Annotated in this window: 46 protein-coding genes, 1 other RNA gene and 1 pseudogene (1 of these 48 running past the window's edge); 22 read left to right on the top strand and 26 right to left on the bottom strand. The window is 46.6% G+C overall.

Going from position 1 to position 57671, the window contains the following annotated elements:
* From gloB to AAKU64_RS12570, 3 genes are all read left to right on the top strand, one after another.
* Positions 1-451, top strand: partial view of a hydroxyacylglutathione hydrolase gene (gene gloB, locus AAKU64_RS12580; protein ID WP_354332162.1) — the 3' portion only. The gene continues 314 nt to the left of window position 1, outside the view; 451 of the gene's 765 nt are visible here — the last part of the coding sequence; its start codon lies beyond the left edge, outside the window; it ends in the stop codon at positions 449-451.
* 97 nt (positions 452-548) lie between these two features.
* Complete coding sequence (gene earP / locus AAKU64_RS12575) at positions 549-1820, top strand: elongation factor P maturation arginine rhamnosyltransferase EarP (RefSeq protein WP_354362203.1); 1272 nt, start codon at positions 549-551, stop codon at positions 1818-1820.
* A gap of 184 nt (positions 1821-2004) precedes the next feature.
* Positions 2005-2580 carry an elongation factor P gene (locus AAKU64_RS12570; protein ID WP_322118025.1) on the top strand — a complete coding sequence of 192 codons (576 nt, stop codon included), beginning with the start codon at positions 2005-2007 and terminating at the stop codon, positions 2578-2580.
* A gap of 352 nt (positions 2581-2932) precedes the next feature.
* Here AAKU64_RS12570 and AAKU64_RS12565 read toward each other — a convergent pair whose 3' ends face one another.
* On the bottom strand, positions 2933-3481 hold the full coding sequence (locus tag AAKU64_RS12565) for a hypothetical protein (RefSeq protein ID WP_354362202.1): 549 nt from the start codon (positions 3479-3481) through the stop codon (positions 2933-2935).
* A 517-nt stretch (positions 3482-3998) separates the two neighbouring features.
* Between AAKU64_RS12565 and AAKU64_RS12560 the strand changes: the two genes are divergently transcribed.
* Both AAKU64_RS12560 and AAKU64_RS12555 read left to right on the top strand, forming a co-directional pair.
* Entirely contained in the window at positions 3999-5627 is a 1629-nt protein-coding gene (locus tag AAKU64_RS12560) for an ABC transporter substrate-binding protein (protein WP_354332168.1), read from the top strand.
* 129 nt (positions 5628-5756) lie between these two features.
* Complete coding sequence (locus tag AAKU64_RS12555) at positions 5757-6593, top strand: class II glutamine amidotransferase (protein ID WP_354332170.1); 837 nt, start codon at positions 5757-5759, stop codon at positions 6591-6593.
* A 137-nt stretch (positions 6594-6730) separates the two neighbouring features.
* Here AAKU64_RS12555 and AAKU64_RS12550 read toward each other — a convergent pair whose 3' ends face one another.
* On the bottom strand, positions 6731-7240 hold the full coding sequence (locus AAKU64_RS12550; protein WP_354332172.1) for an Lrp/AsnC family transcriptional regulator: 510 nt from the start codon (positions 7238-7240) through the stop codon (positions 6731-6733).
* A 147-nt stretch (positions 7241-7387) separates the two neighbouring features.
* On the opposite strand from AAKU64_RS12550, the gene AAKU64_RS12545 reads away from it, so the two are divergent.
* The gene (locus AAKU64_RS12545; protein ID WP_354332174.1) at positions 7388-8533 is read left to right on the top strand and encodes a branched-chain amino acid ABC transporter substrate-binding protein; all 1146 of its coding nucleotides are present in this window, start codon (positions 7388-7390) and stop codon (positions 8531-8533) included.
* Positions 8534-8732: 199 nt separating this feature from the next.
* Here AAKU64_RS12545 and AAKU64_RS12540 read toward each other — a convergent pair whose 3' ends face one another.
* Positions 8733-9044, bottom strand: coding sequence for a c-type cytochrome (locus AAKU64_RS12540; protein WP_354332176.1), 312 nt, complete (start codon positions 9042-9044; stop codon positions 8733-8735).
* A gap of 145 nt (positions 9045-9189) precedes the next feature.
* Here AAKU64_RS12540 and AAKU64_RS12535 point away from each other — a divergent pair, with 145 nt between their 5' ends.
* From AAKU64_RS12535 to lgt, 3 genes are all read left to right on the top strand, one after another.
* A complete protein-coding gene (locus AAKU64_RS12535; RefSeq protein ID WP_354332178.1) occupies positions 9190-9414 on the top strand; it encodes a TIGR04438 family Trp-rich protein in 225 nt (74 codons plus the stop codon).
* A gap of 378 nt (positions 9415-9792) precedes the next feature.
* Entirely contained in the window at positions 9793-10677 is an 885-nt protein-coding gene (locus AAKU64_RS12530; protein ID WP_322121524.1) for a LysR family transcriptional regulator, read from the top strand.
* A gap of 195 nt (positions 10678-10872) precedes the next feature.
* Positions 10873-11670, top strand: a complete 798-nt coding sequence (gene lgt, locus AAKU64_RS12525) for a prolipoprotein diacylglyceryl transferase (RefSeq protein ID WP_354332180.1) — start codon at positions 10873-10875, stop codon at positions 11668-11670.
* A gap of 65 nt (positions 11671-11735) precedes the next feature.
* On the opposite strand, the gene AAKU64_RS12520 is transcribed toward lgt, so the two are convergent.
* The 6 genes from AAKU64_RS12520 to AAKU64_RS12495 all read right to left on the bottom strand — a co-directional run bounded on the left by AAKU64_RS12520 (position 11736) and on the right by AAKU64_RS12495 (position 19632).
* The gene (locus AAKU64_RS12520; protein WP_354332182.1) at positions 11736-12188 is read right to left on the bottom strand and encodes an EVE domain-containing protein; all 453 of its coding nucleotides are present in this window, start codon (positions 12186-12188) and stop codon (positions 11736-11738) included.
* 409 nt (positions 12189-12597) lie between these two features.
* A non-coding RNA gene (gene ssrS, locus AAKU64_RS12515) (6S RNA) lies at positions 12598-12776 on the bottom strand.
* A gap of 76 nt (positions 12777-12852) precedes the next feature.
* The gene (locus AAKU64_RS12510) at positions 12853-13164 is read right to left on the bottom strand and encodes a cell division protein ZapA (RefSeq protein WP_322121523.1); all 312 of its coding nucleotides are present in this window, start codon (positions 13162-13164) and stop codon (positions 12853-12855) included.
* An 8-nt stretch (positions 13165-13172) separates the two neighbouring features.
* The gene (locus AAKU64_RS12505; protein ID WP_354332183.1) at positions 13173-13391 is read right to left on the bottom strand and encodes a DUF904 domain-containing protein; all 219 of its coding nucleotides are present in this window, start codon (positions 13389-13391) and stop codon (positions 13173-13175) included.
* 89 nt (positions 13392-13480) lie between these two features.
* On the bottom strand, positions 13481-16879 hold the full coding sequence (locus AAKU64_RS12500) for a UvrD-helicase domain-containing protein (protein WP_354362201.1): 3399 nt from the start codon (positions 16877-16879) through the stop codon (positions 13481-13483).
* Complete coding sequence (locus AAKU64_RS12495; RefSeq protein ID WP_354362200.1) at positions 16876-19632, bottom strand: PD-(D/E)XK nuclease family protein; 2757 nt, start codon at positions 19630-19632, stop codon at positions 16876-16878. Before AAKU64_RS12495 ends, AAKU64_RS12500 begins: the two co-directional genes overlap by 4 nt.
* A 327-nt stretch (positions 19633-19959) precedes the next feature.
* Here AAKU64_RS12495 and trxA point away from each other — a divergent pair, with 327 nt between their 5' ends.
* From trxA to AAKU64_RS12455, 8 genes are all read left to right on the top strand, one after another.
* Complete coding sequence (gene trxA / locus AAKU64_RS12490; protein ID WP_322118059.1) at positions 19960-20286, top strand: thioredoxin TrxA; 327 nt, start codon at positions 19960-19962, stop codon at positions 20284-20286.
* Between the two features lie 281 nt (positions 20287-20567).
* Complete coding sequence (gene rho / locus AAKU64_RS12485; protein WP_354332189.1) at positions 20568-21830, top strand: transcription termination factor Rho; 1263 nt, start codon at positions 20568-20570, stop codon at positions 21828-21830.
* Positions 21831-22704: 874 nt separating this feature from the next.
* A complete protein-coding gene (locus AAKU64_RS12480) occupies positions 22705-23250 on the top strand; it encodes a GspH/FimT family pseudopilin (RefSeq protein ID WP_354332191.1) in 546 nt (181 codons plus the stop codon).
* Positions 23247-23795 carry a type IV pilus modification protein PilV gene (gene pilV / locus AAKU64_RS12475; protein ID WP_354332193.1) on the top strand — a complete coding sequence of 183 codons (549 nt, stop codon included), beginning with the start codon at positions 23247-23249 and terminating at the stop codon, positions 23793-23795. The genes AAKU64_RS12480 and pilV overlap by 4 nt, the downstream gene beginning before the upstream one ends.
* 8 nt (positions 23796-23803) lie before the next feature.
* Positions 23804-24889, top strand: coding sequence for a PilW family protein (locus tag AAKU64_RS12470; RefSeq protein ID WP_354332195.1), 1086 nt, complete (start codon positions 23804-23806; stop codon positions 24887-24889).
* Positions 24886-25404, top strand: a complete 519-nt coding sequence (locus tag AAKU64_RS12465; RefSeq protein WP_354332196.1) for a pilus assembly PilX family protein — start codon at positions 24886-24888, stop codon at positions 25402-25404. The genes AAKU64_RS12470 and AAKU64_RS12465 overlap by 4 nt, the downstream gene beginning before the upstream one ends.
* A gap of 32 nt (positions 25405-25436) precedes the next feature.
* Positions 25437-29003 (top strand): pilus assembly protein, encoded by a 3567-nt coding sequence (locus tag AAKU64_RS12460; protein WP_354332198.1) that lies wholly within the window; start codon positions 25437-25439, stop codon positions 29001-29003.
* Complete coding sequence (locus tag AAKU64_RS12455; protein WP_354332200.1) at positions 29000-29458, top strand: type IV pilin protein; 459 nt, start codon at positions 29000-29002, stop codon at positions 29456-29458. The genes AAKU64_RS12460 and AAKU64_RS12455 overlap by 4 nt, the downstream gene beginning before the upstream one ends.
* 495 nt (positions 29459-29953) lie before the next feature.
* On the opposite strand, the gene AAKU64_RS12450 is transcribed toward AAKU64_RS12455, so the two are convergent.
* From AAKU64_RS12450 to AAKU64_RS12435, 4 genes are all read right to left on the bottom strand, one after another.
* Entirely contained in the window at positions 29954-30172 is a 219-nt protein-coding gene (locus tag AAKU64_RS12450) for a hypothetical protein (RefSeq protein ID WP_354332202.1), read from the bottom strand.
* Positions 30169-30459, bottom strand: a complete 291-nt coding sequence (locus AAKU64_RS12445; RefSeq protein WP_354332204.1) for a hypothetical protein — start codon at positions 30457-30459, stop codon at positions 30169-30171. Before AAKU64_RS12445 ends, AAKU64_RS12450 begins: the two co-directional genes overlap by 4 nt.
* 182 nt (positions 30460-30641) lie before the next feature.
* Positions 30642-31028 carry an OsmC family protein gene (locus AAKU64_RS12440; protein ID WP_354332206.1) on the bottom strand — a complete coding sequence of 129 codons (387 nt, stop codon included), beginning with the start codon at positions 31026-31028 and terminating at the stop codon, positions 30642-30644.
* Positions 31029-31396: 368 nt separating this feature from the next.
* Positions 31397-31750 (bottom strand): TolC family protein, encoded by a 354-nt coding sequence (locus tag AAKU64_RS12435; protein ID WP_354332208.1) that lies wholly within the window; start codon positions 31748-31750, stop codon positions 31397-31399.
* A gap of 467 nt (positions 31751-32217) precedes the next feature.
* Here AAKU64_RS12435 and AAKU64_RS12425 point away from each other — a divergent pair, with 467 nt between their 5' ends.
* On the top strand, positions 32218-33375 hold the full coding sequence (locus AAKU64_RS12425; RefSeq protein WP_354332210.1) for a serine hydrolase domain-containing protein: 1158 nt from the start codon (positions 32218-32220) through the stop codon (positions 33373-33375).
* A 74-nt stretch (positions 33376-33449) separates the two neighbouring features.
* A pseudogene (locus AAKU64_RS12420) lies at positions 33450-34156 on the top strand (IS6 family transposase).
* A gap of 282 nt (positions 34157-34438) precedes the next feature.
* Here AAKU64_RS12420 and AAKU64_RS12415 read toward each other — a convergent pair.
* Genes AAKU64_RS12415 through AAKU64_RS12405 form a run of 3 tightly spaced genes read right to left on the bottom strand, consistent with a single transcriptional unit; the run spans position 34439 to position 40468 of the window.
* The gene (locus AAKU64_RS12415; protein ID WP_354332211.1) at positions 34439-35935 is read right to left on the bottom strand and encodes an efflux transporter outer membrane subunit; all 1497 of its coding nucleotides are present in this window, start codon (positions 35933-35935) and stop codon (positions 34439-34441) included.
* Between the two features lie 12 nt (positions 35936-35947).
* Positions 35948-39103: an efflux RND transporter permease subunit gene (locus AAKU64_RS12410; protein WP_354332213.1), complete on the bottom strand. Its 3156-nt coding sequence runs from the start codon at positions 39101-39103 to the stop codon at positions 35948-35950.
* Positions 39104-39136: 33 nt separating this feature from the next.
* Positions 39137-40468, bottom strand: coding sequence for an efflux RND transporter periplasmic adaptor subunit (locus AAKU64_RS12405; RefSeq protein ID WP_354332215.1), 1332 nt, complete (start codon positions 40466-40468; stop codon positions 39137-39139).
* 149 nt (positions 40469-40617) lie between these two features.
* On the opposite strand from AAKU64_RS12405, the gene AAKU64_RS12400 reads away from it, so the two are divergent.
* Complete coding sequence (locus tag AAKU64_RS12400; RefSeq protein WP_354362199.1) at positions 40618-41253, top strand: TetR family transcriptional regulator; 636 nt, start codon at positions 40618-40620, stop codon at positions 41251-41253.
* 40 nt (positions 41254-41293) lie between these two features.
* Here AAKU64_RS12400 and AAKU64_RS12395 read toward each other — a convergent pair whose 3' ends face one another.
* Positions 41294-41902, bottom strand: coding sequence for a trimeric intracellular cation channel family protein (locus AAKU64_RS12395; protein WP_354332235.1), 609 nt, complete (start codon positions 41900-41902; stop codon positions 41294-41296).
* 211 nt (positions 41903-42113) lie between these two features.
* Here AAKU64_RS12395 and AAKU64_RS12390 point away from each other — a divergent pair, with 211 nt between their 5' ends.
* Positions 42114-42380: a type B 50S ribosomal protein L31 gene (locus AAKU64_RS12390; RefSeq protein WP_262835590.1), complete on the top strand. Its 267-nt coding sequence runs from the start codon at positions 42114-42116 to the stop codon at positions 42378-42380.
* A gap of 205 nt (positions 42381-42585) precedes the next feature.
* Positions 42586-44310, top strand: coding sequence for an ArnT family glycosyltransferase (locus AAKU64_RS12385; protein ID WP_354332219.1), 1725 nt, complete (start codon positions 42586-42588; stop codon positions 44308-44310).
* Between the two features lie 159 nt (positions 44311-44469).
* On the opposite strand, the gene AAKU64_RS12380 is transcribed toward AAKU64_RS12385, so the two are convergent.
* The 9 genes from AAKU64_RS12380 to scpB form a co-directional block, all read right to left on the bottom strand.
* Entirely contained in the window at positions 44470-45348 is an 879-nt protein-coding gene (locus AAKU64_RS12380) for a DMT family transporter (protein ID WP_354332221.1), read from the bottom strand.
* A 141-nt stretch (positions 45349-45489) separates the two neighbouring features.
* Positions 45490-47325, bottom strand: coding sequence for a translational GTPase TypA (typA, locus tag AAKU64_RS12375; RefSeq protein ID WP_322119609.1), 1836 nt, complete (start codon positions 47323-47325; stop codon positions 45490-45492).
* 181 nt (positions 47326-47506) lie between these two features.
* Positions 47507-48442: a tRNA pseudouridine(55) synthase TruB gene (truB, locus tag AAKU64_RS12370; RefSeq protein WP_354332223.1), complete on the bottom strand. Its 936-nt coding sequence runs from the start codon at positions 48440-48442 to the stop codon at positions 47507-47509.
* 194 nt (positions 48443-48636) lie between these two features.
* The gene (gene rbfA, locus AAKU64_RS12365) at positions 48637-49026 is read right to left on the bottom strand and encodes a 30S ribosome-binding factor RbfA (RefSeq protein ID WP_322119611.1); all 390 of its coding nucleotides are present in this window, start codon (positions 49024-49026) and stop codon (positions 48637-48639) included.
* A gap of 120 nt (positions 49027-49146) precedes the next feature.
* Positions 49147-52068, bottom strand: a complete 2922-nt coding sequence (infB, locus tag AAKU64_RS12360) for a translation initiation factor IF-2 (protein WP_354332225.1) — start codon at positions 52066-52068, stop codon at positions 49147-49149.
* A 58-nt stretch (positions 52069-52126) separates the two neighbouring features.
* On the bottom strand, positions 52127-53686 hold the full coding sequence (gene nusA, locus AAKU64_RS12355; protein WP_354332227.1) for a transcription termination factor NusA: 1560 nt from the start codon (positions 53684-53686) through the stop codon (positions 52127-52129).
* Positions 53683-54168 carry a ribosome maturation factor RimP gene (rimP, locus tag AAKU64_RS12350; protein WP_354332237.1) on the bottom strand — a complete coding sequence of 162 codons (486 nt, stop codon included), beginning with the start codon at positions 54166-54168 and terminating at the stop codon, positions 53683-53685. The genes nusA and rimP overlap by 4 nt, the downstream gene beginning before the upstream one ends.
* Positions 54169-54375: 207 nt before the next feature.
* Positions 54376-56064 (bottom strand): pseudouridine synthase, encoded by a 1689-nt coding sequence (locus AAKU64_RS12345; RefSeq protein WP_354332229.1) that lies wholly within the window; start codon positions 56062-56064, stop codon positions 54376-54378.
* A gap of 8 nt (positions 56065-56072) precedes the next feature.
* On the bottom strand, positions 56073-56975 hold the full coding sequence (gene scpB / locus AAKU64_RS12340; protein WP_354362198.1) for an SMC-Scp complex subunit ScpB: 903 nt from the start codon (positions 56973-56975) through the stop codon (positions 56073-56075).
* Between the last annotated feature and the right edge of the window lie 696 nt (positions 56976-57671).

The raw sequence follows: 57671 nt of genomic DNA, 5'->3' as shown, positions 1-57671 counted from the left end.
TGGACATACTTTGGGTCATATTGCTTACTTCGCCAAAGAGCAGCACTGGCTGTTTTGTGGAGATACTTTGTTTGCTGGCGGCTGCGGCCGTTTATTTGAAGGTACACCAGCACAAATGTTGACATCACTCGATCAATTAGCATCCTTACCAGATGACACTGCTGTGTATTGCGCGCACGAATATACGATGTCTAATCTACGTTTCGCCAAAGAAGTCGAGCCTGAGAATCTCGCTCTAGTTGAACGCATCCAGCGCGAGCAAGATAAGCGCGATCATGGTATTCCGACCGTCCCTAGTCAGATCGGATTAGAAAAACAAACTAATCCTTTTATGCGCATCAGAGAGGCATCTATTCAAGCGCGCCTGATCGCCGCTGGAAAAATTACTGCCGGCCAAGACGATGCCAGCAATTTTGGTGCTTTACGTGAATGGAAAAATCATTACCGATGAGAGTATTTGAAATAGTATTCAAAACAGTATTTCAAATAGCGCTTGAGAGATCGGCAAAGTAATCAAAGTTAAGCATCAAAAATCCAACCATCAAAAAATGTCTTTAGAAATCCCCTCAAAAAAACATCCTACACCAACTCTCGCATTGTTTTGTAAAGTCGTAGATAACTATGGAGACATAGGGATTTGCTGGCGCTTTGCCAAACAATTAGAACAAGAGCATGGCATCCAAGTCACTTTATGGGTCGACGATCTACGGAGTTTTCAGCGGATTTGCCCTGAGGTTGCCATTGACCTCGACCGACAAAAAATTGCGAACGTGACAGTACAACATTGGCGCGATCAAGACGGTGTATTTGTCGCCGATGAGATATCAGATATTGTGATTGAATTTTTTGCCTGTGACATACCGCCAGCGTATATTGCGGCGATGGCAGAATGCAATCCGCGTCCGGTATGGCTCAATCTGGAGGGTCTTACCGCTGAAGAATGGGTGGAAGGTTGCCATACTCTGCCGTCCCCGCATCCAAGACTGCCGCTGACCAAATATTTTTTCTTCCCGGGATTTACGAACAAAACTGGCGGTTTGCTACTAGAATCAAACTTGGAGCAACAACGTCAAGAATTTCAATCTGATCAAACTGAAATGGCAGCTTTTCTTGGCCAATTTGGCGTTACAGAGAGCGAGATGAGCTCGCTGAAAGTGTCCCTGTTTTGCTATCCGCAAGCGCCAGTGTCTGCATTGCTTAATACTTGGCAACAAAGTGACGTGGCAATGACTTGTCTGGTACCAGATGGTGTTGCTGCCGATGCGATTGCTGCGTTTATAGGACAAGAGCCAAAGGCTGGCGTATCCGCAACGCGAGGCGCATTAACTGTGCGTGTGTTGCCATTTATCCCCCAAGCTGATTACGATAAATTGCTGTGGGCATGTGATCTGAATTTTGTTCGCGGAGAAGACTCTTTCGTCCGCGCACAATGGGCGGGCAAACCTTTTATCTGGCACATCTATCCGCAAGACGAAAACTTACATCACGTTAAATTGAACGCGTTTTTGCAACGCTATGTAGGTACAGCAGCAGGTGCAGGTGCAGGTGCAGGTGCAGGTGCAGGTGCAGGTGCAGAAACTAATGCGGAAACTACAGCAAAAAGTTTGATTGAGTTCTTTCTAGCCTGGAATGGCGCTGCAAAAATGGAAGATAGTCACTTGTTGGCCAATAGCTGCGGAAATATCTGGCCACGATTCCGGGCTGACATACCAAAAATTGCTGAAATATCTAATCATTGGCGACAGCAATTATTAGAAAATGGGGATTTAAGCACCAATTTGCTCAAGTTTACTAAGGCGATTCAGCAAGCGGCAGTTTAGCTGTGGCTAAAATAGGTTAAAATACGCGGTTAATTTTCGACGTATTTTAAAACGACTTATCTAATTCAGTCAGATGTAGGCTTGCAAGGCTCATTATCTATCGTAGCCAATCAGTGACGACAGTAACTGACACCAGCAAGTGACAGATGATTTTTATGCAACCACCTTTTTACGTATATTCACTATGAAACCTGCAAAAGAAATTCGTGTTGGCAACATTATTATGGTCGACAGCAAGCCGATGATCGTTCTGCGTTCTGATGTCAATGGCTCCAGCCGCACGGGCTTCACCTACAAGTGGAAGATGAAGAATCTGCTGACCAACAGCCCTCAGGAAAACGTATTCCGCGGCGACGACAAATTTGACGTTGTTGTACTGGATAAAAAGCCTGTCACATATTCTTACTTCGCTGATCCTTTGTATGTATTTATGGACGCTGACTACGAGCAGTTTGAGATCGAAGAAGAAAATTTGGGCGATGCCCTGCATTACCTCAAAGATGGCATGGAATGCGAAGCAATTTTTTATGATGGCAAAGCGATTTCGGTCGAACTGCCAACAACGATCGTTCGCCAAGTTGTGTATTCAGAGCCAGCAGTTAAAGGCAACACATCAGGCAACGTATTGAAAGAAGCCAAGATTGAAAATGCGATTGAAGCGCATAGCCACAGCGTTCAAGTACCGTTGTTTGTTAGCCAGGACGATATGATTGAAATCGATACCCGGACTAACGAATACAAGCGCGTGATTCGTAACTAAGACGTAGTTAAGACATAACCAAGCTGTACTTAAGCTGCAATTAAAATATAGCAAAAAGGCGATTCATTTCGCCGCAAATAAAAAATGCCACCGGTCGTAATAGCTAGACCGGTGGCATTTTTTTCGTCTTTTTTTACCAGAAAAAAATTGATCGCTAATTAGTGAAAAAATCGTAAAAAAACATCAATAAGAATAGCTAAATAATAGATACTCCCCCTCGATTTTTATAAATATAGTCAATTGTCCAGACTTTGATTGGACGATAAAATATACTATATGAGAGTATATTCATTATCACTTTACAGCTTCATAAAAATCCGTACTGAAAATCTGAATTAAAACCGCAAGCGTTTTACTTCGCAGCGTCCGCTTTACTCATTATGATTTCAGCCTTATACGCCTCGGGCGCTACATTCTCTCCGGCGACTTTCTTCGGCTCCAGATTCACTAAAGAAAATCGATATCCGCCGTAATTAGCGTCTGCCGGCAAATTCATTGCCGCTGGTGCGGGGGTGCCAACCACCAGCAATGCTTCCGGCGTGCCGGGCTGACTGACTTTAAAACTCACTGTTGCCTGCCCTGCCCAAACACAACGCGTATTTGGCGGGCAACGACTGTCAGTAACCTCGGTCACCTCTATCGTCATGCCCTGTTTGGCAAGCTTGGTTGCTTGGCGATAGCTCAGTATGATCGTCGTTGGCGCAACCTCAGACACCGCAGAAGTGGCAGAGGTGGCGGGGGTGGCAACTGAAGCAGCTTTTTTATCGTTCATGTCGGTAGCAGGAGTAGCGCTGCAAGAAATTGTGGATAAGAGCAAACCAGCCATAGCAACGCTGATAGCTAAACCTTGCACATTAGTTTGTGAGCGAATTTTTAAGCGAGATACTATTTGAAGAGGCATTTCATATTCCTAGATATCGGCTGTATTAATCAACGCTAAAAAATAGCGGCGTATTACAAAAATGATCGGCTTACACAAAGAAGAAATTCCGTAGCGAAACTGGAGCAAAACCAAAATAAAACATGAATAAGCTACCACACTACCACAAGCCAAACGCATTGCAAATTCAACATAACTAGGTTTATCTAAGCATCAACAGGCGCAAACACATACTTCAACCCATAGTCGAAAAATGGTTATCGCAAAACATATTTGGTCTTTTACTTTATGCTGGCGACAAATTAAGATTATTTTCAAAAGAAATAGTCTCATCAGGAGTTACGAAAATAGTCAGCAGCAGTCGTGCCCACGTACATCATCAAAAATACGCCTGCATGTGCACGCATATGACGAAGAAGCACAGGCTCGCTGAGGCAGTTTAAGTAGGTCCTGATAACGATAAAAACCTCAATGCTCAGCAACGGCCAATCAACATTCTGGCACCAGCGGGCATAGTCTTAAAAAGATAGAGAACCCTATGCGTATTTTTAAACGAATCACCTCTGCATTAGCCCGAGCCATCCCGCTCAAGCAAAAAACGTACTTAGCTATTTGTACGGCCAGTTTGTTGGCCTTAACGCTGAGCTGGAGCACCCCAGGTATCGCCGCAGATTTACATTTACGTGTAGGTCTGGCGGCGGACGTAACGTCCTTCGATCCGCATTATTTAAATAGCGGCCCGAATAACGCATTCGCTTTCCATATTTTTGATGCTTTGGTCAATCTGGATAGCAATGGCCAACTGGTTCCCGGCTTGGCAACCTCATGGAAAGCGATTGACCCACTGACATGGGAATTCAAATTGCGCCATGGAGTCAAGTTCCACAACGGCACAGAACTGACTGCAGAAGACGTCATTTTCTCACTTGATCGCCCTGCCACTATCCTCAATAGCCCCGGCTCATTTACCAGTTACACCAAACAAATTGTCAGCAAACAGGCGGTTGATGCTTACACGGTACGCTTGAAGACTGCGACCCCATACGGCCCCTTGCCTTTAGATGTTAATTCGATTTTTATCGTGTCAAAAAAAGTCGCACAAAATGCCAGTACAGACGACTTTAATACAGGCAAAGCGCTGATCGGTACCGGGCCATTTAAATTCGTTAGCGCCAAGCGTGGTGATCGTATTGAACTGGTACGCAACGACAATTATTGGGGCGAAAAACCTCATTGGGATAAAGTGACTTTGCGCATACTGACCAGCGGCGCACCCCGGGTAGCAGCCCTGCTGGCGGGCGATATAGATGCAATTGAGAGCGTGCCGCCTGCCGACTTACCTAAATTAAAAACGAACGTCAAAGTTAAATTAGAACAAAAAATTTCTTGGCGCACGATTTTTTGGGCACTCGATCAACAAGCCCATGTATCTCCTGATATTACGGATAAAGCAGGCAAGCCTTTAACCACCAATCCACTACACGATATCCGCGTGCGCAGAGCAATTTCTAAAGCGATTAATCGCCAGGCCCTAAGTGACCGCGTTTTAGAAGGTTTGGCAGTCCCTGCTTCTAACATCGTAGCGCCAGGCATTTTGGGGTATGACGATACCGTTAAGGTCGAAGCTTACGACCCTGAAGGAGCAAAAAAATTACTGGCAGAAGCTGGTTATCCCAACGGTTTTAATATCACTCTGCATGGCCCGAATAATCGCTACATCAATGACGAACAAATAGTACAAACCGTGGCGCAATTTTTAAGCAAAATCGGCATACAAGCTAAAGTAGAAACGATGCCGCTGGCGGTATATTTCCCCAAAGCCTCCAAGGGCGAATTCAGCATTGCCTTGTTAGGCTGGGGCAGCGTGGCAGGTGATTTTGCTTTACGGACTTTGCTCGGAACAGCAAATCCAGAAACGGGCTGGGGCAGCTGGAACTGGGGCAAATACAGTAATCCGGCGCTAGATGATTTAATCCGTAGCTCCTTAGCATCAGTGGACGATACTAAGCGCCGTGATTTTGCTAAAAAGGCCATGGGCGTGGCTTTGCGCGATTATGCGGTTATCCCGCTCCACCATCAATATGCTACATGGGCGTTGCGAAAAGGCCTCAAATATGCAGCCAGAACAGATGAATTTACCTTTGCGCAGGAGTTCAAACCCGAGTAATTACCATTTTTTCCCCAAATAAGGAAAATTTATGTAAATAATTTACCCGTTTCTAAGCAGCAAGAGTATTTTAGGAGGTGTACCAGTTTTTTACTGCAAGCAAGACTACAAGATTCAGGATCGTAATCGATGTGCCAGCTACTTGGAATGAATTGCAATAATCCCGCCGAGATCACTTTCTCATTTGAAGGTTTCTCAGCGCGGGGCGGCCTTACCGATGAACATAAAGACGGCTGGGGCATCGCTTTTTATAACGACACTGGCTGCCGCCTGTTCACCGACCATTTATCATCGATCAGCTCACCGCTGGCAGAAATGATCAAACGTAATCCGATCAAATCCTGCAACGTCATCGCCCACATACGCAAAGCGACACAGGGCAATATCATCCTTGAAAATAATCACCCGTTTATGCGTGAGCTGTGGGGAAAATCTTGGATTTTTGCTCACAATGGCGATCTGAAAAACTTCCATCCAACGCTTAATGGCCTCAACGGTATATATCGCCCAGTTGGTGAGACGGATAGTGAGCGTGCGTTTTGTTATTTAATGGAAGGTCTGCAACAGCGCTTCCCTTATGCCAATGCAGATGATCTGCCGCCGACAGAAGCCTTGTTCGATGCAATTACCGAACTGACCAAGTACATTGCTTCGCACGGCATATTTAACTTCATGTTATCTAATGGCGATGCCTTGTTTGCCCACTGCTCCACCAATTTGCATTACGTCGTACGCGAGTATCCATTTTCCACTGCCGCACTGATTGACTGCGACAAGAGCATCGACTTCAGCAAGTTCAACAAACCAGACGACAAAATCGCCGTCATCGCCACCAAACCGCTAACATCGGACGAATCCTGGTGCGCCTTTCATCCAGGTGAATTAAAGATGTTTTTGGCAGGTCATCCAACCAAAGACACCTTAATCCCTACCGAACTATATGAAGTAGCCGAAGAGATTGCTTGATGACCCATACCAATCTTGGGGTTTGCGAAAAGCCCTATCTAATGATGAATCCAGCTGATTAAGTATTGATGTCAGCAAACTGATTCCTAGCGATACACACCAATCATCGATTTAGATATTTCCGCAGCAATCGCCAACTATTTACCTAAACGCACCGGCAACTCAAGCGCTTTTTCATCAAACGCGATCCGTGTTGCGAACTTGGCGCGCTTCATCGGAAAGCGCGAGTGGAAATGGCGCACATTACCAGACCCGGAAATCACTCTCCGTACAAACTGATAGTAAGCATCCATGTCAATCACATGAATCACCAGAAAATAATCGTATTCGCCGGAGACGAAATAACACTGCATCACCTCGGCTTCTTTGTTCATTCCAGCTTCAAATTCTTGCATGTGCTCGTCAGACTGATTGATCAGCGATACCTCTAAAAAAGCCAGCATGCCATATCCCAGTGCAAACGGATCGACCATCGCTACTTCTGCACTAATTATGCCAAGCTCACGAAGCTCTCGTATACGGCGCAGGCAGGTTGGTTGAGATATGTGTAGCTTGTCTGCCAAAACTCGGGTGGGTATCTGATTATCCTTCTGCAACAGGTTCAGAAGCTTACGATCGACCTTGTCTAGTGAGCGATATTGGGGCATATAAAAATCGTCTTATTTACGAAAAAAACAAAGAAAATAGCTTTGCTTATTAATTTTTCTGTTGTACCTTTTGCATATTCAGTTTTCTGAATAAGTCAGAGATACAGTAATGTTGTCCTACTTTTTTTAAACCTTAGGAGTATGTTCATGTCGTTCAAAACTAAAATGATTCCACTGGCTGGCGCAATTGCTTTCGCGTTTGCCGGTACTGCGGCTGCTCAAGAACAAGTTATTAAAATCGGTCACGTAGGTCCTATTTCCGGCGCGATTGCCCATCTGGGTAAAGACAATGAAAACGGCGCTAAAATGGCGATCGAAGAACTCAATGCTAAAGGCACTATGATCGCCGGCAAAAAAGTTAAATTCGAACTGCTGACAGAAGATGATGCTGCCGATCCAAAACAAGGTACAACCGTAGCACAAAAATTGGTCGATGCAAAAGTAAATGGCGTAATCGGTCACTTGAACTCTGGTACGACAATCCCGGCTTCTAAAATCTACAACGACGCTGGCATCCCGCAAATCTCCCCATCAGCAACAAATCCAAAATACACACAACAAGGCTACAAAGGCGCGTTCCGTGTAGTTGCCAATGACGGTCAATTGGGTGGCACTTTGGGTCGTTACGCCGTGCAAATTAACAAAGCTAAAAAAGTAGCTGTCATCGATGACAAAACGGCCTACGGCGAAGGTGTTGCAGCCGAGTTCATGAAGGGCGCTAAAGCCAAAGGTGCTGAAGTTGTTGTTACTGAACATACGACTGATAAATCAACTGACTTCAGCGCGATCCTGACCACAATCAAAGCGAAGAATCCAGATGTGATTTTCTTCGGCGGTATGGATGCAGTTGCAGGTCCGATGTTGCGTCAGATGAAAGCACTTGGCATTACTGCTAAGTTCATGGGCGGCGATGGTATCTGTACTACTGACTTAGTGAAACTGGCTGGTGACGGCATTGGCGAAGGTCAAGTTGTCTGCGCAGAAGCCGGCGGTGTTTTAGATGCACAGAAAAAAGTGTTGGATGACTGGAAAGCAGCTTACAAGAAGAAATTTGGTTTGGACGTTCAAATCTACGCACCGTATGTGTACGATGCTGTGATGACGATGGTTGATGCGATGCAACAAGCTAAATCAGCAGAACCAGCAAAGTACCTGCCTTTCCTGGCTAAAATCAAGCACAAAGGTATTACTGGCGACATCGAATTTGATGCTAAAGGCGATATCAAAGACGGTACATTGACTTTGTACACATACAAAGGCGGCAAGCGTGAGTTGCTGCAAGTTGTAAAATAATTTGGTGCTGTCGTGATTTACACAGACTGATTTGTCAGTCTGTATCGTAAAAGTACTGCAAACAAAAAACGCTGCAAACCTTACAGGCTTGCAGCGTTTTTATTTCTCGATCATCTTAAAAACTCAACTGATTGAACCCTGTTTGACTCAAACAGACTGAATTACACTGACTTCGATTTAGACTTAGCTCAATTCAAAATTACTTCGTCGACAAAATCCACTTAACCAAAGTACGCGCCTCGGCTTCAGATACCTGCGGGTTAGCCGGCATCGGGACTGGGCCCCACACACCACTGCCACCAGCAATGACTTTTTTGACTAAGGTATCTTCTGCCGTTTTGTCACCAGCGTATTTTTTAGCAACATCTTTATATGCAGGGCCCACAACTTTATTAGCAACAGCATGACAAGCCATGCAGTTTTTAGATTTTGCCAATTCTAGATTGGCCATTGCCGCACCAGAGACCATCGTCGCTAAAAGTGCGCTTACTGCTAACAAAGACTTGTTCATTGCTCTCTCCAAGTTAAAAAATTATCGTTTCATTTTACTGCGTTTTACTTATTTTAATGCGTTAGCACAATCAAAGAACGTGTGCGCTCAACATAAGGTTGACCATAAGCAAAATTACTCCTAAGATTTGGCAAAAGGAGTCATCATGCCCCTCATCATTGTTACCGCGTTGTTGTTTTTACTTAAATATTTAGAAGTGAGCTTCTTGAATAGCATCTCTTGGTGGTGGCTAGTCGGATTGGCGTTCTTTGCATTTTTATGGTTTGAATTTTTTGAACGCATGCTAGGCCTAGACAAACGAAAAGATCACGCTCACTTTGAAAAAATTAAAAACGACCGTATTAAACGGACCTTTGATAAAAAGAAGTGAAGCACCGGACTAAAACATCCAGTACCAGAATTTACTTTTGCGGCTAATGTGCTAAAAGTAATGACGTCGTGTAGCACTAAACGACAAACCACATTTGCATTGATTAAATAGAATACCCTTAGTGAGTATATTTTAATCGTCCAAAGGTTTACTGATTAAACCGCCATTTTCAATAAAAATAATGGGGAGTATATTAAAATTCTTAAATTGATCCGCTCCAGAACTGCATAATATAAAATCCCAAAAATTTAAACGACTTAGCTTATTTGAACTTAGCCAACGTTATCCCGCTAAGCATTTTTATCCATCGAGCCTAGCTTACTTGCGTGAAACCATCTATAGATTAGCTGATTCATGCATCGATCAGATGCGGTCCATATGAATCTGGAATTACGACAACTACGTTATTTTCTCGCGGTAGCAGAAGAAATGCATTTTGGTCGCGCTGCGGCTAAATTACACATGACGCAACCACCGCTGTCACAAACTATACAAGCGCTTGAAGCTACTCTTGGCACTGCTTTATTTACCCGCAGCACTCGTAGCATCGCGCTGACCGCTGCCGGGCTAGCACTGCTGCCAGAGGCACGCCGCATACTTCAGCAGGCACAGGGCTTGCCCGCACTAGTACAACGCGCAGCAGCTGGCGCTAGCGGTCATTTGTCGCTGGCATTTGTGTCCATCGCCGACTACAGTATCTTGCCACCCTATCTGCGAACATTCCGGCAAAGTCATGCGGCTGTGCAGATTGAACTGCGAGAGGCAACCAGTGATGTTCAATTAATCGCTCTGGAGAAAGGTGAAATCGATGCTGGCCTGATCATCCCGCCGATACCAGATCGTTTGCGTAATCTGTTAGCCTACCAAAAAGTCTTGTCCGAGCCGTTGATACTGGCAGTACCGGAAAGCTTTGCGACAAAAACACACGACGTCTCACTATTGGATTACCAGCATCTGCCTCTAATTATTTTTCCACGCAAAATTGCGCCAGCTTTACATGACTTAATACTTGGCTGCTTCCGAGAACTCGGGTTGACCCCGGCAATTAGTCAGGAAGCGATACAAATGCAAACCATCGTCGGCTTAGTCTCCGCTGGCATGGGCATCGCGCTTGTGCCACAATCTGTCTCGAATTTAAAACGTCCCGGTGTGACTTACCTAAGTCTGCCGCAAACTAGCCATGTGGTAGAAATCGGCGTGGCATGGCGTAAAGATAATACGTCTCCCGTGCTGCAGGCTTTTTTAACCGAGATTTTCCGTTAGGATTTGAGCTAATGGCAGATGCACTTTTCGAGGCAGTTTTGATGTGAGTTTGTTGTAACTAAGGCGCTCATGGCTAGCCGTGAGCAACGAAGAGCATCAAAAATGACCGGAAATGCCCCGCCAGCACTCAAATAGCACCTATAGTGCGCCTAATAAAAAATTTCGGTTCACCTTATTACAAACGAAAGAGTAGCTATGCTGATTCACCCCAACCCAGATCCAGTAGCATTCCATTTAGGACCTGTTTCTGTACACTGGTATGGACTGATGTATCTGGTCGCGTTTATACAATTTGTCTTGCTAGGCCGGGTACGCATTCGCTCACCGCATATTGCAGCTCAGGGCTGGAAAAACGAAGACATTGATGACATGCTGTTTTATGGCGTGCTCGGTGTTGTCCTGGGCGGGCGCATCGGTGAATTTCTGTTTTACCGGCCAAGTGAATTGATCAGCAATCCCTTAGAAATACTGATGGTCTGGCATGGCGGCATGTCATTCCACGGCGGCTTTATCGGCGTTTTGATTGCGATGTTCTTTTGGGCGCGCAAAGTGGGTCGACCATTGGTGAATGTATTTGATTTCATCGCGCCACTGGTGCCGCTAGGCTACGCTGCGGGGCGCATCGGCAACTTCATCAACCACGAACTACCAGGTCGGATTGCTTCAGTCGATTTACCATGGGCAATGCAATGGCCTGGTGTGGATCACTTGGTACATCCGTCGCCAATTTATCAGGCCTTAGTGGATGGATTGTTGCTGTTTGTCATTTTGTGGATATATGCCCGTAAAGCGCGGCCACCACTGGCTGTCGGAGCAATGTTTGTAATGCTGTACGGCTGCGCACGATTTTTTACCGAGTATTTCCGTACGCCGGATTGGCAAGTGGACTTAGCAGGCATGACCATTTCTGCCGGACAAATACTTTCGCTACCAATGATTATTGGCGGACTGGTGATACTGGTGTTTGCATATAGAAAATCAGCTAAAGCCTAGGTAACATTGTTACGGCATTATCGTCGGATCAATCTCTGATCGAAACGATAGTGCCGTTAAAAAGCTCAGTCCAATAACTTCATGATGACTGCCCATTCTGCGGCAGTCACTGGCGTGATCGACAAACGACTCCCCTTCTGTAATACCAGCATATCTGCCAAGGCGCCATGAGTGCGTAGCTCTGCCAGGCTTAATAAACGCGTCTTGCGCAATGCCCGGATATCCACCATCATCCAGCGCGGATTTTCTTGCGACGCCTTGGGATCAAAATAATGACTTTGCGGATTAAATTGTGTGTGATCGGGATACGCGCTGCTAGCAACTTCAGCCAGCCCAGCAATACCAGGCTCTGCGCAACTGGAGTGATAAAACAGTACTCCATCACCAAGCTTCATTGCATCACGCATAAAGTTACGTGCCTGGTAATTGCGCACGCCAAACCAGGCTATCGAGGATGCAGATAAAGCGTCATCAATGCTCACTTCATCCGGCTCGGACTTCATTAACCAATATGCCATAACAATATACTCCCCGTAAATTTTTACAAAAATGCCTTATTGTCCAATGATTACTTGGACGATTAAAATATACCTATATGAGTATATTAAATACCAAAGCATCTTAGTTGCATCCTGGCCTGACGATATCTAAGAGCCGACCAAGCGGATATTGGCACAACACGACAAGTATCACTAAAGAAAAATTAGCTTCTAAGACGTTACGCCGTTAGACAAACTCGCATCACCTTTGCTCAGTCATGCGTCGAAAAAACAAGTCTACAAACAATTAGGACTTACGCAAAATTGTCCCAGCAAGGCGCAGCGACGACAGTACATTAGTACGGCTAGTCGCCGCAACGCTTTGGGGCGGTTTTGCGTAAGTCCCAATAAAAAAGCACTCACAGCAAACGCTGTAAGTGCTCTGGAATAAGTCCCCACCAATGCCGCTATGCCGGCATCCTGAACCAGGAGGTTCAAGTTGGCCACAGTCGGTTCAACTTCGGGTTCATCGGACTAGCGACGCTCACACCTGTCGAACAATTCCCGCAGCCTGTGCACATAAATGGTTCAAGGAATATATGGCACTGGCGAACACGGTAGGGAATTTAAGTTTACTCCTATCCGCGATGTCGTACAGCTTTTTTTAACTCTTTTTGATTGATTAAACCAATACAAGCACGGTTCAAAATAGATTTTCTTGGGGTGTCAGTGCTTTGTCCAACACCTCATGCATATGATTAATTTTTTGCTTGACGTCTGCAATCGACAATCCAGACAACGGTCCCTCTGGCGATTTGGTCGATAGCAATTCTGCCGTAACACCCAAAGCTGCCATTACTGCGATTCTGTCGTTGCCTTTAATCTTGGCGGCGTCGCGGATGGTGCACATTTTCTCGTTAAGGTAAGCGACTGCAGCCAGCAGTGCTTTGTCTTCGCCTTCTTTACAGCTGAGCTTATACGCTTGTCCCATGATGCTGACATCTAGCTGGATCACATTGTCTTTCATGCGGCATCCTTATCTGAATCGTTCTCAACTGGTAGTTGCGCAAGCAAAGCTGTTACACGTTCGTGTGCTTCATCCATACGTTGATGCATCTCACCATTTTCTTCGGTCAGAGCAACGATATCGCGCCGCAGCTCAGCGTTCTCACGGCGTAAAAAATCGGTCAGCTCTGCGAGCCGTGCGACTTTTTCAGCAAGTAATTCAAATTCAGAATTCATCTCGTCACTAGGTTGGTAAAAACGTGGCAAAAACGCGGAAAGAGCGCGGGCTAAACAATACCAACTAAATTATAAATTGAAACGTCACTTTATAGCATTTCTACCAGAGCACCATCACTTAATATCAAAGCCGCTTTAATTTTTTTATCCTTATGCATATCGTGCAGCGCATCAGCGTAGGTTTGTAATTGGGTCTGGTAGTCTAGTCGTTCAGATTCTAACAAAGCCCGCTTGTAATCGAGAATCCATATTTCGTCTTTAAAAACGACCATTCGGTCCAGACGTAAAAGCTGTTGCTGGAACAAAACATCCATCTCATTGCGGGCATACACAAAATGGACAGGATTGAAGTATTTTTCCAGCGTCGCCTGACTCAATATTACCAAAGCTTGTTGTCGTATAGTGGCAGCGATATTACCCGCACAAGGCAGCCAGGCAGCAATCGCCTCCGCCTCAGGAACAACGACAGGCCATGCTTGTACCTGATTGGTCAATCGCTCTAATAAGGCATGCAGCGCAATGCCCTCCAGCTGCGCGTCACTTGGGACTGGCTCAGGCTCGGCTCGGGGCAAAGTCAGATTGGGAGGATTAAATACCTGCAAGCTAAATTCGCCTTGCGATTGCTGCACTAATGCAGCGTTGACCGGCACATTCACTTGGCCTACTTGTTGCAGCCGATCATACCAACTATCTTGAATCAAGCCGATGATGACATCCCCGCCTTCATCGATCACGGCGCTCTTCGTTTTTTTGTCGCTAGCAATACCACTGAGTATCAATAAATTTTTAGCGCGAGTGGCGGCGACATACAGCAAGTTCCAGTTCTCTTGTGCGGCTTGCGCCTCCTCTTGCGCGAACAATGCATCCCGCGCTGCACCACGCTGATCCTTGCGTCCGAAGACAGAAAAATGTCTGGCCTCGCCTTCTTGCAGTGGCCATTGGCATAATATGCCGACCTGATCTTTGGCGGATTCGCTATGGTTAGCATCGAGTACAACAACGACTGATGCCTCCAGACCTTTGGCACTATGGATGGTTAATATTCTTACTGCGTCGGCTGCATCATCTACTGCCGACTCATCAGGCGCATCGCCTTCCCCTCCATTTCTAAACACATTAAGGGCAGCAATAAACTTAGGCAAGCTAGGATAGCGCCCGGCATCCATGTTGAGCGCCAGTTCTAAAAAGGCATGAATATTCCCTATGACTTGATGTCGCTCTGCAGGGCTAGCAAGCTGCGCGTAGCGCGACAGCAATTCGCCCTGATGCAAAATCCGGTCAAGCAAATCATGTACGGGCAAATCATGTGCCGCTTGCATCCAGTCTTGCAATAACCCTGCTGCTCTGGTAAAAATTTCCTGCGCTACTACCGATGATGATGATGATGATGATGATGCACTAGCTTGCAAACGCTTCCACCAGGATGCTTCTGATCGCTGCGCTAACGTGATCAGGTCATCGTCAGTCGCAGAAAAAATCGGCGACTTCAGCACATGTGCCAACGCACGGTTATCGCCCGGCGTCATCAAAAATCCCAGCAAAGCAATCAGATCTGCAACTTCCAAGGCTTCCAGCAAACCACCTCGCCTGCTGGATACAAACGGAATACCAAGTTCACGCAGAGCATTTTCATACGCAGCCAGATGAGTACGGCGCCTGACCAATAACATGACTTCTGACCAGGGTAAGTTCCCCAGTTGCTGCCGCGCCAATAGCAGAGCTTGCGCGACCTGACGTCCCTCCTCCAGCCGGCGACTATCCTCTTCTTCAATCATTGGCGTGGTAAAGGGATTACGTAAAGTAAGGCTTAAGGATTGAGTCTCGCCGCTAATATCAGAATCTTCTTTACCTTGATTCACCGTACTAATCGATGCACTGATTAAGGGTAAACGCCACACTTCACCAATCGCTGTAGAGGCGCTGGTTTGTGCCAGATAGATTTTATTTTGGCGCATGCTGTCATTCAAGACCGACACAATCTCGGGCGCATTTCTGCGAGTCTGGTTAGTGCGTAGCAGTTGTGCGCCATGCCGCGCCAACATTTGTCTTGCAGCAGAGAACACACGTGGTTCTGCACGGCGAAAACGGTAAATTGACTGCTTAGGATCACCAACGATGAAGACCGTTGGCCGCGCCACGTCGTTACCATAGGCATCTAGCCACGCTTGGACGATGCCCCACTGTAAAGGATTGGTATCCTGAAATTCGTCCAGCAAAATATGCTTGTAACGCGCATCTAGCCGGCTATGTAAATATGCTGCGTATTCCTCATTGCTTAAAAGCCTGTAGGCTTGCCATTCCAAATCGGCAAAGTCAAATACTCTCTGATCCGATTTCAAAGATTGATAGCACTCCAGATAAGCTGCACCGACTTTAAACAAGGCCTGATTAATGGTGAGTACCATTTTTTCACCGCTACGCCGACGCAACAATTTGAGCGTTTCTGCAATGACCGTACACTCATCATCAAAACTGGCAACACTATCTGGACCTAACCATTTTTCGATAGCGATGAGTAAATTTTTTGTTTTTGTATTGGATCTATTTTTGCCATCAGCACCAAAAAACTCATGGCATAAGGCATCAAATCTGTCTAAGTTCGGGCCTGCGCTCATAGCGGCTTCTATCGCAGTCGCACGCTTTTGATTGGTCGCGGTACCCTGCCCTAAACATAATGCGATTGCATTAATACGCTGACATAGTTCTTGGTCATCCCACAAGGCCAATCGCGGATCGACCTCTGCATCAGCGCCGCACATCTCGCGCAGCCAGTCCAAGGGATCCCCCTCAAGCGCATGTTGATTGGATGCCCACCATTCCGCACGTTTATCTAAAAATGCATCCAGCATTTTCTTGGTATTGAAATCACCCAACTCTTCGTACAAGAGTAATAAGGCATGACGCACATCCTGATTCTCGGCATCAGTCAGGGATTGCATCAGTTGCGCATAAGCCTCTCTTTGTAAGTCAGCAGTTGCCTCTAGCAAGCTAAAACCATGGGGCACGCCTGAGGCCAGCGGTGCTAACTGGATCAGGCGTCCAAACCAGCTATGAAAAGTGTCCATCGCTAACGCTTGCGGGCTGGATAAAATCTTATCGTAAAGACGTCGCGCTTTAGGCAAAATTGAGGGAATATCGTTTTGCTGTATCCCACGTTCTGTCAACAATTGAATAGCCGCAGTCTCATCAACTAAGGCTAACTCGCGTAACAGTGCCATCAGGCGCTCACGCATTTCTTGCGCAGCTTTGCGGGTAAAGGTAATCGCCAATAACTCACCAGGCTCAGCGCCAGCCAGCAACAGGCGCAACATACGCGCTACGAGTAACCATGTTTTGCCACTACCAGCACAAGCCTCAACTACTACTGACAATTGTGGATTACATGCGGTAGCAGTGAAGCTTACAGCGTCGCTGCCATGTCCGTTAATTTCATAGGCTTGAACATCGTCTTTTTCTGAAGAATGGGACGACGAAGGAGATAACATCATGACCATGCGCCCTTGCGGCATAGTCCACGCATTTCGCAATACTGGCAGACCAATTCTGTACCTTGTGCTGGCAATGGTGTGTTATCTCTGATTGCCTGCATATTACTTTTGATATCCACTTCCAATACATTCGTCCAGTCGCTAAAATTATCGGCAGCGGCGGCACCAATTTTGCCTTTGTCTAATTCCAACGCGACATAGCTTGCGGCAGCGATCGTCTGATTTGCCAGCAAACCATAAAAAGGTAATTGCTGATCCTCGCCTTCTTTTAATCGCTTGATTAATGCGGTTTGTGTTTTAGTTTTGTAATCCAAGACCGCATACTCACCGTATTGGTTTTTATCAATCCTATCTATCCTGCCTCGCAAAACGATGCTCGCATCTTCACCCTGATCTGACCAGATCAAAGTTCGCTCGCGCCAATCCTCACCGATTTCAAATTGCCAGCCATCTGCCTCACGCTGATTAGCCCAGGCGACATATTCAGGTATCACTTTATTCCAGCGCACGCTATATCCCAAGGCTGCAGGACTGCGCTTTAAAATATCGTCAAAACGTTGGGTAGAAATATCCCTTAGTAATTGGACTCTGTCTTCCGGCTGATGCGCAGATAATTGATCGTGGTAAGTTTTAAGAATCGCGTGTAACCAATCGCCGTAGTCACGTTTTTCGGGCATGTCTGACAATTCATCCAGCGCATCCAGACGCAACATCCGTCGGGCAAAAAACTGATAAGGACATGCAAGCAAGCTGCTATATCCGCTGGAGGATAAGGTAGTTGGCGCTAATATAGCGGCAGCTGGACGCGGTTGTTGTAGGGTTTCTGATTGCAGATTCACAGTCGACAACATCGGATGATGTTTGAGAAGCGCCTCGCTGCCATTGCGCTCCAGCGCCAGATTCAATTGCGCCAGCCAAGGGCTCACAGGATTATGCTCACCTTGCTGCTGACCTTGCCATGACAAAACCACTTCTGGATTGGATAGCAATAACTCGGTAAAGTCTCTGAGCTGTTGTTGCTGCCTTTGCTCACGGGTCGTCAAACCACATTCGCGTCTGACTGCATTAGTGAAGAATAAAACTTCCTGTGCTTGCGATGGCAAATGTGCGGCATCTGCGCCGACCAGCAGCACCGCATCAAATCGTCGCAAGCGAGCACCGTTCAGCGGTAACATAAATACGCGCTTATCTATTCTGGCGGTAATATAAGGTGCATTTTCCAGCTGTAAATTAATAAAGGCACGCCACTCCGAAAAGGAGAACGTTGCCTCCATCTGCTGACAATCTTCCGTCAACGCTTGCAATAACTGAATAATTTGTGAGCCTGCACTGTCTGCTTGCAACTGTGGATGCATGCCTGACTCGTAAAGCATCTGTATGCTTGCCCGACTCCAATCAGAGATACTTTTACGTCCGCTGAATCCTGCTGCCTGACGCGCAAGCGCTGCGATCCATTTGCGCTCGTCGGGCTTACTATCCAGCGTGGATAAAATTGCCTCCCAGCCACCGAGAACATTAGCGCGACGCAAGGCCAGTTCGATATGCATCACCGCATCGGCCTTCGCATTCATGTCAATCACCGCATCGATCCGAGCAGCGTCTTTTGCAGATACGCCAGGCAAGCCACCAGGTAAGTAAGGCGACTTCAACAGATCCAGCAATGCCATCGTATCGGCACGTGTGGCAACCACTTCAAACCAAGCGGCAATCGCAGCAGCAGCCCGGGTCGTCGAGAGTTTCCAGCCAGTTTCATCTGCAACAAATACCTGTGCTCTTTCTAATAAGGCCCGGATACGACGAGCTACCACGCGGTCTTGTGCAATCACTGCAATGCTCTGGCGACCCGCCTGTAACCAATCAATAATAGTCTGCGCGCCTTGCTGCGCCTCGTCTTCAAGCGAACTCGCCTCACATAAGCGAATATGCGATACGTCAGCCTGATCCAGGGTAAATTGCTGCTGGCCGCTGTTAACATCTTCAAATAAATTCGGCCAGGCAGATGCGTATGGCTGCGTAATGGATTTGGCGCGCCAATCCAGCAAGATCATTAAGAGTTTTTTCTTTTTAGAATACACATCTAAAAACGCTTGCTCCAGTGCGTTCGGTGCAGTTGGGCTGATCCAGACTAAAGGTTCCTGCGCTTGCTGCGCAATACGCAGCCATTGCTGATGCGTTTGTCCGATGGCGTCATGTTCATCCAACTGACTTTGCCAAATAGTCCAGACCAGTTGCGCTTCTTCCGATAAGATTTTCTGCGTTGGCTGCGGCAACTGTGCCAAGGCAGTATGCCAGCGCTGTGTCGTTTGCTCTCTGTCATCTAGTACGGAAGCTAACAAGGCCTGCGTCAGCTCGTCCGATAAGCTTAATAAGGTCTGCGCCAGTGGCAGCAAGTCCGTATTGCGTCTGGCAGTAAATAATTTCTTCAGCCAGGCATGCTGCCTCAACCCGGCATACAAACTCATTAGACGCTCGCTCGGTGCGCTGACTCTTTTATGGGTTTGTGGCGGCAACATCTCCACCCAGGCAAACATGGTTTGTATGCGAGGTGGAATAAAATTAATCTGCAGCTCTTGTGCCAAGGCTTTTAAAAATAATTGCGCGTGTTCAAAAGTAGGTACCACAACACGCACAGCAGAATAATCATTCGCCGATGTCAGCGGCCAGACTGGTGACACTACATCAAGTACAAAGCGATGTGCAGCCTGTTGCCAGAAGTTGCCGGATGCCGCAATTAGCTCAGTGGAAGATCGCATGGAGTTTCAAGAATTTTCGTGATTTTTTAGTGAACGACGGGCTTTAGACAGGTGCATTTTATGCGACAGACTACGCAATTTCAGAGCTTGATCCCACTTTTATAAAAAATAGGTTATTATTTGACGCATAGTTTGCCACTAGACATCACTGAATCCAGTGTTGCACCGTTCAAAAGCATTGAATTTGTGCAGATCGCCTCCAGATATTAATTGTTCTACCGGAAGCGTCATCATCGATGATGTAGATCAAAGATTCTACCAGTCGATTTCAGTTATTATTTCTGTGGCGCTGTACCCCCCTTAATTTTTCCCTCGAATGAGGATTCCATGAGCGAAAACATCAAATATGTAAGCGATGCTTCCTTTGAAGCAGACGTGTTGAAATCTGACAAACCAGTTTTAGTCGATTTTTGGGCTGAATGGTGCGGTCCATGCAAAATGATCGCCCCGATTCTGGAAGAAGTAGCAAAAGAATACGATGGTAAGATCATCATTGCAAAAATGGATGTCGATGCAAATCAAGCTGTTCCAGCTAAATTTGGCATTCGTGGCATTCCTACTTTGATTTTGTTCAAAGATGGCGCTGCTGCAGCACAAAAAGTCGGCGCATTAGCAAAAGGTCAATTGACTGCATTTATCGACAGCAATATTTAAGATAGTTTAAGTTACAGAATATTCTTAGATAAGTAAGGTAGAATGCACAGCAATAAAAAGATGAGCGGCGCTAAGGCGTCGTTCATTTAGATTTAAAAACGTTTTTACAAAAACGCGCTTTAAAAAAATATTTTAAAAAAACAAATCGACAATCAATTTTTTGTTCGCTCTCAAAAAAATAATGAGAAGTTGCAAAAAATAGCAGAAATCCTAAAAACACCATCCTGTAGTTCACCTCTGTTCACTCCCCCACCTACTTATCCCATCCCGGGACACTCAACATGCACTTATCAGAATTAAAGGCGTTACACGTCTCAGCCTTGCTAGAAATGGCCATCGGTTTAGACATTGACAACGCAGCACGGATGCGCAAACAAGAACTTATGTTCGCAATCCTAAAAAAACGCGCCAAATCCGGCGAACAAATTTTTGGCGATGGCGCCTTAGAAGTATTGCCAGACGGCTTTGGCTTCTTGCGCTCGCCCGATGCCAGTTACATGGCATCTACCGACGATATTTATATCTCTCCTTCACAGATCCGACGATTCAACCTGCATACAGGCGATTCGATTGAGGGTGAAGTCCGCACACCAAAAGATGGCGAACGTTATTTCGCCCTGGTCAAAGTGGACAAGGTCAATGGCGAAGCGCCAGAAGCCTCCAAACACCGTATTCTGTTTGAAAACTTAACACCGCTGCATCCAAACAAAGTCTTGCAATTAGAACGTGATATGCGTGGTGAAGAAAACACCACTGGCCGTATCATTGATCTGATCGCCCCTATCGGCAAAGGCCAGCGCGGCTTATTAGTAGCGTCGCCTAAATCCGGTAAATCCGTCATGCTGCAACATATTGCGCATGCCATTACCACCAATCATCCAGACGTCACGATGATCGTCTTGCTGATTGACGAACGCCCGGAAGAAGTGACTGAGATGCAACGCTCCGTACGCGGTGAAGTTGTTGCATCAACATTTGATGAACCAGCCACCCGTCACGTACAAGTCGCTGAGATGGTGCTGGAAAAAGCCAAGCGCCTGGTCGAGATGAAAAAAGACGTAGTCATTCTGCTCGATTCAATCACCCGTCTGGCACGTGCTTACAATACTGTCATCCCTGCCTCCGGCAAGGTATTGACCGGTGGTGTCGATGCAAATGCGCTGCAACGTCCAAAACGCTTTTTCGGTGCTGCACGTAATGTAGAAGAAGGCGGCTCGCTGACCATCATCGCCACTGCGCTGATCGAAACCGGTAGCCGTATGGATGACGTGATCTATGAAGAATTCAAGGGTACAGGCAATATGGAAGTCCATCTGGAACGCCGCCTCGCCGAGAAGCGCGTGTACCCAGCGATCAACCTGAACAAATCCGGCACACGCCGTGAAGAGTTGCTGATCAAGCCGGACCAATTGCAAAAAATCTGGATTCTGCGCAAGCTGCTGTATAGCATGGATGAGATTGAGGCGATGGAGTTCATCCTCGACAAAATGAAGGCGACTAAAAACAACGCAGAGTTTTTTGAAATGATGCGTCGTGGCAATTAAGTCTGAATAAACGATATTCGTTTAAGACTGATAGTCAGTAGCCGATCGAGCCATCTTTTTAGATGGCTCTTTTTATTTGGGCGGTTAATTCGAAACACGAACTGAATCAATAAGAGATTTGATACTGACTCAGTTTTAGTCCCGATCTAAATTAGGCTTTTCTGGCTCTTGCCACTAGAAACTTAATTTCAACTTATTAGCTAAATAAGGTAGCGTGGATAGCGCACCCCAACGACTTTAATCGCAGGACTCTAAATACCTTGGCGCGTCCGATTTTCTCGACACTGAATTTACTGCCGCCCTGTCCTCTTACATTTCAAGCGGACACAAATTGATCAAGATATCTCCGCCATAAAATTCCATTGGCAGTTTATTTTTTGCGATTAGGCCGGGATTGTCCTGTAGGCACACCAGAGATAGTATTTGAGTTCTGACGGCACATTTTCGGTGATTTTTGAAGTTCTTCATTGCATATAGTTCGCCGCGAGCGCCTCATTCACATCAAAATTGCCTCGAAAAATGCATTCGCCATCAGCTCAAATCTTAATGAAAAATCTCGGTTAAAGCGTCATCCACGCAGCACTTTTTGAAGTTTTTCCAAGCAAAACCTATCAATAACATCTGCTTGCACCAATGTTTTTGTTTCATTTGCTTTATACAACTTGGTTGGCTTTACACCATACGAATATTTCAAAAAATCTTAAAATCGAAGCTTACAAGCGCCTCACAATCACAACCGCTTGTCAGATTAAATTAACCAACCATCTAAAAGCTGTAGCTGGCCTGTGAATATAATGTATCTTACAGAACACGCCACCGTCAGAAATTAGATTAGGTCTAAACTAGAACCGCAAAAAATTTAACAGGATTAAGAGTGAAAAAGGTAAATAATTGCTCAGGCTTTACGTTGATTGAGGTCATGATCACGATTGCTATTGTAGCGATCCTAGCTGCAATAGCGGCACCGTCATTTCAGACTATGTTGCTGAATAATCGACTATCTGCCCAGAAAAATGCTTTCATAAATGTAACTAATTTTGCCCGTTCTACTGCACTGACTAGAAATGCTAAAATTAATATTTGTCCTTTTAGTGCTTTAGGATCCGTCAACTGCGGCGCTGCCTGGAGCGCTGGGTGGATCGTTTTAACAGTACCGACATCGGGTGCACCTACGCTCCTACAAAGTTACCAAACAGGGCCTCGCGACCCAAAACTAACGGCGATTGCGTTTAATGGTGTAGTTGCATCAAATTTGATATTTGATTCACGTGGTCTGGCGACAACGCAGTCTAACTTTGTAATCTGTGACAGCCGTGGATCAAGTTACGCAAGCTCGATACAGGTTTTATTAACAGGTTTCGCACAGGCGGGACCAACTCCCGGTCAAGCTATATGGGGTGGTGCAATAACATGTCCATGAATAATAAAATTACATCCCTCAAAACGACAAAGCACGAAAGTGGCTTCTTGCTTATCGAAGTACTGGTCGCTTTTGTCGTAATAGCGTTTGGTATGTTGGGAATCGCAGGCATGATTACGATAACTCTTAAATCGAATAGCTCCAGCTATATCAAACAACAAGCGGTGCAATCAGCATACGACATTGCCGATAGAATTCGAGCTAACAGCGTGCAAGCCATAGCAGGAAGCTACAATGTTAATAATGTTACTACAGGCGCAGCCTCGGCAGTATCCCCAGCAACTCCGGCCATCGATTGTGGAAGCACAATCTGTACTGATGCACAGTTAGCAACTTACGATACATGGTACTGGCTTGCGAAAGATGTTGCACAATTACCAAATGGCAGTGGGTCAGTAGTGACTGTGCCATCTGGATCAAACACACTTGTAACAATCACCGTCCAATGGGATGATGCGCCTGCACAAAAGACACTTGGCGCAACAAGTACGCCCTCGGGGGCTTCAGCCAACTTGGCACAATTCACGATTCAAACCATTTTATGAAGAAAGCTATGCGAACACAACGCGGATTTTCTTTAGTTGAGCTCATGGTCGCTTTAGGAATTGGGCTATTCCTGGTTGCTGCGGTAGGAACAATGTACATGGCACAGTCAAGTATATCTAAAACAACCGTCTCTCAAGCCTCAGTCCAGAATGCCGAAAATGCTATTTCAGCTCTCTTAATACCCGCTATTCGTTCTGCTGGATTTACTGGATGCTCAAACTTGACTCAATTTATCGCAACCTTGAATAATGGTGGGCCTCCGCCTGTGGGATCGCTAAATTCTGCTAGCGCCCAACCCCCCATGATTATTGGCTTCGATGCATCCGGTACAGATGGAAGCGGAAGCAGTTTAACTATTTCAACGGGCAATGACGTAAACGATACTAATGCATCTGATTGGAACCCCTCATTGGATTCGACTTTAGTTGGGAGTGTTTCAGCCGGAAGCGACGTTTTGGTAATCTTGGGTGCGGTACCAGGAGCTAATCCTATTGAGGTAACAGCGGTCTCTGTGCCTGGAGTAAGTACAAGTCTTTCACTGCAAAACACGACCGGACTCAGCGCCTTTCAGTTAGCTTCAGTTACGGATTGCGGTAAAACAAATATTTTTCTAATAACTGCTGTTACACCAACCTCTGTAAGTCACAGTCAAGGTAGCGGTTCAATGACAAATACAACGGATTTTCTGCCTGTTTCTTTTGGCCTTGCCTCCCAACTAATTCCTTTGCAGCAAACGGCTTACTATGTTGCTCATGGACAGGGCGATCAAAGTACGCTTATGCAAGCGATTTATAGCAATAACGTTTGGACTTCACAGCCATTAGTGCCGGGCGTTGATTCTATGCAAGTTCTATATGGAGTAGGTTCCGCCGGAGTCGTCTCTCAATATATGCCAGCAAATAAAGTTTCGGACTGGACCACAATTCAATCTGTACGGATTGGATTTCTCATTGAAGGTCAAAAGGGATCTGCTAACACATCTAATTTGGCAGCGCAAAGCTTCTCCGTACTTGGTACGACAATCAAAGTACCGTCAGACGGCCGCTTACGCCATGTTTTTGAAATGACCATTAATCTGAGAAACGGAACATGAAAAAAATTCCTAACTTTCTATGGAGACAAACAGCTCAGCGCGGCTCGGTGCTAATTATGTCAATCATTTTAATCTTACTGCTGACAGTAATAGGGTTGGGGATGATTTCCTTAAATGGTACCCAAACAAAAATAGCAGCTAATAGTGCTGATGCGTTGATTGCGTTCCAAACTGCCGAGGGAGTTCTAAATCAAGCACAGACATTAGTATCGTCTGGCATATACACAGTGAATAACTTCAGCGAAACGTCGCCAAGCAATACCGGTCTGTACGTTGTACAACCTGGTAACGCACCTTTATGGACGACGATTGACTGGACTACCAATTCTGCAGTGGCCAGCTTTCAGGGAAGTGCAAAAACCCCAGGTGCTTATATTATAGAGTTACTCCCACCTTTCTTCTCGAAAGGAAATAACAAGAGAAAAATACTAGCGTTTCGCATCACCGCCCGTGCAGTTGGGCCAAGTGGTAACACGCCCGTTATGCTGCAAAGCGTAGTGCAAGTTCAAGAATAATTGCAATTGATAGAACGCAAAAGGGATGAATGATGAAAACGTATCAAAATAGAATAATGAAATCGCCGACTATTCGACTGGTTGCATCAATCACAGCAGTCGTCTTAGTGATTGGTTCGTTCAGCTCACTCATTTTGTCAGCACGCGCTGGCAGCTCACCGAGTCTTGCTATATCTCAAATTCCATTAACGGTATCGACGCCTGCACATCCTCAGGTTCTGATTGCATTGGGGAATTCGGAATCAATGGACGGCACCCTTAGCGGCGCGATCATGACGGGATCTGGGACTTTAGGTTCAGGATTGAGCTCACTCAGTACATCGAGTTCTCCGACAAACTATTTAGTTCCATCAGGGTTTACACCTCCCGTACAGACAGCAGACGCAACCGGAAACGCTCCTTACTCCGTGCTGAAGAATAGTGTTATATATGATAATGGAGCGAGCCGACTCAACGTAGCCAAGGCTGGTATTCAAGCGATTATCCAGAGTTATGTTCAGAATACGGATTTTGCTCTTGAGACCTACCAAACAAGTGGCACTTCGTTATACTCAACTTGGGTTTATCATATGTCCCCATTGGGGTCAGGGTTTAACTTTACAAGTACTCAGGTATCAGGGAAGCGTTATATTTCTAATCCTTGCTTAGGTTATTCGACAGCATCAACAACAGTTAAAAGTAACTGCACCTCCATTGCAGGATCTGGCTTATACACACCGTCAACAGTAGCAACGTCACTGTATATGGAAATTGGTGCGACTAGTGATGACCCTAACATCAATGACGTCCTTTACGCTCCTTCACAACCTGGCGTTTTTTTAAACTGGGGCGGCCCATCGCCAGTCACTCCGTATCCACCTTATAAATCTTTAAGTGACTATAACAACGGAAACATTTTTGTTAACTACACAAATAGTGCTCCCAGTGCAAATACTGGGACTGGACCAACAAATGCGGGCTATGTCCCGTATTCTACTCAAGTCATGTACTCAGCAAGGGGATTTGGTTATGGTGGAAGTCAATCCGCAACTACTGGTAACGTTTTAGTTCCGATGACGTCGGCAGGCGTTACGCCGACCACTGCCACAATCGCGACTGCGGTAGGAGCGTTCACACCAAATCTAGCTCCTGAAACAAACAGCTTGTCGACTAAAGAAATTAAATCTGTCGCTGGTCAGGCACCAACTGCAGGATTATTAACGACTGCAAAAAGTTATCTGGCTAGCGTCGCTGCACCAGCCAGTGGATGTCCTCCAGCACAATATGTGATTCTTATCTCAGATGGTTTGCCAACACAAGATTTAGCGGGTAAAGCATGGCCACCTTTGGGGAGCGCTGCTGCGATCGGATACGGCGTCTCCGCCACGTTCAGTGCAACCGATGGGTCGCTGTCGACAACGAACGACCAGGCTTTAACAGACACAGTTAATGCGCTAAAAGCACTTAAGAGCGCCGGTATCCAAACCTACATTATTGGATTAGGTGCAGGCGTCGACCCAAGCTCAAATCCTCAGGCAGCAGCAACATTGAAAGCAATGGCAGTTGCCGGAGGGACTGTTAATTATTACCCTGCAAGCAGTCCGACAGCCTTAGTAAATGATCTCAACAGTATTTTAATTTCAGTACAAAGTGGCACGTTATCGACTACCTCAGCAGCAGTCAACTCCACTTATCTTCAAGCTGGAAGCGTCGAATATCAGGCTAACTTCACTTCCGGCGATACTCCATACCAGGATTGGACAGGTGATCTATTTGAAAAAAATCTCGATCCAATAACTGGGGCTCCGACAGGTAATGCGATATGGTCGGCACGATCTCAACTCGATCTACAAGCGGCCGGGTCTGGCTGGCTATCTGGACGAAATATTGCTACGTGGAATCCAGCGCTGAACAATAATAGTGGCGGTGCAATACCCTTCCAATGGCTTAGTTTAGGAACCTCTCAACAGACGGCGTTACAACCATCAGATGCACTTGGGGCAACTCGATTGCAGTATTTACGAGGTAATTCAACATTAGAACAACATAATTCAGGTGGGGTATTCAGAAATAGGTCGCATATCTTAGGTGATATCGTGAACAGCCAACCTCTTTATATTGCCGGACCAAACGATGTTTACTTCACACCTAGTTATCGAGCATTTGCTGCTACAAATTCTAGTCGGATGCCGATGCTATATGTAGGTGGTAACGATGGAATGCTTCATGGATTTAACGCTGCAACGGGAGTCGAACAATTTGCTTTTATCCCTAACGCTGTTTACGCCAATCTGAAAGGTTTAACGGATCCACTTTATAATCAAAATCATAGATATTTTGTCGATGGATCTCCGCAAAGTGGTGATGTTAAATTCGCAGACGGTACCTGGCATACCCTTTTAGTTGGTGGGGAAGGTGGAGGTGGGAATAGCATTTACGCAATGGATGTGACAAGTCCTCAAACCTTAACGACAGAAGCCAGTGTGGTTAAAGCCGTTTTGTGGGAATTCTCGGATATTACTGCTACAGGGGCTTCAACAGGCGACATGGGCTACACCTATAGCGAACCACAAATTGCTCCTATTAATGCGAGTGCAGGAAGTGGCTTTGCCGTGTTTTTTGGAAATGGATATAACAGTCCGAATAATTCCTCAGTGTTATATGCGATCAACCCACAAAATGGCCAGATCATTAAAAAAATTGATTTGTGTGCAGCAATTCCAACGGCATGCAACAGTTCACTCCCTCAAGGCTTATCGACTGTTGCTGTGGGAAGCACTGATAGTTTGCTCGGCCAACCAATTACGCAAATTTACGCAGGAGATTTGCAGGGTAATTTGTGGGCAATCGATGTAGGCAGTAGTACCGTTGGAAACTGGACTGTCAGATTACTTTTCCAGGCCAAGGATAAGAGCGGAAATGTTCAACCTATTACCACGCGGCCAGTTGTTACATTACATCCCAATTATCCGAAACTATTCGGTGAATTCATCATGATTGGCACCGGACAATTGCTAACAACCAATGACTTGAGTAGCTCTCAGATTCAAAGTGTCTACGGCATTTGGGACAAGCCGAACACCAGTACGGTGCCAACTCGTTCCAATTTACAAGCGCAAACACTGAATTTAATTGCCGCCGGTGCTGCCTCTGGATTACCACAAGATGTGATCACTGCAACAAGCGTCGCAGTAGATTGGAGTACTCAGCGAGGTTGGTATGTCGACTTATTCACAGGTGGCCAAAAAGTGGTCACTACGCCACAATTATTAAATGGGGCTCTTTTACTTTCGCTTAATACACCTCCTGCAAGTAATACTTGTAACGCTGGGTTCACTTCAGCGTTCATGGAACTAAATTACGCGACTGGAGGTGCCTTCAGCACGCCTCAATTAGATATCAATGGTGATTTATCCATCGATTCAAAGGATACAGTGAATAAGCTTAATCCTGTTGGAATTGGAACCGGTACTGGTTACTTAAGCCAACCAACAACGATTTACAATAAGAAGAAAAAGGAAGTAGAAAAGCTAGCAACAAAATCGGGAGGTACCCAGCTCATTATTAAAGATAAAGATAATTCTCAAGCACGAGCTTCCTGGTGGGAGATAAAACAATGAAGACTTCTTTTACTCATACATTGCGCGCTCCAAATGAGCGTGGATTTACTTTAATTGAGTTAATGATAGTAGTTGTGATTATTGGAGTTCTGTCGGCGATTGCGTATCCATCTTACTCAGCCCACGTTCTAAAATCTCGCAGGTCAGATGCTTGGAACGCATTAACACTTCAGCAAACGTTACTAGATCGATGTTATGCGAGGAGTTTTTCTTATGCTTCTGGAGCTTGTCCTGATTTGCCAGCGACCAATTACCCTGTGACCTCGTCACAATTGTATTACTCAATTGCAATCTCGAATCAAACTGCCACTAGTTATACTTTGACTGCAACGCCAGTAGCAGGAAAGTCGCAAGTCGCCGATACCACCTGTGCGAGCTTTTCAATCGATCAATCGAATCAAAAGATTGGAAAGGACGTTGGAGGTACAGTACAGTCCATTTGTTGGGCACCTTAAGGGGGATTAATATAGCTAATCAAATCGAGTCTATATACTGGTTAGGCGTGCCCCCATATTACTCAGCTTGCCTGATGCACAAATCCAAAGCTGACTCTTATTTTCTGATGTGACGACATACATCGTCGCATATGCTTTGGGTTTTTCGATATATTTCTCAATCAGTTACCCAGCAGTGATGAATAAGAGAGAACAAAACTCTGGCAAAAAGCTAAACAAAGTCCGGCTTAGCCGGCATAGCGATTAACGTGATTGTGTCCTGACCGAATAATACTCGTAAGGTTCTATGTGGTAACAAACGCGCGGAATGCACTCCAGTCACAGCACGATATTGTTGCTAGCTTGTCTTGGTGAATATTGTATTGACGACGGCCAAAGTTTGTTCAAGCCGTTATCAATATGAAAGATAAACCGTAAATACCAACCTGAATTTAGCCAAACACAACGATCAAACTTATTTGGAATTCTGGTAGTGATTCACGGCACAAACAAACCTTATCGCAAACCCAACATAGAACAAACATGCGCATGCAAAACATGAGGTTTGAGATCTGCGCCATGCGGCAAGTCACTTATATTGATGTGATGTAGCAGTTGCGTTGCTGATGGCATTAGTTCTGCATGTGGCGCGCCGTGGGCTGGTGGAGTTGGTATATGCATGGCGACGATGACACCGTTTTCGCTGAGCACCGTGAGTTTGTCTGAGTAGATCATTGCCATGTCCCCACATCGACCAAAAAACTGGCATCGGCGTTGCTGTTATTAAAGATATCTGCGGTATAAACAGCAGCATCAAAAGCATTGTCGCCAGTACCGATGGATCGATAAAATCGTCCGTTGCCTGTCACAATCAACTCACCGTGAAAATCATCTTGCGGGTTGGCAGTGGCGATTGCCGGGCCAATATCTGTAATTCCGGTAGTGGGCCATGCGTAGCCAAACTTAACCGTCTGCCCAGCATTTACCCAAAAAAGTCCACCAACTGCGCGAAACATGGCCATCAAAGTTCTCCTCATTTAAACATCTGTGAAATACAGCAATAAAAGAAAAGCTCATCGGGGTTGAATCAAACAATAGCTCAAATGACAGATCAAACAACCCTCAGCTGATTGTAGTCTTCGATATCAAAAATGTCACGAAATTGACTTATGCATCTTCGCCTCTATTTGACTGCACGCGCATTTTATTGCAGCTTGGAATGGATGGCGGTGCCTTGACGGATCGTTTTGGTGACGGGCGTTTTTTCGCAGATATCGGCTAAGCGGCTGAGTTGCTCTGGCGCCAGGCTGTTACCAAACACGATATTGCGCTCGATGGTTTCTAGGCCTGCATCATCTCGGGAAAATCGGGCGTCCACCTTGATGCTGCCCAAAGACCAGCCTTTTTTGTCAGCATACATGCGCAAGGTGAGCGAGGTACAGGAGGCTAAAGCGGCCAACAACAATTCATACGGCGCGGGACCGGTATCCTGACCGCCATTACTTTCTGGCTCGTCGGATGTGATGCGGTGAGTACGGGCTCGGATTTCTTGTGCGTAGCCAGCGGCGTTTTGCAGATGTACGGTTGCCATGGATATTCTCCGGTGAGGTTAGGTTAGGTGAAATGCGAGGTGTAATGTCGGATTGTATGCCTTGGGGAACATCTAGCGATTTGGCGTTATAGAAAAATGATAAGACGATTCCCCTTCGCTCTGAATGGTGGTGATTTTAGCGGATTGAAGACATCAGCCCCAAACAGAATGTACTGCGCATTTTTTAACATAAAAAAAGAGGTGGAACGCGATCTGAATGGGCTTCAGGTTCGCATCTCACCTCTAACAGGGGAAACTGATTGACTCTGCCAAAAGAATATACTCATTACAGTATATTTTAACATCCAATTAATCTCTGGACGTTAAGGGTATTTTTGGCATATACCCCCCTTATTTTGATTAAATTTTTACTTAGCAGCGAGTTTTTCTGACTTATCCCAACCACCGCCGACAGCTTTATAGATGCTGACTACCGCAGTCAAATGCGCACGCTGAGTGTCGATCAAAGTCGATTGCGCTTGCAACAAATCGCGTTGAGCGCTGAGTACATCGAGATAGCTGCTGTAACCGTTTTTGTAGCGCAAGTCGGCCAGACGCAATGAATCTTTTAAAGCGGTGACGCGACGATTGCCAGCTGCGTAAATTTGCTCATTGGCAGCCGTGTTGACCAACGCATCATGCACATCGCGGAAAGCCCCTTGCACACTTTGTACGTATTGCGCCAAGGCTTGCGTTTTGCGCGCTTCGGCACCAGAGACCAACGCGCCAGCGCGGAAGATTGGTTGTGTAATGCCAGCGCCCAGATCCCCAATAAAGACGCTGGATCAAACAAATCCTTAAAACTACGCGACTCGTCGCCATAACAGGTAGTCATCTTCAGGCTTGGAAAATACTGCGCCTTGGCCTGACCGATGTCAGCATTGACAGCGGCCAGCGTTTGTTCAGCGGCGATGACGCCACGGCTGGCCAGCAGATCTTCTATGTCGCGAAAACTCAGCGCAAACCGAAAGCAGAGCCACACGACATGACTAATGATTTCTGCCGGATAGCGGAAGCCGCGATAGCGTAGGGATTTTTTCATCACGCTACTTTACAAAATTTCTCCGCCGCCCGTAAGTTGACAATACCGCATACTCATATAAAATCGACAACATCATGAATTACAGTCAACAAAAGCTGTCAACAAAATTTTTACCGCTTCTCATCCATGCACCCGAAAAGAAAACTAATGCGCCCATACCATGCACTGCCAGCCATACTGAGTTTGATATTGTCATCCCAGGTTGCCGGACAAACCGCTGCGTATGCAATTACAGATAAAAACACGGCTCTGTCGCCCGCTGTGGAAGCTGCACTGAAAGACAAGTTGCAAGCCTTATTCAGCACAGTCTGTAGCAAGGATGAATTTTCAGGTGTGTATGTCGTCGCCAGGGGCAATCATGTCATCAGCGAAGCAGCATGTGGTGAAGCCAGCAAGCGTTATCATGTGGCGAATACGATGGATACCATCTTCAATGTCGCCTCGGTCGGCAAGATGTTTACGGCGGTTGCCATAGGCCAGCTAGCGGATGCGGGGCGTTTGTCCTATGCAGACCCGGTCAGCAAATATGTGGATGCCAGCTGGTTGTCACCTGAGGTGGCGAAAAAAATCACCATAGGCCAGTTGCTGTCGCACACATCTGGGCTGGGAAATATTTTTACCAACAAGTTTATCAACGGTCCGTATATGCAGATGGCCGCCATGCGAAACCTGGCTGACTACAAGCCATTTACACGCGATGCGACACTGGAGTTTGCGCCCGGCAGCAATTATTTGTACAGCAATATGGGTATGTTTTTCCTCGGTGTCATCATAGAAAAAGTCTCGGGACAAGATTATTTTGACTATGTACGCCAGCATGTGTTTCTGGCGACAGGCATGAATAGTACCGATAACTATATCAGGGATGAGGGAACAGAAAACCTCGCCACCGGCTACATCAGCACGCGAGGTGCGACAGCCAGCAAGAAAGAAAACACCGTCCTGATACCAGTACGCGGCGGCCCTTATGGCATAGGCTATTCAAACGCACCAGACCTGCTGCGCTTTGCCGATGCACTTCAGACAGGCAAGTTGCTCAAGCCAGCCACGCGCCAGTTATTCTGGCAAGACCAGACCGCAGGCCGTGCAGACAAGGGCAGCTATGGATATGGCTTCGAATTACGCTCGGGCAAACTGGGTAAAATCGTGGGCCACAGCGGGCAGTTCCCCGGCATTTCCAGTAATCTAGATATGTATCTCGATGCTGGTTATACTGTGGTCGTGCTGTCAAATTATGAACCCGGTGTGTTGCCGCTGGCGGGGCGAATTGCGGCGGTGCTGGAGAATGCGGTGGGGCTTGAGTAGGGTACGTTACAACGCACTATTTGAACGGGTACTGTCAACTTACGGGCGGCGGGGAAATTCTGTAAAGTGCCGGGATGAAAAAATCCCTACTCTATCGCGGCTTCCGCTATCCGGCAGAAATCATTAGTCATGTCGTGTGGCTCTACTTCCGATTTGCGCTGAGTATTCGCGACATAGAAGATCTGATGGCCAGCCGTGGCATCATCGTCACGTACGAGACGATTTGTCAATGGACGTTGAGTTCGGCCAGCGCTATGCCAATGAACTTCGCCGGCGTCAACCATAGCGCGCGGACAAATGGCATCTCGACGAGGTGGTGCTAACAATTAAGGGCAAGCATCATTACCTGTGGCGTGCAGTCGATCAAAACGGTTATGTGCTCGATATCTTGATGCAGAGTCGGCGCAACCGACAGGCAGCAAAACGCTTTTTCCGCAAGCTCCTCAAAGGCTTGCGTTACGCACCACGGGGACTGATCACCGACAAGCTGAAGAGCTATGCCGCGGAGAAGACGCACATCATGCAGGGTGTCGAGTATCGACAGCACAAAGGTCTCAATAACCGGGCAGAACTCTCGCATTAACCGACGCGGCAACGAGAACGACAGATGCGCCGCTTCAAGTCATCAAGCCAAGTTCAGCGCTTTTTGTCGGCGCTGGGCTCGATTAACAATGCCTTCCGGTGTCATTGCAACTGTTTGACAGCGAAGCAGTACCGACACTTCCGTACGCAGGCATTTTCTATATGGAATGAGGTCACCAGCGTAGCAAAAAATGTCTAACCCGTGACACCGTGTTACCCGGGCAAATGCAATTTCGCCTGGAATGTACAACTCGCCGTCTCGGTTCAGCAAGTTGACAATACCGGAAAATTCAATCCCAGCGTAAAAATAAAAAAAAGAGATGGAATGTCGTCTGAATGGGTTCCAGACAACACCTCACATCTCCAAGGGAAGCTTAATGACATAAAATATACTCACCACTGTATATTTTAATGTCCATTAAATATATGGACATTAAGGGTATTTTTACCATATACCCCCAATTTTTTACAAATTACGTATTTACTTAGCAGCGAGTTTTTCTGACTTATCCCAACCACCGCCGACAGCTTTATAGATGCTGACTACCGCAGTCAAATGCGCACGCTGAGTGTCGATCAAAGTCGATTGCGCTTGCAACAAATCGCGTTGTGCGCTGAGTACATCGAGATAGCTGCTGTAACCGTTTTTGTAGCGCAAGTCGGCCAGACGCAATGAATCTTTTAAAGCGGTGACGCGACGATTGCCAGCTGCGTAAATTTGCTCATTGGCAGCCGTGTTGACCAACGCATCATGCACATCGCGGAAAGCTCCTTGCACACTTTGTACATATTGCGCCAAGGCTTGCGTTTTGCGCGCTTCGGCACCGGACACCAGTGCACCAATCGCACCGGCGCGGAAGATCGGTTGCGCAATATTCGCTCCGATATTCCACAGCAAAGAAGCTGGATTAAATAAATCTTTAAAGCCACGCGACTCGTCGCCATAGCCAGTGGTCAGCTTCAGGCTTGGGAAATACTGCGCCTTGGCTTGACCGATATCAGCGTTGGCAGCAACCAGTGTTTGTTCAGCAGCGATGATGTCTGGCCTGCGGTTAAGCAGATCCGATGGCAAGTCGGCTGGCACTGTCGCTTGCTGATAGAGACTATCAATACTCTTGCCACGTGCAATTACCGGATTGGCAATCGCCGTTGGGGAGCGCCCTAACAGCACAGCCATGGCAGACTCTGTGACTGCCAGCGATTGCTTCGCTTGCAGCAAGCTAATTTCTGTCGCGGCGGTATCAGATTCTGCCTGATGCAAATCTAGCTCACCGATCGAGCCGGAAGAAAAACGTTTTTGTTGCAAACGTAGATTTTCCTGACGAGTTTTGAGTGTCGATTCGGCCAGTTCTACTTGTGCATCGTAAGCCCGCAAGGCAAAGTAATTTTGCGCCAGGTTGGAATACAGGGTGTTAATTACCATGCCGCGATTGGCTTCTTGCGATAACAAACGGGCACGTGCAGCCTCATCGGCGCGACTGAGCTTACCCCAGAAATCCACCTCATAAGACGCGCTTAAACCGATCTGATAATCGGTACCAATCGGATTGGCACCGGGCACCAATTTGCCGGAGTTGACACTGGTACGACTTTTTGTGCCCGACAAATTCGCGTCTACCGTAGGATAACGATTGGAGTTGGCTGAGGCTGCGGTCGCACGTGCTTCTTCCACCCGCCCTGCTGCTAGCAAAATATCCTGGTTATTGGCAGTTGCCTCATCCAGCATACTGTTTAAAACAGGATCTTGGAAAGACTTCCACCAGCTCAGCCAATCGGTCGTTACGCTAGTTTTTCCAGTGCTTGTCACACCGCTCGTCAGCTTTGCTGGCGTATCAAATGCTGGCCGCTGATAATCAGGTCCGATCGCGCTGCAACCTGCCAGCAGCAAGCTGGCAGCCATCACTGAAAGCCGCAATGTTGGCATTAGTGTTGATCTACGGATTGATCTGGGTGTTGATTCAAATACAGTTGATGTCATCACATGTTCCTCTTAATTCTTCTGTTCAGCAGGTGGCGCATTGTGCAAAATATGAACCGGATGCTCGAAATCTTCCTCTGTCGTTTTAAACCGCTTATCGTTAATCAGTTTAAAGAATAAAGGTACAAAGAAGATCGCCAGGAAAGTCGCTGCCAGCATACCGCCCAAGACACCCGTGCCGAGCGACATACGCGCCGCCGCACCAGCACCGTGAGAAAACGCCAGTGGTACCACGCCCAAAATAAACGCTAACGATGTCATCAAAATAGGACGGAAACGTAAGCGTGCCGATTCCAATACCGCAGCAACCGGGGCATAGCCTTCATGCACTTTCATCACCGCAAATTCAACAATCAAAATCGCATTTTTCGCAGACAAGCCAAGCAAGGTCACCAGACCAATCTGGAAGTACACGTCGTTGTTAAAATTACGCAAATAAACCGCTAACAGTGCACCGAAGATACCAAACGGCATCGCCAATAAAACGGAGAAAGGCAGTGACCATTTTTCGTATTGCGCGGCCAGAATCAAGAAGATCATCAAGACACCGGCACCAATCGCGATACCAGCAGCATTGCTAGTACGCTTCTCCTGGAAGGAGGCGCCGCCCCAGTCGTAGGAAACATCCACTGGCAACACCGTTTTAGCAGCACGCTCCATCGCAGCAATCGCTTGTCCTGAGCTGTAGCCTGGTTTAGCACCACCCAAGATTTTGATCGATGGCAAAGCGTTAAAACGCTGTACCGAATCGGGTCCTGTCGTAAAACGTATGGTCGTAAAAGCGCGGACAGGAATCATTTGTCCGGTAGCAGAGCGCACATACATACTGCCGATATCATCTGGTTTGGCGCGGAACTGGCCTTCTGCCTGCAACTGAACGGTGTAGGTACGACCATTTTTGTTGAAGTCATTGACATAGTAACTACCCATGGTCGCGGCTAAAGTATTGTAAACATCTGAGAGAGCAACACCCATAGAGCGTGCTTTATCGTTATCCACATCCACATATAGCTGCGGTGAATTAGCTTGCCACAGAGTTTGTACGCCAGCCAGTTCAGGCTGCTTATTAGCTTCTGCCAGCAACGCTGGTAACAACTTGGCCAGACGCTCTACACCGCCCTCACCTTTGTTTTGCATATAGAACTCAAAACCACCAGTTTGCCCCAGACCTTGAATCGCTGGCGGGCTGAAGAACAGTGGCAAGCCTTCTTTGATACGGCCTGTTTTCATAAAACTTTCACCGACCATTTGCTGCGCCGACTGAGTACGTTCATCCCAAGGTTTTAACGGGAAGAACATCGTTGCCGCAGAAGATTTCAAACCGCCACCACCTAAGAAATCCAGACCAACCAAAGCGAAGGTGGTATCAATGTTCTTATTGGTTTTCATGATTTCTTCTACTTGCTTGACCATGGCATCCGTACGAGCTAAAGACGTACCTTCAGGCATGATGGCAGCACCGATAAAGTAACCTTGATCTTCATCCGGTACCAATCCGCCGGGTACGGTTTTCCACAATACGCCCGTCACGACCAGCATGCCACCGAAGACCATCACACCTAAGACCGAGCGACGCAAGAAGAAAGTAACACCGTTGGTATAGCGCTTGGTCAGACGTAAAAACGCGCCGTTAAACCAGGTGAAAAAGCGATTATGTTGTTCCGCACCTGGCTTCAACAAGATCGCGCAGAGTGCTGGCGTCAAGGTCAAGGCAACAATACCGGACAACACCACAGCGATAGAAATCGTGACGGAGAACTGACGATACAACTCGCCCGCTAAACCACCAAGGAAAGCAATCGGACCAAACGCTGCAACCAATACCAGAACAATCGCAATAACCGGACCAGTGACTTCATGCATCGCTTCAATTGCTGCATCTTTTGGTGTCATGCCTTCTTCGTTCATTAGACGTTCGACATTCTCCAGCACCACAATCGCATCATCGACAACGATACCGATCGCCAGCACCATACCGAACAAAGTCAGCGTATTGATGCTGTAACCCAGCAAGTGCAAACCTGCCATCGTACCGATTAATGACACTGGTACTGCCAGAGTTGGAATGATCGTTGCGCGCCAGCTTTGCAAGAATAAATACACCACGATGAAGACCAATACCATGGCTTCACCCAAAGTTTTTAACACTTCAGCGATGGATTCGGTCACAAACGGTGTGGTGTCATACGGCGTTGCGTATTCCATACCTTCTGGGAATTTAGACTTCAAATCTTGCAGGGTTGCTTCTAATGCTTTGCGCGTATCCAATGCGTTTGCACCAGTCTGCAAAAAGACACCAATGTTGGCTGACGGATGACCATTCACACGACCATTTAAGTTGTAATCCTTGGAGCCTAATTCAACCCGCGCTACGTCTTTGATACGGACAGAGGCACCGCTCTTATCGGTTTTAACGATGATATTGGCAAACTCAGCCGGCTCCAGCAATCGCCCTTTAGCGGTTACTGTCATGGTCAGCTCTTCAGTATTGTTTGGCGGTGCGCCGACTTTACCCGCTGCATATTGGGCATTTTGCTCACCAACGGCATTAGAAATATCGCTGACGGTAACGCCTAATTGCGCCATACGGTCAGGACGCATCCAGATCCGCATTGCATAATCTTTGGCACCAAAAATTTGAATATTGGTGGTACCAGGAATACGTTTCAACGCATCTAAAACGTTTTGTGTTGCGTAGTTGGACAAGTACAAAGAGTCATAGCGGTTGTCTGGTGAATACAAAGCTGCAACCACTAAGAAGTTGGACGAACTCTTAGACACGGTGACACCTTGACGACGCACTTCTTGCGGCAACTTAGCATCTGCTTGACGTACCCGGTTGTTGACGTTAACTGCGGCAATATCCAGATCCGTACCGACTTCAAAAGTCACGTCGATAGAAACACGACCGTCGGCTGAAGAGGTAGAGCTCATGTACAACATGTGCTCAACGCCGTTGATTTGCTCTTCGATCGGTGCAGCGACTGTGCGCTCTACTACTTCAGCAGAGGCACCTGGATAATTGGCAGTAACGTTGACTACCGGCGGAGAAATTTCCGGATAACGAGAAATTGGCAAGACCCGCAACGCGGCCAGGCCAGCCAGCACAATAATCAACGACAATACGGTCGCGAAAATTGGCCGGTTAATAAAAAATTTTGAAAACATGAGTAATCCTTGCGCCTAAATTTGTGGTGCTACTTATTGAGCAGCTTTAGTACTGGCAGTTTCTGCAGCGGGCTTGGTATTAACTTGGGCTGGTGCTGACGTTGGTGCTGATGATCCTGCGCTTCCAGAAGGTTTTGCAGCCAGCGGCACCGGTGTAACGGTCATACCAGGCTCATGGGCTTTGATAAAACCATCGACCAACACGCGATCGCCGCCCTTCAAACCTTTTGTCACTATCCATTCACCGTTGGACCAGCCATCCAGCTCAACCGGACGTGGTGCTAACTTATTGTCTGGCGTTACTGTGAAAACGATCTTGCCCATAGGGCTATCGATCACAGCACGTTGTGGTACTGAGAGTGCCGCAGTACGAGTGGCGCCATTCAAAATCACGCGAACAAACTGGCCTGGACGCAAAGTCCCGTCAGGATTAGGGATTTGTGCACGAGCATCAAAACCACCAGTCGCTGGATTGACTTTTTCGCTGGCGAAATTCATCTTGCCTACCATCGGAAAAATCGATCCGTCTGCCAATTTGACCTTGACGTCAAACGCCAGACTACCGTTAGTAGCGCGTTTGCCAGGCAATGCAATTTTGCCGCCACTGACTTCCTGACTTAGTTTTAAATAGTCAGCTTCAGTGATGCTGAAATTGACGTAGACCGGATCGGTCTGGACAATCGTGGTCAGCAAACTGTCGGAGGCCGTAACCAAACTACCGTTGGATTTGCTGGCGATACCGGTAACACCATCAATTGGCGCAACAACCCGGGTATAGCCCAGATTGAGTTTGGCTTCGTTCACCTGCGCCATGGATTGCTTGTAGCTGGCTTCGGCGGTCTCTAATGCAGATTTCGCATCATCAAATTCTTTTTGACTAATCGCTTTTTCAGCAGCCAGTGGTGTTAAGCGCGCAAATTCACGTTTGGCTTGATTCAATTTAGCTTCATTGACGCCAGCCGCTGCTTCTGCAGAAGCGAGTTGCGTTTTATAAGTACCCGGATCAATTTGAAACAGGACGGTGCCCGCTTTAACGCGTGAGCCCTCTTCATATAAACGGTTTTCTAAAATGCCAGAAATTCTTGCGCGCACTTCAGTTTCGCGAGAGCCTGCTGTTTGTCCGACATATTCAAAATCCATCGGCAGATTTGTCGGCTGTACTGTAACCACATTGACCTCGGGTGGTGGCATTCCACCGGGACCACCTGGACCAGCACCACCAGCCTTGCCACAAGCAGCCAACACCAACAAAGGTGCGCTAATTGCTGCAATGCGCAACAGGGGTGCGAGACGACCAGACCAGGCTGATGGCGTTGCTAATAATTCGTTACTGAATTTGGGGAGGTGTAAATTTGGAGGGCTCATGAATTTTTCTCTATTAACGGAAAAGGCGGTGTGCTATTATATACATTCACGAATGTTTGTATATATTTTTAAAAATTATTTTCTGCGAGTAATAAAAAATTATCGAAAAGGCTGAATTAAAGCCCTGAAAATACTAATGGAGACGCATCATGGCTAGGAAAACCAAAGAAGAAGCGCAAGAAACCTGCAATGCTTTGCTCGATGCCGCTGAGCAAGTTTTTTGCGTAAAAGGTGTTACTAATACGACGCTCAATGAGGTTGCAAAAGAAGCCGGTATGACACGCGGTGCAATTTATTGGCACTTCAAAGATAAAAATGCTTTGTTTGAAGCAATGTGCGATCGTGCATTTTTACCAATAGAAACATTACTCAACGAAATCACGAGCACCCCGCCGGAAGACCCTTTTGCTGCACTGCGCCAGCTATATGTTCACATGCTAAAAGAGGTTGCCAGCTCACCAAGGCAGACCAATGTGTTCAACATCATATTTCATCGCTGCGAGAAAGGAACAGAAATGAGTTCTTACGCGCATGAGAAGGAACCGCGTAACGAATGTATTTCCAAAATGGAAGATATTTTTAAAGTAGCCATTGCACAAAAAAAATTACCGGCAGAAACCGACACCTGGATCGCAGTACAAATGATTCACTCTTATTCAATCGGATTAATTTACGAATGGCTCGTAGATACCAAAGCCTACGATCTTGCAAAACATGCAGAATATATGATTGAAGTCATGCTGGCTGGCATCTTAGCTAAACCACCGCTAAAAAAACTGAGCTAAACGATTATTTATTAAGTGCCCGTTTGCACAAAAAACTGAATTAGCCCGGCAACTTCCAGTCGTAGCGAACTGCCAGCAGGCGCAGCATTGAGGTGACCAGAATGCCTGACAGCACCGCCACTGTCTCTATGACCTGCCAATTGGTCAGAAGTAGATAAACCCAGCAGCCAGCAAATGCGCAGGTGGCATACAATTGCCCGCGCCGGAATACCATCGGTATTTCATTACAAATGATGTCCCTCAGAACACCGCCAAAAATGCCAGTAATTACGCCCATCATGGTGCAAATAAATAAGGGCATGCTTGCTTCTAACGCCAATGACGCACCACCTACGCTGAACAAGCCAAGCCCAAATGTATCGGCATACAAAATAACTTTATCCGTCACGGCATGTCGCAAATGCCTGCCGAACGGCAAAGCGATTAAGCTCATGACAAAAATCAACAACACATATTCTTGGTGATCGACCCAAAACAAAGGGCGTCGGTCAAGTAGTAAATCACGCAAGGTTCCTCCACCGAAAGCGGTTATAAACGCGACCGTGAAAACTCCTACCGGATCCATTTTCTTTTTTCTCGCTTCAACAAAGCCAGAAGCGGCAAAAGCGACAATGCCAGCGACCTCTACCGCATGTAATAGCGTACTCATGCCCAAATGGATGGATGTTGCCAAAATATCTCCTGTTATCTACTCATACAAGCTCTGCACAGAATGATGCAAACGTATGATTTTATTGTATAATCTTGCGCTGGCATTAGGCCATCAGTATTTTTAAATCAGGCAAGTGATCAACAATCGGGTCAAGAAGCAAGGCGACCGACGAAGTGGGGATTGGCTACCAAAACTTTTTGAGGCAAGCATGAAAGACGGCATCCATCCAAATTATCGTGAAGTTTTGTTTCACGATGTATCTAACGATTTCAAATTCGTCACACGTTCTACTATCCAGACTCGTGACAAAATGGAATTCGAAGGCAAAGAATATCCACTGGTAAAGATCGAGGTTTCTGCAGAATCCCACCCTTTCTACACTGGTAAACACAAAATTGTTGATACCGCTGGTCGCGTTGACAAATTCCGTAAAAAATTCGGTACTGTTGGTTCCAAAACTTCTGTTGCAAACTAATTTTTTTGCATCCGTTGTATTGATAAAAAAGGCAGCTCAAGCTGCCTTTTTTCATATGTAATATTTAAGTATAGTCTCGTATAAAAATAAAATGCTCGTATGAAGTTATCACTTGGCTTTAACATGAGCGCGGCAAGAACATAATCTTGATGCAAGCGGTTTCACCAAGTCTAATCAATCCCACTTTTACTAAGCAACAAGTCATATGAAGCCTGTACGCCTTCCTGCTGCTGCGACAATCGCCCTGCCACGCTGGGCTATTCTTGCCTTATGCATGCTATACATTCTGCCTGGACTAATTGGCCGCGACCCATGGAAAGGCGATGACGCGGCCAGTTTTGGCATCATGTGGACGATGGCACACGGCAACATTAATGACTGGTTATGGCCACATATCGTCGGTCTGCCTATGCCAGAGGAAGGACCATTGGCATTTTGGCTGGGCGCTATCTGTATCAAGTTATTTGGCTGGTTAATGGGCGATGCGATGGCCGCCCGGCTGGCGACTGGTGTATTTTTTATGCTGGGTTCAGTTTCAGTTTGGTATACCACCTATTTATTAGGCAGAAGAACTGAGGCACAACCGTTGAAACTCGCCTTTGGTGGTCAGCCGGAACCAAAAGATTTTGGCCGGACACTGGCTGATGGCGCGTTACTTATTTACCTCGGATGTCTTGGCTTATTAGTTCGCAGCCATGAGACCAGCGCAGAAGCTCTGCAAATTTCCTTGGTTGCTTACGCCCTTTATTTATGCGCAAGATTACTTGATGCGGGAAACAGAACGAATGCATTAAAGCTAGGCTTCGTTCTGGGCCTACTAATATTAGCGAGAGGCTGGGTTCTTCCTCTGGGATTAAGTTTGAGTTTAATCGGGCTGTGCTTTTATCGCCAGCAAAAACAATATTGGCTCTTATTCAAATTCTCATTTCCTATCGCGCTATTTGTTGCGGCATCGTGGCTACTGGCGATCAGTATCGTACATCCATTTAATAGTTCCCCCTACCCTGCGTGGATGCTATGGAACTCACGCCAAATTAGCCTTCCATTAATAGCTAATATCTCTTATTTTTTTAAATACGGGATCTGGTTTGCCTGGCCTGCTTGGCCATTTGCAGCATGGGCAATTTATGCCTGGAGAAAACAAGAAAAGGCCTTGCATATTTCCTTGCCAGTAACATTTTTGGGTTGTTTTATTCTTCTGGCATTTATCAACCCTTATGCAGAAGAAAGTATCTTATTGCCGATCTTGCCTCCTCTGGCGATTTTGGCTGCATTCGGTTTGCCAACAATGAAACGCAGCGCAATCAATGCGGTGGATTGGTTTGCAGTCATGGTATTAACCGGAGTTGCCGCACTGTTCTGGCTATATTGGATATCGGCACAGACCGGGTGGCCAGTCGGCGTCGCAAGACAAGTGGCGCGCTTCTCTCCTGACCATCAATCCAGCTTCAATCCTTTGACTTTCATCATTGCGCTCAGCGCTACTGTTGCGTGGTTTGGGGTGGTGTACTGGCGTATCTCGCGTCAACCGTCGGTGCTGTGGCGAGCTGTAGTGCTATCAAGTGGAGGTGTGATTTTATGCTGGTTGCTGCTACTTACATTAGCGCTGCCAATCATCAATGACAGAATTAGCTACGCAAATGTAAGCAAAGAACTGGTACAACACATGCCTGCAAAGTATCGCTGTATTGATAGCAATATCGGACCTTCGCAACGAGCCTCGTTCGCTTATTTTGGTGCTTTGCATTTTGCAGGATTTAGCGAACCACCTTGCGATGTGCTGTTACTGCAATCAAGCCATCGTAGATTAAATGCTAGCACTGAAGTGGATACAAGCACCTACCCCGGGACTTGGGAAGTTATCTGGACAGGACATCGGGCATCTGACCGGGACGAATTATTTTCGCTATATATTCAGAAAAAACCTTGATTAAATAATCCCAGCTTAGTCTGCAAGTGTTCAATTACCATATACTCCCCATTATTTTTATAGAAAATGGCTTATTTTCCAATATTTCTATGGACGATTAAAATATACCAAAGGGGAGTATATTTGAAGTATCAAGATAGTCTAGTAAAAGCATTTGGCTTAAACCGTCTCTTTAATGGCGGCAAACTCATTCCAGGCTAGCGCAGCTAAAACCACGGCGCCACCATAAATCGTTGCATTCGCTGGCACTTCACCAGCACCGAGCCAAGCCCAAATCGGCCCCAGCAACACTTCCACCAAAGCCAACAAAGATACCTCGGGCGCAGACAGACTTCTGGTTGCACGAACCATCAACATGCATGGAAAACCTAATTGAAATACGCCTAACACGGCAAGTATTAATAAGTCATGTGCAGATGCCTGAAAAGGCAAGGCAAATGGCAGCATTGCCAGCGCAGAAATCACGCCACCAATCATGACTGCGGGCGCTAAATCCAGCGCGTGCCCACCCTTTTTCAACACGATTACGTTGACTGAGGCAGCTACTGGTATGCCCATCGCAATCAACATACCAGTCAACCCTCTACCATCGACTTGTGACATGCCGCCAGCGAACATCCAGACCATACCTGCCAATGCCACAGCGATGGCTAACCAGGTGCGCGTTAATATCTTTTGGCGGAGAAAAATCCAGGCGAAAAAGGCTGTCAACAACGGTGAAACACTCATGACAATCAACGTATTAGCCACGGTGGTCATGGTGAGGGCAATCATAAAACAACAAAACATGATGGCCCACATAATGCCAGAGACAAATCCAAAGCGACCAACGGATAATAGTTTTTTCAACGCACCGGTATTGTGCTGCACACTCATCGCCAGCACGACATAGATGGCAGCAAACAGGCTGCGCCAGAAGGTAACTTCAAAGCCACGTGCAACATCAAGATGCCGCGTCAGCACACCTGCGGTGCTCCACAATATAGCGACGCAGATCATTAAAAGCAAAGCAGTACGATGGCTGGGTTGATTGTGCATAGAATATTTTATTCAGCTCAAATGCAAATTAAAAATCTTGGTTAAATAAAAAAACCCGTTTAACTCGGACCACTGTGTGGAGGAGCAAAACGGGTTTCAATTCTATCTGGCGATCATGTTAATCGCCAGACAAGACTTTAATTACGCGTCGCGAGAAGCCTTTTTACGCTCGTGCTCTTTCAAATAACGCTTACGCAGACGAATGCTCTTAGGCGTGACTTCAACCAGCTCGTCATCCTCAATAAATTCAACTGCATATTCCAGACTCATCTGAATTGGCGGTACCAAACGTACCGCTTCATCCGTACCTGAGGAGCGCACGTTAGTTAATTGCTTACCTTTAATCGGATTCACAACCAGATCATTGTCACGGGAGTGAATACCGATAATCATGCCTTCGTACACCGGATCGTTGTGAACAACGAACATACGGCCGCGATCTTGTAATTTCCAGATTGCATAAGCGACGGCAGCGCCATCGTCTTGAGAAATCAACACACCATTGCGACGGCCTGCTAACTCACCTTTAGAATTATCAACTGGCGCGTATTCATCAAACACATGGCTCATCAAACCTGTACCGCGCGTCAATGTCATGAATTCGCCCTGGAAGCCGATCAGACCGCGTGCAGGAATACGATATTCGAGACGCACACGACCTTTGCCGTCCGGTTCCATGTTTTGCAAATCACCGCGACGACGACCGAGCTCTTCCATCACGCCGCCCTGGTTGTTTTCTTCAACATCCACGGTCAAGTTTTCATATGGCTCATGGCGCACGCCATCTACCATTTTGAATACGACACGTGGACGGGAAACGGAAAGTTCAAAACCTTCGCGACGCATATTTTCGATCAAAATCGTCAGATGCAATTCGCCGCGACCGGATACTTCATAAGTAGAGTCATCGTTTTCAGCTTGTACTACACGCAAAGCCATGTTGGCTTTCAATTCGCGATCCAAACGATCACGGATTTGACGCGTTGTAACGAATTTACCTTCGCGACCAGCCAATGGTGAGTTATTCACCATGAAGTTCATTGTCAAGGTTGGCTCATCCACCTTCAACATTGGCAAACCCAGCGGTGTATCTGGTGCGCAGATAGTAGAACCGATACTGATTTCTTCGATACCGTTAATCAACACGATGTCGCCAGCCAGTGCTTCGTCAACCAAAATACGATCCAGACCTTTAAATGTCAGAACCTGGTTGATGCGCGCTTTAGTTGGCTTGTCGTCTGGACCATTCATCCAAATAACGTCTTGTAGAGGCTTAACACGACCGCTCAAGATACGACCAACACCGATCTTACCAACGTAAGAGGAGTATTCCAAAGACGTGATCTGCAATTGCAAAGGACCATCTGGATCATCTTGACGCGCAGGAACGTGTTTTAGGATCGCCTCGAACAAGGGATCCATATTGCCTTCACGGATGTTATCTTCCAAACCTGCATAGCCTTTGAAGCCAGATGCGTAAATGATAGGGAAATCTAACTGCTCATCAGTTGCGCCAAGCTTGTCAAACAATTCAAATGTTGCATTGACCGCTTTCTGCGGATCTGCGTTTTCGCGATCGATCTTATTCACAACGACGATCGGCTTTAAACCCAACGCTAACGCTTTACGAGTCACAAAACGTGTTTGCGGCATCGGGCCTTCTTGCGCATCGACCAGCAACAAAACGCTGTCTACCATGGACAATACACGCTCAACTTCACCACCGAAATCGGCATGGCCTGGCGTATCAACGATATTGATATGCGTACCTTTGTACTCAACAGCGCAGTTCTTGGACAGAATCGTGATGCCACGCTCTTTTTCAATATCGTTAGAATCCATCACGCGGGCATCAACCTGTTGGTTGTCGCGGAAAGTACCGGACTGACGCAATAATTGGTCAACCAGTGTGGTTTTGCCGTGATCGACGTGAGCGATAATGGCGATGTTGCGGATAGCGCGTTTTGTATTTGACATGGTAGCGAGAAGATTTAGGGAAATTCAGATAACCCAAGATTATAACATGTTGTACTGCACAACATTTGGATAATAAGCAAAACTCCTATTATTTCAAGGAGTTACTACGTGTTAGTGACAAGAACTGATTACAACTAGAATCTTCTTAAATAATTTAAAGCCAGCGATAGATCACTGTAAATTACATCATCGTCGTTGCAATTAATCGTTCTGGCGCCAGAATGCTATATTCCTGCAATTGGGCAGAACCTAGCAATTGTTGATCTGAGGCACGATATACGCGAACACGACCAATTTGCGTAGGTAAGATGGTAGATTCTTTACCCAAAGCTAAACGTTGCCCCTGTAAAAATCGCTTTGCCAGTTCTTCCGTCAAATCAAGTCGAGGAAAGCTAGATAGCAAAGCATCTACGGGTGCCAATAAAGCTAATCGGTCAGTTTCTTCGATCTCGCCCAAAGCCTCAAGGGTTATCGATTTTTCCAAGATTAAGTGCCCGACCTCGGTACGTCGCAAAGCTTTTAGATGCGCCCCGCAAGATAATACTTTGCCGATGTCTTCACCCAATACCCGGATATAAGTTCCCTTACTACAACACACGTTGAGCGTCAAATACGGGGCTTCATAACTTACAAAATCAAGACTATGGATTGTTACTGGCCGCGCCTCTCGTTCCAAGGTTATGCCAGCGCGCGCGTACTCATACAGAGGTTTTCCATCACGCTTGAGGGCAGAATACATAGGAGGAGTTTGCAGAATATCTCCACGGAATTGCGCTAGAGCAGCATGGATTTGCTCTTCAGTCACATTGACTGACAAGCTTTCTACGATCTCGCCTTCCGTATCTCCGGTAGTAGTGCTAACTCCCAGGTGTACGATGGTTTGATATGTCTTATCTGCTTCCAATAAATCTTGAGAAAATTTGGTCGCCTCACCAAAACATAGCGGCAACAAACCCGTCGCAAACGGATCCAATGTACCGGTATGCCCCGCTTTTTGCGCATTAAATAGACGCTTTGCTTTAATCAGCGCGTCGTTGCTAGATAGTCCGACAGGTTTATCCAGCAATAAAACGCCGTGCACTGGCACGCGTACTCTCTTTTTTACCGGACTATTCATAAGACGTGAGGGAGGTTTTTATTGCACCATTGATCTATCAGTGCATGAGTGACAAAACAGGCAAAAGCAGTGAATATTAACATCGACAGTTAGGCGATCAGATATAGGAAAAAGTTCAATCCGAACTCGATACATTGAGTATGTATAAAGCAGAACTTTTATCTATAAATGACTAAGCCTAATGCCCATTGCAATTATGCTTCGCCGTCGTCTTTAGACCGCGTAGCATTGGCCTCATCGATTAACTTGGACATTGCGATACCGCGTATCGTGGAAGTGTCATGCAGAAAATGTAATTGTGGCAGAGTATGAATATGCAGGCGAAGACCTAATTGATTACGCAAAAATCCAGCCGCTTTAGACAAGGCCTCAATGGTACTTTTTACCGCTACCGGATCATCCGCTAAAGTAGTAAAAAATACTTTTGCATGTGCGTAATCAGGTGTCAGATGCACCTCTGTCAAAGTGATCATGCCGACACGCGGGTCTTTTAATTCTGACCAGATGATTTCTGCCAGATCGCGCTGTATCTGATCTGCGACACGCAGACCACGTCCGGGAATATTTTTGCTATGTTTTGCCATAAAACCTAATTAGTAAGGGTGGGCAAGCTATTCACGTTTTGCCATATCGGCTGTTCGCAAACATCAGTGCCCACCCTCTTATTTTTAAAACTATTAAAAACGCTTACAACACATTTGTCATTACAAAGTACGGGCAATTTCCTGAATTTCAAAGATTTCCAACTGATCGCCAACTTCGATCTCGTTGTAATTCTTCAGAGACAGTCCACACTCCATACCTGCACGAACTTCTTTTGCATCATCTTTGTAGCGCTTCAGAGAATCAAGTTCGCCAGTCCAGGTAACAACATTGTTGCGCAGCAAACGTACAGAAGAAGTGCGTTTGATCACACCATCGATGACCAAGCAACCAGCAATCGCGCCGACTTTGCTTACCAGGAAGACTTGTTTGACCTCGACCATACCAATAATGGTCTCACGCTTCTCTGGAGCCAACATGCCGGACAACGCTGCTTTAACTTCATCAACAGCATCATAAATGATGTTGTAGTAGCGAATATCAACACCGTTAGATTCGGCCAACTTACGGGCAGAAGCATCAGCACGCGTATTAAAGCCAATAATAACGGCCTTGGACGCTACCGCCAAATTCACGTCAGACTCTGAAATCCCACCAACTGCTGCATGTACAACTTGTACGCGAACTTCGTTGGTAGACAGTTTCTGCAATGATTGAACCAAAGCCTCTTGCGAACCTTGTACATCGGTCTTGACGATAATAGGCAGATTTTTGACTTCTCCCTCACCCATGTTTTCGAACATATTTTCGAGCTTGGCCGCTTGCTGTTTAGCCAGCTTAACGTCACGAAACTTGCCTTGACGGAACAGCGCGATTTCACGTGCTTTACGCTCGTCAGTCATGACCATGACTTCTTCACCAGCGACAGGCACTTCGGTCAAACCTTGAATTTCTACTGGAATCGAAGGACCGGCCTCAGAAATGTTTTTACCGTTTTCATCCAACATGGCACGTACGCGACCATAAGAAGAACCCGCCAGCACAACGTCACCACGCTTCAAAGTACCGGACTGAACCAAGATCGTTGCAACAGTACCGCGACCTTTATCCAGACGAGCCTCAACGACCAAACCTTTAGCCGGTGCATCTTTTGGCGCTTTTAATTCCAGAACTTCAGCTTGCAACAAAACTTGTTCGAGCAAAGCATCGATACCCAAACCAGTTTTTGCCGAAACCTGAACAAATGGAGAATCACCACCATACTCTTCTGGCACAACACTTTCAGCGATCAATTCTTGTGAGACGCGGTCAGGATTTGCTCCTGGCTTATCAATCTTATTGATAGCGACGACCAAAGGCACGCCAGCAGCTTTTGCATGGGCAATCGCTTCTTTAGTTTGTGGCATAACACCATCATCAGCTGCAACAACAAGAATAACGATATCTGTCGCTTTAGCACCGCGCGCGCGCATTGCTGTAAAAGCTTCATGACCCGGAGTATCAAGGAAAGTAATCATGCCACGCGGTGTTTCAACGTGGTAAGCGCCGATATGTTGGGTAATACCGCCAGCCTCGCCCGATGCCACTTTGGCACGACGAATGTAATCCAGCAAAGAAGTTTTACCGTGATCGACGTGGCCCATTACAGTCACTACAGGAGCACGCGAGGTTAACTCATATTCTTCGTGATCAGCCGTATCCGTCAACATTGCTTCTGGATCATCCAGTTTTGCAGCAAAAGCTTTGTGACCCATTTCTTCAACCAGAATCATGGCTGTTTCTTGATCCAGCACCTGATTGATAGTGCACATCTGACCCAATTTCATCAAATGCTTAATCACTTCAGAGGCTTTTACTGCCATCTTGTGTGCTAACTCTGCGACAGTGATGGTTTCTGGAACGTACACGTCTTTAACAATTGCCTCTACTGGCGCCTGGAAATTAGTATCGCGACCATCTTGCTGATGTGAACGACGTCCTTTTGGACCGCCCTTCCAACCATCACGCCCACCAGACGTATCACCACGAGTTTTAATACCAGCACCACGCTTTTTAGCGTCGTCTTGCCATGTGGAAGAAACATTAGCCGACTTAATGGATTTTTTATCCACCGCGACCACTGGTTTCTTCTCATCTTTTTTCTCAGTAGCTGGTTTCTTCTCTGCGATCTTCTTATCGGAAGGTTTGTGCAGTGTACCTTCGGCCACTTTAGGAGCAACCACAGGCTCAGGGGCTTTGGCAGGACGACGAGCAGCGCTCATCATTTCTTTAATTTGCGCAACCTCATCCGCTACTTTTTTACGAGCGATTTCTGTAACGGCAGCACGTTCTGCCGCTTCTTTTGCCTCTGTAACGATTTTCTTCTTCGCTTCATCAGCTGAATGACGTTTTTTATCATCATCTGAAGACGATACAACTGGAGCTGCTGCAGCTACAGGAGCGGCCTGCACAGAAACACTAGCGGCAGACGGCGTATGCACTACTTGTGCTTTCGCACTAGTGTTGAGTGCCGCAGCAGCGACTGCCGCTTGTTCTGCTCTCAACTTATCTGCTTCCACCTTAGCTGAATTAGCGGCAGCTAATTCAGCCTCGCGCAAAGCTTGAGCTTGCACTTCTTTTTCAGCTTCCAGCTTGGCAAGATGCTCTTGCTTTTGAATTAATTCTGCCTCTTGGCGCATAATCAATTCGGCTTCTTTGCGCGCTTCTTCCTCATGACGCGCAACATCTACCGGATCAACCACCATCGCTGCAGGGCCAGTCTGATCTTCTGCGGCAGCTTCATCACGCTTCACGAAAGTACGCTTTTTACGAACTTCAACTTGAATCGTACGCGACTTACCAGTTGCATCTGCTTGCTTAATTTCAGTCGTTTCTTTGCGGGTCAGCGTGATTTTTTTCTTATCTGCATCCGCAGCCACACCATGAGAGCGACGCAAATGCTCCAGCAATCGATCTTTATCTTCTTTTGACAGCGCGTCGGACGTCGAGCTTTTACTGACGCCTGCGGCACGCAATTGCGTTAGCAGCAAATCCGCTGACATTTTCAGCTCGGTGGCAAATTGGGCTACATTGTTACTCGCCATTCAGTCCTCTTTTTCTATGTGCGCCTGATAAAACGCTTAAATGATTATTAACTCGGAATTATTGTGCTTCTACGAGTTTCCATGCTGAAGCTAACAAAGCCTTGGCATGATCATCATATTTAGCGTCGATGAGCTTCATCTCATCATCAGTCACGTCTTCAAATGCATCTTTAATTAATTGGCGCGCACGTTCGGCTGACAGCGCCAAAATCGCTCCAAATTCGTCATACGCCAGACCACCAAAAGCCCGTAGTGTCTTAATGCCTGCTAAACCCAGCTTGCCGGCAGTTACACGGCTCATACCTTCTAGGTTGATCAAAGCATCCTCGACACCATCAACACCTTCTTCGGAAGCGATTGCCTCTGTAAGCAGTGCATCTCTAGCGCGGTTGCGCAACTCATTTACCGTATCTTCATCGAAGGCTTCAATTTCCAGCATTTCACTGATAGGTACGTAAGCTATTTCTTCCAAACTAGCGAAACCTTCATCAACCAAGATATCTGCAACCTCTTGGTCAACGTCTAGCTTCTCCATAAACAAAGCACGAACACCAGCAGTTTCTTGCTCGGCTTTACTAGCGGATTCTTCCGCCGTCATAATATTAATTTGCCAGCCAGTTAATTCAGCTGCCAAACGAACGTTTTGACCACTACGACCAATGGCAATCGCCAGATTTTCATCATCAACCACAACGTCCATACCATGCTTTTCTTCATCTACCATGATAGAAGAAACATTGGCAGGAGCAAGAGCACCGATAACAAATTGGGCTGGATCTTCCGACCAAAGCACGATATCAACACGTTCGCCGCCTAGCTCACCAGTTACTGCCTGAACGCGCGAACCACGCATACCAACACAGGTACCGATAGGATCAATACGTTTATCGCTGGTATAAACTGCGATTTTGGCGCGTATACCTGGATCACGTGCGGCAGATTTGATGACCAAAGAACCTTGCTCGATTTCTGGCACTTCCAGCTCGAACAGTTTCATAATGAATTCTGGTGCGGTCCGAGACAAAATAACTTGTGGGCCGCGCGCATTACGATCGATACGCAAAATATAAGCACGAACACGATCACCAACACGTAAATTCTCTTTAGGAATCATCTGATCTCGTGGCAAGCGTGCTTCAATCTTGCCAGACTCAACAACGGCCTCACCACGCTCCATGCGCTTGATCGTGCCAGTCACCAGGGAATCGCCGCGCTCAAGAAAATCAGCTAAAATTTGTTCACGCTCTGCGTCACGGATGCGTTGCAAAACAACTTGCTTAGTATCTTGCGCGAAACGACGACCCAACTCTACTGATTCAATCGGCTCTTCGATGTATTCATCGACTTCGATATCTTGATATTGCTCAACAGCCTCGAAATGCAAAATTTCCTGATCAGGTAATTGCAAGCCAGCATCATCAGGCACTACGCGCCAGCGGCGATAGGATTTGTATTCGCCTGTATCACGATCAATTTCTACGCGAATATCGACTTCACCTTCATAGCGCTTCTTTGTGGCCTGAGCCAAAGCATGCTCCAACGCAGCAAAAACGATATCTTCATCAACGTTTTTCTCACGCGCCAGCACATCAACCAATAATAAAACTTCGCGACTCATGCTTTGCGGCTCCTAAAATCTACTTGCGGCACCAAACGTGCCTTATCCAAATCGGCAAGCGTGAACTCCAGCATTGCCGCACCGTCTTTACCTTCAAATTCCAACTTCAGCTTGTCACCTTCAGGCTCATGCAAAACGCCTTCAAATGTTTTGCGATTCTGCGCACCAGGCATTGGCAAACGCAACTTAATAGTCGCTTTTTCACCAACAAACCTGACGAAATCAGTCAATTTCGTTAACGGCCTATCAAGACCAGGAGAAGAAACTTCCAACCTCTCGTAATTCATATTCTCAACAGTTAATACATGAGACAGTTGGTGGCTGACCTTCTCACAGTCTTCAACCGTGATATTGCCCTTCTCTGCGTCCGCCGGCAAAAAGTCAATATAAACTCGAAACAAGCCACGATCTGCCCGTTCAAAATCAACCAGATCGTATCCGGTGCCATTGACGGTCTTTTCTATCAATTCCAACAACTGCAAGAGTATTCTCCGAAAAATGCTTAATTTGCCCAGCAACAAACTGCTTCGCCAAAAAAAAATGGGCTACTGCCCATCGTTTTTACAACGCCCCATTATCCCAACCAATGGAGGCAAAATCTGCTAACTGCAAGATTATAAACGATTATTTACTCTATCGCAATGGACGAACAGAGCAAAAATAGGTGTATCACATAGCAAAAAGCAACATCAAACACCTTTAGAGCGTCTGCGAGCAGCAATCCCCTGACCTATAGCCTGACCACTTCCTCGCGCTGTACCACCACGTCGCTGCTGGCCAGCATCTGGAAATCCTAGCGCTGTCTGCATTGGATCTGGCTGACGACTACGCTTTTTACCTTCTGCGTCATTCCTCCCGGCACCTCCACTACTACGAGCGCTACCAAACTCAGGGCGCGGCGCGTTAAATCGACCTTGTGGCTTATCGAAAGGATTGACAGGACGACCCGGTGCCTTGTTACCATTTGGACGTGCCGCGAATTCTTTACCAGCGGGCTTATCACCACCGGCTTTTTCCAAGCCACTGATTTTCAGTAAGCTACGGACTGCATCTTCTTCCAGTTCATCCCACCGACCACGTTTTAAACCAGCGGGCAAAGTCATTACACCGTAACGAGTACGAATCAGACGCGACACCGTCAAACCTACAGCCTCAAACATACGACGCACCTCGCGATTACGCCCCTCACCGATGACAACGCGATACCACTTATTTACACCTTCGCCACCGCCATCCATAATTTTGGAGAATTGTGCTAAACCATCTTCAAGCTCGACACCAGCGAGCAGCTTTTGGCGCATTCCTTCTTCCAAGTCACCTAAAGTGCGCACAGCATATTCGCGCTCAATACCGTAACGTGGATGCATAAGCCGATTCGCCAAATCACCAGAGGTCGTGAATAACAACAAACCTTCCGTGTTGTAATCAAGACGCCCTACCGCCAGCCACTTACCGACCTTCATTTGCGGCAAACTGGCGAATACGGATTGACGCCCCTCCGGATCACTCATACTTACAATTTCACCCGCCGGCTTGTGGTAAACCAAGACACGAGGTGGTTTTTTACTAATTTTGCGTTGAATTGGTTTACCGTTAATCCGAACCTGATCAGTTGGAAGAATACGTTGACCGATATGTGCAGGCTCACCATTCACAGATACGCGTCCAGCAACAATCAAATCCTCCATATCACGACGTGAACCAAGGCCAGCCTCAGCCAGAACTTTATGCAATTTTGGAGCATCATCATCCGCAGTAAGATCACGTCTAACTACTTTACTTGCGCGCCCCCTACCTTTGTCTTGCCCAGCATCTGCAGCAACGTCGAATGCTTCCGATGTAACAAATGAAAAAACATCATCTGCACTGTTGGCGGCGGGACGACTTGCAGGACGAACACCACGCGCCTGACTTGGGTGACGACCTTTATATAATCCGCTACCGGAGCTATTTCCTGCACCACCATTAGGGCCAGCAGAGCGATTGCCAAATTGCTCTTCACGCGACGGGCGCGCTGCACGATTGCCGCTTTGCTCATCCCGTGGCGTGCGTGGTGCACGATTTTCGCTCTGCCCCTCGCGCGGCAGTCTTGCTGGACGCGGCTCACGCGAACCAGCATCAGTACGCTGTACTCGATCACCCTGTGGGCGAACTGCTCTTGGCTTTCGCTTTTCAACACCGATTTCAGCACCTGGCATATCAACTACGGCAGTCACAACGCCCTCAGCCGCACCACTGTCTGCCGCATCAGCTTTCGGCCGGGATCGGCGCATATTGCGCGGCCCACGCACACCGCGCTTTACTGGCTTTTGCGCATTATCATCACCACCTTCAGCAGATGCATTCGGCTTAATATCGTCTGGATTATTTGTATTCATTATTCTATTTAATTTAGGCTTGCGGGCGGGATCGATGACGCAGCATCTGGTTTAGTTTCTGATGCCAGCTCATGATTCGATGTTTCAACCGCCACATCTGAGCCTTGAGCAAAGTCGCTGTCAATATTACTTATTTCATTTTCTGGCTTGGATGTCAGCGCAGTATCAGCTACGGCGACTTCAGCCAGACTTTTTACTTCCTCTACAACACTAGCATCGCCAGCGCTGCTAACTTCATTTTCAATCTCGTGAGCCTTTGCCCCCACAGAAACAACCTCAGTTATTTCAATACCAGCCAAAGCAGATAACTCTTGCTCTGCAAACATACCGGTTCCGAGGGCATCCAATTCCGGCGTGCTCACATCAGATACATCGTCTTTTTTTACTTGCTGCAACGGAGGCAGTTGATCCAAGGAAGATAAACCCAAATCATCCAAAAATTGCTTGGTAGTCGCAAACAAACCCGGGCGCCCAGGCACATCGCGGTGGCCAATAGCTTCAATCCAACCACGATCCTCTAAAGTTTTAATCATCTGAGAAGCAACCGTGACACCGCGTATTTCCTCAATATCTCCGCGAGTAACTGGCTGTCTGTACGCAATAATGGCAAGCGTTTCCAAGGTGGCACGTGAATATTTTGGCGGCTTTTCAGGATTCAACCTGTCGATATAAGCACGCATTTCTGGACGGCTTTGGAAGCGCCATCCGGTCGACAATCCGACTAACTCAATACCTTTATCAGACCAATCAACACGCAAATCTTCCAGCATGGATTTAATGGTGTCGGCACCAACAATTTCGCTTGATTCATCACTATCCTGAAACAGCTTTCTCATCTTATTGACGGTAAGCGGCTCATGCGCACATAGCAAGGCGGTTTCGAGGACTCGCTTGGCCTCAGCAGTATTCATGCAAACTCTTTAGCACATTGATTGGTTGATCTAATTAAGTATAGAACGGCACTGAAAGAACTTCTTCAGCCAAAACCGATTCTGTAATTTTGCTGCACTTTAGGGCAGCGCATGCCATCTAGGCGGATACTTACTGTCTGACATCAACCAAAGTCAACACATTTGGTTATGCATTCTTTATGTTAATTTACTCATCAACTAAATCGACAATCGCTGAACAATTGCCGCTTGTTTGAGCGTAGCGCAGTTGATTAGAATTTCATCAATTGCGCTGATATCGGATTGTAGTCCAGAAATTCCGCACAAATCAAAAAATAATTACTGAGCCAATAAAAAAGCCACGTTGATACGTGGCTTTTTTATTTAATTCTGGTTGCGGGGGCAGGATTTGAACCTACGACCTTCGGGTTATGAGCCCAAAACTAGAGGGGCTTAAAACAAGAATATTCAATAAAATCAACGGCATGCCATACCCTGACTTACCGCATTATACCGGAATTTACCCACTCAAGTGCAGCAAATTTGCAGCAGAAATTTCGCCGCCCGCCAGATCAAAGTAAATCCTGGTAACTGGTGCCTATACGTTTAGCAGTCATGTGACTGCTAACAACGAAACCATTCCCATGGAAGCACTTCTTTCCCCTAAAACCTTAGCAGCAGCACTAGGCATTGCCGAACAAACGATTTATAACCGTC

It is taken from the genome of Undibacterium sp. GrIS 1.8, from assembly GCF_040544445.1.
Lineage (GTDB): Bacteria > Pseudomonadota > Gammaproteobacteria > Burkholderiales > Burkholderiaceae_D > Undibacterium.
This window is presented reverse-complemented; position numbering and strand designations above follow the sequence as displayed.

What these genes read in the sequence shown, in the direction of transcription:
- earP (WP_354362203.1), top strand. Translation starts at nt 549, where the DNA reads ATGTCTTTAGAAATCCCCTCAAAAAAACATCCTACACCAACTCTCGCA.
- AAKU64_RS12570 (WP_322118025.1), top strand. Translation starts at nt 2,005, where the DNA reads ATGAAACCTGCAAAAGAAATTCGTGTTGGCAACATTATTATGGTCGAC.
- AAKU64_RS12565 (WP_354362202.1), bottom strand. Translation starts at nt 3,481, where the DNA reads ATGCCTCTTCAAATAGTATCTCGCTTAAAAATTCGCTCACAAACTAAT.
- AAKU64_RS12560 (WP_354332168.1), top strand. Translation starts at nt 3,999, where the DNA reads ATGCGTATTTTTAAACGAATCACCTCTGCATTAGCCCGAGCCATCCCG.
- AAKU64_RS12555 (WP_354332170.1), top strand. Translation starts at nt 5,757, where the DNA reads ATGTGCCAGCTACTTGGAATGAATTGCAATAATCCCGCCGAGATCACT.
- AAKU64_RS12550 (WP_354332172.1), bottom strand. Translation starts at nt 7,240, where the DNA reads ATGCCCCAATATCGCTCACTAGACAAGGTCGATCGTAAGCTTCTGAAC.
- AAKU64_RS12545 (WP_354332174.1), top strand. Translation starts at nt 7,388, where the DNA reads ATGTCGTTCAAAACTAAAATGATTCCACTGGCTGGCGCAATTGCTTTC.
- AAKU64_RS12540 (WP_354332176.1), bottom strand. Translation starts at nt 9,044, where the DNA reads ATGAACAAGTCTTTGTTAGCAGTAAGCGCACTTTTAGCGACGATGGTC.
- AAKU64_RS12535 (WP_354332178.1), top strand. Translation starts at nt 9,190, where the DNA reads ATGCCCCTCATCATTGTTACCGCGTTGTTGTTTTTACTTAAATATTTA.
- AAKU64_RS12530 (WP_322121524.1), top strand. Translation starts at nt 9,793, where the DNA reads ATGAATCTGGAATTACGACAACTACGTTATTTTCTCGCGGTAGCAGAA.
- lgt (WP_354332180.1), top strand. Translation starts at nt 10,873, where the DNA reads ATGCTGATTCACCCCAACCCAGATCCAGTAGCATTCCATTTAGGACCT.
- AAKU64_RS12520 (WP_354332182.1), bottom strand. Translation starts at nt 12,188, where the DNA reads ATGGCATATTGGTTAATGAAGTCCGAGCCGGATGAAGTGAGCATTGAT.
- AAKU64_RS12505 (WP_354332183.1), bottom strand. Translation starts at nt 13,391, where the DNA reads ATGAATTCTGAATTTGAATTACTTGCTGAAAAAGTCGCACGGCTCGCA.
- AAKU64_RS12500 (WP_354362201.1), bottom strand. Translation starts at nt 16,879, where the DNA reads ATGATGTTATCTCCTTCGTCGTCCCATTCTTCAGAAAAAGACGATGTT.
- AAKU64_RS12495 (WP_354362200.1), bottom strand. Translation starts at nt 19,632, where the DNA reads ATGCGATCTTCCACTGAGCTAATTGCGGCATCCGGCAACTTCTGGCAA.
- trxA (WP_322118059.1), top strand. Translation starts at nt 19,960, where the DNA reads ATGAGCGAAAACATCAAATATGTAAGCGATGCTTCCTTTGAAGCAGAC.
- rho (WP_354332189.1), top strand. Translation starts at nt 20,568, where the DNA reads ATGCACTTATCAGAATTAAAGGCGTTACACGTCTCAGCCTTGCTAGAA.
- pilV (WP_354332193.1), top strand. Translation starts at nt 23,247, where the DNA reads ATGAATAATAAAATTACATCCCTCAAAACGACAAAGCACGAAAGTGGC.
- AAKU64_RS12470 (WP_354332195.1), top strand. Translation starts at nt 23,804, where the DNA reads ATGCGAACACAACGCGGATTTTCTTTAGTTGAGCTCATGGTCGCTTTA.
- AAKU64_RS12465 (WP_354332196.1), top strand. Translation starts at nt 24,886, where the DNA reads ATGAAAAAAATTCCTAACTTTCTATGGAGACAAACAGCTCAGCGCGGC.
- AAKU64_RS12460 (WP_354332198.1), top strand. Translation starts at nt 25,437, where the DNA reads ATGAAAACGTATCAAAATAGAATAATGAAATCGCCGACTATTCGACTG.
- AAKU64_RS12455 (WP_354332200.1), top strand. Translation starts at nt 29,000, where the DNA reads ATGAAGACTTCTTTTACTCATACATTGCGCGCTCCAAATGAGCGTGGA.
- AAKU64_RS12450 (WP_354332202.1), bottom strand. Translation starts at nt 30,172, where the DNA reads ATGATCTACTCAGACAAACTCACGGTGCTCAGCGAAAACGGTGTCATC.
- AAKU64_RS12445 (WP_354332204.1), bottom strand. Translation starts at nt 30,459, where the DNA reads ATGGCCATGTTTCGCGCAGTTGGTGGACTTTTTTGGGTAAATGCTGGG.
- AAKU64_RS12440 (WP_354332206.1), bottom strand. Translation starts at nt 31,028, where the DNA reads ATGGCAACCGTACATCTGCAAAACGCCGCTGGCTACGCACAAGAAATC.
- AAKU64_RS12425 (WP_354332210.1), top strand. Translation starts at nt 32,218, where the DNA reads ATGCGCCCATACCATGCACTGCCAGCCATACTGAGTTTGATATTGTCA.
- AAKU64_RS12415 (WP_354332211.1), bottom strand. Translation starts at nt 35,935, where the DNA reads ATGACATCAACTGTATTTGAATCAACACCCAGATCAATCCGTAGATCA.
- AAKU64_RS12410 (WP_354332213.1), bottom strand. Translation starts at nt 39,103, where the DNA reads ATGTTTTCAAAATTTTTTATTAACCGGCCAATTTTCGCGACCGTATTG.
- AAKU64_RS12405 (WP_354332215.1), bottom strand. Translation starts at nt 40,468, where the DNA reads ATGAGCCCTCCAAATTTACACCTCCCCAAATTCAGTAACGAATTATTA.
- AAKU64_RS12400 (WP_354362199.1), top strand. Translation starts at nt 40,618, where the DNA reads ATGGCTAGGAAAACCAAAGAAGAAGCGCAAGAAACCTGCAATGCTTTG.
- AAKU64_RS12395 (WP_354332235.1), bottom strand. Translation starts at nt 41,902, where the DNA reads ATGAGTACGCTATTACATGCGGTAGAGGTCGCTGGCATTGTCGCTTTT.
- AAKU64_RS12390 (WP_262835590.1), top strand. Translation starts at nt 42,114, where the DNA reads ATGAAAGACGGCATCCATCCAAATTATCGTGAAGTTTTGTTTCACGAT.
- AAKU64_RS12385 (WP_354332219.1), top strand. Translation starts at nt 42,586, where the DNA reads ATGAAGCCTGTACGCCTTCCTGCTGCTGCGACAATCGCCCTGCCACGC.
- AAKU64_RS12380 (WP_354332221.1), bottom strand. Translation starts at nt 45,348, where the DNA reads ATGCACAATCAACCCAGCCATCGTACTGCTTTGCTTTTAATGATCTGC.
- typA (WP_322119609.1), bottom strand. Translation starts at nt 47,325, where the DNA reads ATGTCAAATACAAAACGCGCTATCCGCAACATCGCCATTATCGCTCAC.
- truB (WP_354332223.1), bottom strand. Translation starts at nt 48,442, where the DNA reads ATGAATAGTCCGGTAAAAAAGAGAGTACGCGTGCCAGTGCACGGCGTT.
- rbfA (WP_322119611.1), bottom strand. Translation starts at nt 49,026, where the DNA reads ATGGCAAAACATAGCAAAAATATTCCCGGACGTGGTCTGCGTGTCGCA.
- infB (WP_354332225.1), bottom strand. Translation starts at nt 52,068, where the DNA reads ATGGCGAGTAACAATGTAGCCCAATTTGCCACCGAGCTGAAAATGTCA.
- nusA (WP_354332227.1), bottom strand. Translation starts at nt 53,686, where the DNA reads ATGAGTCGCGAAGTTTTATTATTGGTTGATGTGCTGGCGCGTGAGAAA.
- AAKU64_RS12345 (WP_354332229.1), bottom strand. Translation starts at nt 56,064, where the DNA reads ATGAATACAAATAATCCAGACGATATTAAGCCGAATGCATCTGCTGAA.
- scpB (WP_354362198.1), bottom strand. Translation starts at nt 56,975, where the DNA reads ATGAATACTGCTGAGGCCAAGCGAGTCCTCGAAACCGCCTTGCTATGT.